General features: G+C 71.7%; 49 protein-coding genes (1 of these 49 only partly in view). 28 read left to right on the top strand and 21 right to left on the bottom strand.

Annotation, left to right across the window (positions count from 1 at the left end; translation table 11 throughout):
* From ACFY0F_RS30060 to ACFY0F_RS30045, 4 genes are all read left to right on the top strand, one after another.
* On the top strand, window positions 1-1,850 hold the 3' portion of the coding sequence (locus tag ACFY0F_RS30060; RefSeq protein ID WP_388801025.1) for a SpoIIE family protein phosphatase. It extends 1,000 nt beyond the left edge of the window; the window shows 1,850 of its 2,850 coding nt (coding positions 1,001-2,850); the start codon falls outside the window, past its left edge; its stop codon occupies window positions 1,848-1,850.
* Between the two features lie 147 nt (window positions 1,851-1,997).
* A complete protein-coding gene (locus ACFY0F_RS30055; RefSeq protein WP_388801022.1) occupies window positions 1,998-3,545 on the top strand; it encodes a sugar ABC transporter ATP-binding protein in 1,548 nt (515 codons plus the stop codon).
* Complete coding sequence (locus tag ACFY0F_RS30050) at window positions 3,542-4,591, top strand: ABC transporter permease (RefSeq protein WP_388801019.1); 1,050 nt, start codon at window positions 3,542-3,544, stop codon at window positions 4,589-4,591. The genes ACFY0F_RS30055 and ACFY0F_RS30050 overlap by 4 nt, the downstream gene beginning before the upstream one ends.
* A gap of 25 nt (window positions 4,592-4,616) precedes the next feature.
* The gene (locus ACFY0F_RS30045) at window positions 4,617-5,774 is read left to right on the top strand and encodes a substrate-binding domain-containing protein (RefSeq protein WP_388801016.1); all 1,158 of its coding nucleotides are present in this window, start codon (window positions 4,617-4,619) and stop codon (window positions 5,772-5,774) included.
* Window positions 5,775-5,777: 3 nt separating this feature from the next.
* Here the strand turns inward: ACFY0F_RS30045 and ACFY0F_RS30040 are convergent, their stop codons facing one another.
* Window positions 5,778-6,128, bottom strand: coding sequence for a helix-turn-helix transcriptional regulator (locus tag ACFY0F_RS30040; protein ID WP_388801013.1), 351 nt, complete (start codon window positions 6,126-6,128; stop codon window positions 5,778-5,780).
* A 133-nt stretch (window positions 6,129-6,261) separates the two neighbouring features.
* On the opposite strand from ACFY0F_RS30040, the gene ACFY0F_RS30035 reads away from it, so the two are divergent.
* Window positions 6,262-6,597 carry an STAS domain-containing protein gene (locus tag ACFY0F_RS30035; protein ID WP_388801010.1) on the top strand — a complete coding sequence of 112 codons (336 nt, stop codon included), beginning with the start codon at window positions 6,262-6,264 and terminating at the stop codon, window positions 6,595-6,597.
* A gap of 61 nt (window positions 6,598-6,658) precedes the next feature.
* Here the strand turns inward: ACFY0F_RS30035 and ACFY0F_RS30030 are convergent, their stop codons facing one another.
* On the bottom strand, window positions 6,659-7,798 hold the full coding sequence (locus tag ACFY0F_RS30030) for a glutathione-independent formaldehyde dehydrogenase (RefSeq protein WP_388801007.1): 1,140 nt from the start codon (window positions 7,796-7,798) through the stop codon (window positions 6,659-6,661).
* Between the two features lie 214 nt (window positions 7,799-8,012).
* On the opposite strand from ACFY0F_RS30030, the gene ACFY0F_RS30025 reads away from it, so the two are divergent.
* Window positions 8,013-8,207, top strand: coding sequence for a hypothetical protein (locus tag ACFY0F_RS30025; protein ID WP_388801004.1), 195 nt, complete (start codon window positions 8,013-8,015; stop codon window positions 8,205-8,207).
* On the opposite strand, the gene ACFY0F_RS30020 is transcribed toward ACFY0F_RS30025, so the two are convergent.
* The 4 genes from ACFY0F_RS30020 to argG form a co-directional block, all read right to left on the bottom strand.
* A complete protein-coding gene (locus tag ACFY0F_RS30020) occupies window positions 8,204-8,851 on the bottom strand; it encodes a dienelactone hydrolase family protein (protein ID WP_388801001.1) in 648 nt (215 codons plus the stop codon). The genes ACFY0F_RS30025 and ACFY0F_RS30020 overlap by 4 nt on opposite strands.
* A gap of 406 nt (window positions 8,852-9,257) precedes the next feature.
* On the bottom strand, window positions 9,258-10,892 hold the full coding sequence (locus ACFY0F_RS30015; protein WP_388800999.1) for a protein kinase: 1,635 nt from the start codon (window positions 10,890-10,892) through the stop codon (window positions 9,258-9,260).
* A gap of 343 nt (window positions 10,893-11,235) precedes the next feature.
* Window positions 11,236-11,676, bottom strand: coding sequence for a hypothetical protein (locus ACFY0F_RS30010; protein ID WP_388800996.1), 441 nt, complete (start codon window positions 11,674-11,676; stop codon window positions 11,236-11,238).
* Window positions 11,677-11,876: 200 nt separating this feature from the next.
* Window positions 11,877-13,322: an argininosuccinate synthase gene (gene argG / locus ACFY0F_RS30005; protein WP_388800993.1), complete on the bottom strand. Its 1,446-nt coding sequence runs from the start codon at window positions 13,320-13,322 to the stop codon at window positions 11,877-11,879.
* 332 nt (window positions 13,323-13,654) lie between these two features.
* Here argG and ACFY0F_RS30000 point away from each other — a divergent pair, with 332 nt between their 5' ends.
* Entirely contained in the window at window positions 13,655-14,419 is a 765-nt protein-coding gene (locus tag ACFY0F_RS30000; protein ID WP_388800989.1) for an SOS response-associated peptidase, read from the top strand.
* Between the two features lie 121 nt (window positions 14,420-14,540).
* Window positions 14,541-15,731 (top strand): alginate lyase family protein, encoded by a 1,191-nt coding sequence (locus tag ACFY0F_RS29995; RefSeq protein WP_388800987.1) that lies wholly within the window; start codon window positions 14,541-14,543, stop codon window positions 15,729-15,731.
* Window positions 15,732-15,757: 26 nt separating this feature from the next.
* Here the strand turns inward: ACFY0F_RS29995 and ACFY0F_RS29990 are convergent, their stop codons facing one another.
* Window positions 15,758-17,395 (bottom strand): ROK family protein, encoded by a 1,638-nt coding sequence (locus ACFY0F_RS29990; protein WP_388800984.1) that lies wholly within the window; start codon window positions 17,393-17,395, stop codon window positions 15,758-15,760.
* Between ACFY0F_RS29990 and ACFY0F_RS29985 the strand changes: the two genes are divergently transcribed.
* Window positions 17,387-17,641 (top strand): Gfo/Idh/MocA family oxidoreductase, encoded by a 255-nt coding sequence (locus tag ACFY0F_RS29985; protein WP_388800981.1) that lies wholly within the window; start codon window positions 17,387-17,389, stop codon window positions 17,639-17,641. The two genes, ACFY0F_RS29990 and ACFY0F_RS29985, sit on opposite strands and share 9 nt — an antisense overlap.
* A 17-nt stretch (window positions 17,642-17,658) precedes the next feature.
* Here ACFY0F_RS29985 and ACFY0F_RS29980 read toward each other — a convergent pair whose 3' ends face one another.
* Both ACFY0F_RS29980 and ACFY0F_RS29975 read right to left on the bottom strand, forming a co-directional pair.
* A complete protein-coding gene (locus tag ACFY0F_RS29980; protein WP_388801361.1) occupies window positions 17,659-20,475 on the bottom strand; it encodes an FtsX-like permease family protein in 2,817 nt (938 codons plus the stop codon).
* 5 nt (window positions 20,476-20,480) lie between these two features.
* A complete protein-coding gene (locus ACFY0F_RS29975; protein WP_388800978.1) occupies window positions 20,481-21,158 on the bottom strand; it encodes an ABC transporter ATP-binding protein in 678 nt (225 codons plus the stop codon).
* A 110-nt stretch (window positions 21,159-21,268) separates the two neighbouring features.
* Between ACFY0F_RS29975 and ACFY0F_RS29970 the strand changes: the two genes are divergently transcribed.
* The 3 genes from ACFY0F_RS29970 to ACFY0F_RS29960 all read left to right on the top strand — a co-directional run bounded on the left by ACFY0F_RS29970 (window position 21,269) and on the right by ACFY0F_RS29960 (window position 22,481).
* Window positions 21,269-21,868, top strand: coding sequence for a PadR family transcriptional regulator (locus ACFY0F_RS29970; protein ID WP_388800976.1), 600 nt, complete (start codon window positions 21,269-21,271; stop codon window positions 21,866-21,868).
* 100 nt (window positions 21,869-21,968) lie between these two features.
* Window positions 21,969-22,133: a 50S ribosomal protein L33 gene (gene rpmG, locus ACFY0F_RS29965; RefSeq protein ID WP_388800973.1), complete on the top strand. Its 165-nt coding sequence runs from the start codon at window positions 21,969-21,971 to the stop codon at window positions 22,131-22,133.
* Window positions 22,134-22,208: 75 nt separating this feature from the next.
* The gene (locus ACFY0F_RS29960) at window positions 22,209-22,481 is read left to right on the top strand and encodes a hypothetical protein (protein ID WP_388800971.1); all 273 of its coding nucleotides are present in this window, start codon (window positions 22,209-22,211) and stop codon (window positions 22,479-22,481) included.
* Window positions 22,482-22,576: 95 nt separating this feature from the next.
* Here the strand turns inward: ACFY0F_RS29960 and ACFY0F_RS29955 are convergent, their stop codons facing one another.
* Entirely contained in the window at window positions 22,577-23,626 is a 1,050-nt protein-coding gene (locus tag ACFY0F_RS29955; protein ID WP_388800968.1) for a LacI family DNA-binding transcriptional regulator, read from the bottom strand.
* Between the two features lie 101 nt (window positions 23,627-23,727).
* On the opposite strand from ACFY0F_RS29955, the gene ACFY0F_RS29950 reads away from it, so the two are divergent.
* Genes ACFY0F_RS29950 through ACFY0F_RS29930 form a run of 5 tightly spaced genes read left to right on the top strand, consistent with a single transcriptional unit; the run spans window position 23,728 to window position 31,238 of the window.
* Complete coding sequence (locus ACFY0F_RS29950) at window positions 23,728-25,023, top strand: ABC transporter substrate-binding protein (protein ID WP_388800965.1); 1,296 nt, start codon at window positions 23,728-23,730, stop codon at window positions 25,021-25,023.
* Complete coding sequence (locus tag ACFY0F_RS29945) at window positions 25,020-25,949, top strand: carbohydrate ABC transporter permease (RefSeq protein WP_388800962.1); 930 nt, start codon at window positions 25,020-25,022, stop codon at window positions 25,947-25,949. Before ACFY0F_RS29950 ends, ACFY0F_RS29945 begins: the two co-directional genes overlap by 4 nt.
* Before the next feature lie 8 nt (window positions 25,950-25,957).
* Window positions 25,958-26,824 carry a carbohydrate ABC transporter permease gene (locus tag ACFY0F_RS29940; RefSeq protein ID WP_388800959.1) on the top strand — a complete coding sequence of 289 codons (867 nt, stop codon included), beginning with the start codon at window positions 25,958-25,960 and terminating at the stop codon, window positions 26,822-26,824.
* Entirely contained in the window at window positions 26,824-28,590 is a 1,767-nt protein-coding gene (locus ACFY0F_RS29935; protein WP_388800957.1) for a DUF2264 domain-containing protein, read from the top strand. The genes ACFY0F_RS29940 and ACFY0F_RS29935 overlap by 1 nt, the downstream gene beginning before the upstream one ends.
* A complete protein-coding gene (locus ACFY0F_RS29930; RefSeq protein ID WP_388800953.1) occupies window positions 28,587-31,238 on the top strand; it encodes a discoidin domain-containing protein in 2,652 nt (883 codons plus the stop codon). Before ACFY0F_RS29935 ends, ACFY0F_RS29930 begins: the two co-directional genes overlap by 4 nt.
* A 61-nt stretch (window positions 31,239-31,299) precedes the next feature.
* Here ACFY0F_RS29930 and ACFY0F_RS29925 read toward each other — a convergent pair whose 3' ends face one another.
* Complete coding sequence (locus tag ACFY0F_RS29925; RefSeq protein ID WP_388800950.1) at window positions 31,300-31,791, bottom strand: peptidylprolyl isomerase; 492 nt, start codon at window positions 31,789-31,791, stop codon at window positions 31,300-31,302.
* A gap of 67 nt (window positions 31,792-31,858) precedes the next feature.
* On the opposite strand from ACFY0F_RS29925, the gene ACFY0F_RS29920 reads away from it, so the two are divergent.
* The 4 genes from ACFY0F_RS29920 (at window position 31,859) to ACFY0F_RS29905 (ending at window position 34,245) form a co-directional block, all read left to right on the top strand.
* Window positions 31,859-32,362 (top strand): hypothetical protein, encoded by a 504-nt coding sequence (locus ACFY0F_RS29920; RefSeq protein ID WP_388800947.1) that lies wholly within the window; start codon window positions 31,859-31,861, stop codon window positions 32,360-32,362.
* Window positions 32,363-32,389: 27 nt separating this feature from the next.
* Window positions 32,390-32,668 (top strand): hypothetical protein, encoded by a 279-nt coding sequence (locus tag ACFY0F_RS29915; RefSeq protein ID WP_388800944.1) that lies wholly within the window; start codon window positions 32,390-32,392, stop codon window positions 32,666-32,668.
* A 31-nt stretch (window positions 32,669-32,699) separates the two neighbouring features.
* Window positions 32,700-32,873 (top strand): hypothetical protein, encoded by a 174-nt coding sequence (locus ACFY0F_RS29910; protein WP_388800942.1) that lies wholly within the window; start codon window positions 32,700-32,702, stop codon window positions 32,871-32,873.
* A 589-nt stretch (window positions 32,874-33,462) separates the two neighbouring features.
* Window positions 33,463-34,245, top strand: coding sequence for a lanthionine synthetase LanC family protein (locus ACFY0F_RS29905; RefSeq protein WP_388800939.1), 783 nt, complete (start codon window positions 33,463-33,465; stop codon window positions 34,243-34,245).
* Between the two features lie 27 nt (window positions 34,246-34,272).
* Here the strand turns inward: ACFY0F_RS29905 and ACFY0F_RS29900 are convergent, their stop codons facing one another.
* Window positions 34,273-36,663, bottom strand: coding sequence for an ATP-binding cassette domain-containing protein (locus ACFY0F_RS29900; protein WP_388800936.1), 2,391 nt, complete (start codon window positions 36,661-36,663; stop codon window positions 34,273-34,275).
* Between the two features lie 697 nt (window positions 36,664-37,360).
* Window positions 37,361-38,875 (bottom strand): von Willebrand factor type A domain-containing protein, encoded by a 1,515-nt coding sequence (locus tag ACFY0F_RS29895; protein ID WP_388800933.1) that lies wholly within the window; start codon window positions 38,873-38,875, stop codon window positions 37,361-37,363.
* A 667-nt stretch (window positions 38,876-39,542) separates the two neighbouring features.
* Between ACFY0F_RS29895 and ACFY0F_RS29890 the strand changes: the two genes are divergently transcribed.
* Window positions 39,543-40,310 (top strand): SAM-dependent methyltransferase, encoded by a 768-nt coding sequence (locus ACFY0F_RS29890; protein ID WP_388800930.1) that lies wholly within the window; start codon window positions 39,543-39,545, stop codon window positions 40,308-40,310.
* A 54-nt stretch (window positions 40,311-40,364) separates the two neighbouring features.
* On the opposite strand, the gene ACFY0F_RS29885 is transcribed toward ACFY0F_RS29890, so the two are convergent.
* From ACFY0F_RS29885 to ACFY0F_RS29870, 4 genes are all read right to left on the bottom strand, one after another.
* Complete coding sequence (locus tag ACFY0F_RS29885; protein ID WP_388800927.1) at window positions 40,365-40,880, bottom strand: GNAT family N-acetyltransferase; 516 nt, start codon at window positions 40,878-40,880, stop codon at window positions 40,365-40,367.
* 31 nt (window positions 40,881-40,911) lie between these two features.
* Window positions 40,912-42,039, bottom strand: coding sequence for a CapA family protein (locus ACFY0F_RS29880; RefSeq protein ID WP_388800924.1), 1,128 nt, complete (start codon window positions 42,037-42,039; stop codon window positions 40,912-40,914).
* A gap of 45 nt (window positions 42,040-42,084) precedes the next feature.
* A complete protein-coding gene (locus ACFY0F_RS29875; RefSeq protein WP_388800922.1) occupies window positions 42,085-43,242 on the bottom strand; it encodes a site-2 protease family protein in 1,158 nt (385 codons plus the stop codon).
* A gap of 140 nt (window positions 43,243-43,382) precedes the next feature.
* Window positions 43,383-44,744 carry an RICIN domain-containing protein gene (locus ACFY0F_RS29870; protein ID WP_388800920.1) on the bottom strand — a complete coding sequence of 454 codons (1,362 nt, stop codon included), beginning with the start codon at window positions 44,742-44,744 and terminating at the stop codon, window positions 43,383-43,385.
* Window positions 44,745-44,843: 99 nt separating this feature from the next.
* Here ACFY0F_RS29870 and ACFY0F_RS29865 point away from each other — a divergent pair, with 99 nt between their 5' ends.
* From ACFY0F_RS29865 to ACFY0F_RS29855, 3 genes are all read left to right on the top strand, one after another.
* Window positions 44,844-46,274 (top strand): hypothetical protein, encoded by a 1,431-nt coding sequence (locus ACFY0F_RS29865; protein ID WP_388800917.1) that lies wholly within the window; start codon window positions 44,844-44,846, stop codon window positions 46,272-46,274.
* Between the two features lie 65 nt (window positions 46,275-46,339).
* Window positions 46,340-48,253 (top strand): N-acetylmuramoyl-L-alanine amidase, encoded by a 1,914-nt coding sequence (locus tag ACFY0F_RS29860; RefSeq protein WP_388800914.1) that lies wholly within the window; start codon window positions 46,340-46,342, stop codon window positions 48,251-48,253.
* A 108-nt stretch (window positions 48,254-48,361) separates the two neighbouring features.
* A complete protein-coding gene (locus tag ACFY0F_RS29855) occupies window positions 48,362-48,592 on the top strand; it encodes a hypothetical protein (RefSeq protein WP_388800911.1) in 231 nt (76 codons plus the stop codon).
* Between the two features lie 50 nt (window positions 48,593-48,642).
* On the opposite strand, the gene ACFY0F_RS29850 is transcribed toward ACFY0F_RS29855, so the two are convergent.
* Together ACFY0F_RS29850 and rox are read right to left on the bottom strand one after the other, a co-directional pair.
* Window positions 48,643-49,452 (bottom strand): SGNH/GDSL hydrolase family protein, encoded by an 810-nt coding sequence (locus ACFY0F_RS29850; RefSeq protein ID WP_388800909.1) that lies wholly within the window; start codon window positions 49,450-49,452, stop codon window positions 48,643-48,645.
* A gap of 252 nt (window positions 49,453-49,704) precedes the next feature.
* Window positions 49,705-51,132 carry a rifampin monooxygenase gene (gene rox, locus ACFY0F_RS29845; RefSeq protein ID WP_388800906.1) on the bottom strand — a complete coding sequence of 476 codons (1,428 nt, stop codon included), beginning with the start codon at window positions 51,130-51,132 and terminating at the stop codon, window positions 49,705-49,707.
* Window positions 51,133-51,353: 221 nt separating this feature from the next.
* Between rox and ACFY0F_RS29840 the strand changes: the two genes are divergently transcribed.
* Window positions 51,354-51,779, top strand: a complete 426-nt coding sequence (locus ACFY0F_RS29840) for an iron chaperone (RefSeq protein ID WP_388800904.1) — start codon at window positions 51,354-51,356, stop codon at window positions 51,777-51,779.
* A 158-nt stretch (window positions 51,780-51,937) separates the two neighbouring features.
* Window positions 51,938-52,945, top strand: coding sequence for an NADP-dependent oxidoreductase (locus ACFY0F_RS29835; RefSeq protein WP_388800901.1), 1,008 nt, complete (start codon window positions 51,938-51,940; stop codon window positions 52,943-52,945).
* A gap of 86 nt (window positions 52,946-53,031) precedes the next feature.
* On the opposite strand, the gene ACFY0F_RS29830 is transcribed toward ACFY0F_RS29835, so the two are convergent.
* Entirely contained in the window at window positions 53,032-55,125 is a 2,094-nt protein-coding gene (locus ACFY0F_RS29830) for a SpoIIE family protein phosphatase (protein ID WP_388800898.1), read from the bottom strand.
* Between the two features lie 231 nt (window positions 55,126-55,356).
* Here ACFY0F_RS29830 and ACFY0F_RS29825 point away from each other — a divergent pair, with 231 nt between their 5' ends.
* A complete protein-coding gene (locus ACFY0F_RS29825; protein ID WP_388801359.1) occupies window positions 55,357-55,854 on the top strand; it encodes an inorganic diphosphatase in 498 nt (165 codons plus the stop codon).
* 112 nt (window positions 55,855-55,966) lie between these two features.
* Here the strand turns inward: ACFY0F_RS29825 and ACFY0F_RS29820 are convergent, their stop codons facing one another.
* Window positions 55,967-56,857, bottom strand: coding sequence for a hypothetical protein (locus ACFY0F_RS29820; RefSeq protein ID WP_388800895.1), 891 nt, complete (start codon window positions 56,855-56,857; stop codon window positions 55,967-55,969).
* Between the last annotated feature and the right edge of the window lie 323 nt (window positions 56,858-57,180).

Genomic DNA, 57,180 nt, shown 5'->3' with positions numbered 1-57,180 from the left:
CCGCCTCGCTCGCGCGTCTTCCGGCCGCTCACCCCACCGGACACCGCCCCGGCGCAGCGCCCGACGGGGTCCCCCTGGACGGCAGGGTCACGGCCAACGGTGCCGACGGCGCGCGGGACGCCCGCCCCGCCGGGCCGCCGACGGCCAGGGGGCTGGTGATGGTGGGGGAGCCGCGCGTCGGCGCGTACGCCCTGGCCGCGCGCCGCCGGCTGGAGCTGCTGTCCGAGGCCAGTGCCCGGGTGGGCACCACCCTGGACGTCCGCCGCACCGCCGAGGAGCTTGCCGAGACGGCGGTCCCGCGACTGGCCGACTACGTCACCGTCGACCTGTCCGAAGCGGTACTGCGCGGCGAGGAGCCCCTCGACCCCCTCGGCGACCTGCGCCGGACGGTGGTCCACGGCATCCGCGACGACCTTCCCTTCATCCCGGTCGGCAAGCGGCCCGACTTCGGTCCGACCGCGCCCCAGCTGCGCTGCCTGACCAGCTCGAAGGCGGTGCTGGAACCGGACCTGAAGGTCGCCGCGGGCTGGCTCGCCCTCGACCCCGAGCACACCGACGCGCTGCTGGCCCACGTCCACTCCCTCATCGCGGTGCCCCTGCTGGCCCGCGGAGTCGTCCTGGGCGTCGTCGGCTTCTACCGCGCCCAGGACCCGACCCCCTACGGGGACGACGACCGCTCGCTCGCCCAGGAACTGGCGGCCCGCGCGGCCCTCTCCATCGACAACGCCCGGCGCTACACCCACGAACGCGCCATGGTCCTCGCACTGCAGCGCAGGCTGCTCCCGCACGGTCTGGCCGACCAGCACGCCGTCGAGGTCGCCCATCGCTACCTGCCCGCCGAATCCGACGTCGGCGGAGACTGGTACGACGTCATCCCCCTCTCCGGCTCCCGCGTCGGCCTCTTCGTCGGCGACGTCGTCGGCCACGGCATGCTCTCCGCCGCGACCATGGGCCGGCTGCGCACCGCCGCGCGCAGCTACGCCGAACTCGACTTCCCCCCGGACGAGGTCCTCAGCCACCTCGACAACCTCGTCGGGCGCCTCGACCGGGAGGACCCCGACGGCGAGGGGGTCGGCATCATCGGCGCCACCTGCCTGTACGCCGTCTACGACCCCACCGCGCAGCGATGCGTCATGGCCCGCGCCGGCCACCCTCCGCCCGCGCTCGTCCACCCCGACGGCACCGTGTCCTACCCCGACCTGCCGTCCGGGCCGCCGCTCGGCCTCGGCGGGCTGCCCTTCGACGCCGTCGAGGTCGACATGTCCGAGGGCAGTCAGCTGGTCCTCTACACGGACGGACTCATCGAGGACCGGCACCGCGACGTCGACGCCGTCCTGGAACAGCTGCGCGGGGCCCTCGCCCACCCGCGCCGCACCCCGGAGGACACCTGTGAGGCGATCCTCGACACGGTGGCGCCCGCCCACCCGTACGACGACATCGCCCTGCTCGTCGCCCGGGTCCACGCTCTGGACTCCGACCGGATCGCCACCTGGGACCTGCCCGCCGACCCCGCCCTGGTCAGCGAGGTCCGCGCGTCCGCCATCCGGCGGCTGGCCGACTGGGGGCTCGACGAGGCCGCGTTCGCGGCGGAGCTGATCCTCAGCGAGCTGATCACCAACGCCATCCGTCACGGTGCCGGACCGATCCGGGTGCGGCTGCTGTACGACCGCACGCTGATCTGCGAGGTCTCCGACGCCAGCAACACGGCTCCCCACCTTCGCCGGGCGGCCAGCACCGACGAGGGCGGCCGCGGCCTGTTCCTCGTCGCTCAGCTGTCCCGGAGCTGGGGCACGCGTTACCTCCCGGAGGGCAAGCTCATCTGGGCGGAGTGCGCCCTCGACGCCGCGTGAGGCCGGGAGCACGTCGCCCTGCCGCGGACCGCTGCCGTGTTTGGGGTCACGGCAAGCTGGGGCATGTCCGGAATACAGTGATCTATTCGGCTAGTATCCCTCTCGACCGTCGGGAAGAACTCGCCAGGCCGACCCCCGGAGATGTCCGTGCACGACGCTCCAGACACGTCTGCGAAGGCACCGGCGCCCAGCGGGGCGCAGCCCCTGGTCCGGATCCGCGGGCTCGGCAAGCGGTTCGGCGCAACCGTCGCGCTGGCCGGGGTCGACCTCGACGTGCACGCCGGCAGCGTCCTCGCCCTTCTCGGCCCCAACGGCGCCGGGAAATCCACGCTCATCAAGATCCTCGCCGGCGTCCACCACGCCGACGCGGGACGCGTCACCGTCGACGGACACCCGCTCGGCAGCGATGCCGCCGCACGCAGCATGTCCTTCATCCACCAGGACCTCGGACTCGTGGAATGGATGACGGTCGCCGAGAACATCGCCCTGAGCACCGGGTATCCGCGCCGCGCCGGACTGGTCTCCTGGCGGCGGACCCGCGAGCGCGCCGCCGACGTCCTGGAGGTCATCGGCGCACAGCTCGACCCGGACGCACCGGTCACCCGGCTCGGCCCGGCCGAACGTTCATTGGTCGCCATCGCCAGAGCCCTGGCGGCACGCGCGAAACTCATCGTCCTCGACGAGCCGACCGCCCGTCTCCCCGCCCCGGACTGTGCCCGGCTGTTCCGCGTCCTCCACTCCCTGCGCGACCGGGGGCACGCCGTCCTCTACGTGACCCACCGCCTGGACGAGGTCCACCAGGTCGCCGACACCTTCGCCGTCCTGCGTGACGGCCGCCTCGTCGGCCACGGCCCGCTGGCGGGCCACAGCCCCCTCCGCCTGGTGCGCGACATCGTCGGCGAGGAACCGACCGACTACCGCCCCGCCACGGCTCCGGCCGACGGGCCCGCGGTGCTCACCCTCGACGGCGTACGGACCGCCGGCGCCGGGCCTGTGGACCTGGAGCTCCGGGCGGGGGAGGTCCTGGGCCTGGTCGGTCTCACGGGCGCCGGGCACACGGACCTGGGCCGCGCCCTGGCCGGCTGCCACCCCCTCCTCGCCGGACGGGCCCTGCTCGGCGGCCGGCCCTATCACCCCCGTACGGTCGCCGACGCCGTCCGGCTCGGTGTCGGCCTGGTGCCGGGCGACCGGCTGCGGGAGGGGTGCGCCGCCGAGCTGACCGTACGGGAGAACCTCCTGGCCACCCCGCTCGCGGAAGGCCGGTCGGCGCCGCGCTGGACGAGCCCCCGCCGCGAGCGCGCCGAGGCCGCCACCCTCATCGAGCGGTTCTCGGTGCGTCCCCCTGACAGCGAGGCCCCCATCGCCACGCTCTCCGGCGGAAACCAGCAGAAAGTCATGATCGGACGGTGGCTGTGCCCGGGCCTGCGCCTGCTCATCCTCGAGGAGCCGACCGCGAGCGTGGACCTCGGCGCCAGAGCCGTGATCTACCGTCTGCTCGACGAGGCGCTGGCGGCAGGCCTCGCGGTCCTGCTCGTCTCCACCGACTTCGAGGAGGTCGCGGACGTGTGCCGCAGGGCCCTGGTCTTCGTCCGCGGGACCGTGACGGCCGAACTGAGCGGGGCGGCCCTCACGGTCGCCGAGCTCACCCGGGCGGCTTCGGCCATGCCCCCTTCCCCGACCGCGGCGAACCCATGACGGCTCCGCCCTCCGCCTCCCCGCCCCGGCGGCGACCGCACCGACCGGGCGGGCACCTCATCGGCACCTACGGCCTCCTGGCCCTCACCGTCCTGCTCGTCCTGGTCTTCTCGCTGGCCCTGCCACGCACCTTCCCCACGCTGGACACCGTCGACTCGATCCTGTCCAACCAGTCGATCCCCGCCATCCTCGCGCTCGCCGCCACCGTCACCATCGTGACCGGCGCGTTCGACCTATCCATCGGCTACGGCCTCGGACTGGCGCACGTCATGGTGATGCAGCTCGTCGTGCACGACGGCTGGCCCTGGCCGCTCGCCTGCCTCACGGTGGTCGCCGGCGGGGCGGTCGTGGGCGTCATCAACGGCGTCGTCGTCGAGTTCGGCCGTATCGACTCCTTCATCGCCACCCTCGGCACCGGCAGCATGATGTACGCCGTCAGCGGCTGGGTCACCGGCGGCGGCAGGATCGTCCCCGGCCCGCGGGGCCTCCCGGCCGACTTCACCGACCTCTACGACTCGGAGTTCCTCGGCCTTCCCGTGCCGGCCTTCTACGTGCTCGCCCTCGCGCTCGTCCTCTGGCTGGTACTCGAGCGCCTGCCGCTCGGCCGGTATCTGTACGTCGTCGGTTCGAACCCGCGCGCCGCCGATCTCGTCGGCATCCCGACCCGGAAGTACACCGTCTACACGTTCACCGCCTCGGGGCTGATCGTCGGCTTCGCCGGTGTGCTGCTCGCGGCCGAGCAGCAGATCGGCAATCCCAGCGTCGGCCTCGACTACCTGCTGCCCGCCTTCGTCGGCGCCCTCCTCGGCTCCACGGCGATCAAACCCGGCCGGCCCAACGCCATCGGCACCGTGGTCGCCGTCGCCGTCCTCGCCGTCGGCCTCACCGGCATCGGACAGCTGGGTGCCGACTTCTGGACGGTCCCGCTGTTCTACGGCAGCACCCTGCTCATCGCGGTCGGCCTGGCCGGCTACGCCGCCCGCCGCCGGCTGCGTACCGGCGCCGCCGCGCCCGACGGTCCCCGGTCGGCGGGCCCCACCCCCTGACGCCGGTTCCCCGCGAGGAGCTCCCGTGCACGGCAACCGCAAAGCCACCCCCGCCGTCCTCAGACTCGCCTCGTGCGCCCTCCTGGCGGCGGCGACCGCCCTCGCCGGCTGCGAACGCGGCTCGCCGGGCGGCACGGAGGAGTCCACGGCGGGTCCGGACGGCTGCCCGGTCGTGCACTCCAGGGCCCAGGAGGCCGTCACCCGGGCGGAGCGGACCGACGTCCCCTGGAACGGGCCGACCAGCGGACCGGCGGCGGTGTCCGGCAAGACCATCGTCTACGTCGCCCAGACCATGACCAATCCCGGAGTCGCGGGCGCCGCGAGCGGGGTGCAGCAGGCCGGGCGGGTCATCGGCTGGAACGTCCGGGTGATCGACGGCGGCGGCACCCCCACCGGTATCCGGGCCGCGATGAGCGAGGCCGTGACCCTCAAGCCCTCGGGCATCGTCATCGGCGGCTTCGACCCCGGTTCGACGGCGCAGCAGGTGGCGCGGGCCAACGCGGAGCACATCCCGCTCATCGGCTGGCACGCGGTCGCCGCTCCCGGCCCCAGCCGACGGCCCGAGCTGTTCACCAACGTCACCACCCGCGTCGAGGAGGTGGCCGGCATCAGCGCGCAGTGGATCATCGCGCAGTCCCGGGGCCGCGCCGGTGTCGTGCTCATCACCGACGCCTCGATCCCCTTCGCGCGGAACAAGTCCGACCTGATCCGCAGACAGCTCGCCACCTGTCCGGGGGTGAAACTGCTGGCGTACGAGAACATCCCGATCCCGGACGCGAGCACCCGCACCCAGCGCGAGATCTCCTCCCTGCTGCAACGGTTCCGGAGCAGTTGGACCCACTCCGTCGCCATCAACGACCTGTACTTCGCCGACGCGGCCCCCGCCTTCCGCGCGGCCGGCCTGAACGGCGCCGGTCCGCCCTTCAACATCGGGGCCGGCGACGGCGACCCCTCCGCGTTCCAGCGCATCGAGGACAGGCAGTACCAGGCCGCCACCGTGCCCGAACCGCTGTCCCTGCAGGGCTGGCAGATCGTCGACGAGTTCAACCGCGCCTTCTCCGGCCGTCCCGCCAGCGGATACGTGGCCCCCGTACACGTCGCCACGGCCGGCAACAGCGACGGTGCCACGACGTGGGACCCGTCGGGCTACCGGGAGGCGTACCGCAGGATCTGGGGCCGGTGAACGTCAGGCCGGGGCGTGCGGCCTGCTGTGCCCCTCGGAGAGCGGGGTGCGGTCGGCCTCGTCCTGGAGGAGCAGGGAGAGCAGGGCGGCCACGGTCAGTCCCGCCTCGGCCGGGTGGCGCAGTACCTTGCCGGGCTCGATCCGGTACGTGTTGGTACGCCCCTCCCGGGTGTGCGAGAGGTATCCGTCCCGTTCCAGGTCGGCGATGATCTTCTGGACAGCCCGCTCGGTCAGCCGGCAGCGCGCGGCGATGTCGCGGATGCGGGCGCTGTGGTCGTCGGCGATGGCTGCCAGCACTCTGGCGTGGTTGGTCAGAAACGTCCATCCGCTGTGCGGCTCAGGCACTCCATCCATACCGCTCAGCTTACCGATGGACCGTTCGCGCATTCAAAAGCACGTACTGCTTTTCATGTATTACTTGACGGGTGAGGGGCGGACGGGAGAGTGTGGGACGCGACGCAGGCTGGCGACGAAGGAGGGAGAAGCCATGCCGGAACTCGCGCTGACGCCTCCGGGCTCGGCGACGGTCGCCGTCGTGCCGGCCGGTGACCGGGTGGGCGTGATGGTGCGTGGCGATCTCGACTTCGACGCGGGACGTCGACTCCAGCACCAGCTGCACGACATACTCAACCGCTCGGCCGGCGGCATGGACCTGGACCTGAGCGCGGTGGACTTCTGCGACTGCTCCGGTCTCAACCTTCTGCTCCGGCTGCGCGAGCAGGCCGCCGAGCACGGCAAGACCCTCACCGTCCGGGCCGGCAGTCCCATGGTCGAGCGGCTGCTCGACCTGACCGGAGCCCGGGAAGCGTTCATGTACTCCTGAAGCGGCCCGTCCGGCGGGGCGGTGGCCGTCCCGCCGGACGGAGTGACGCGGGCCGACGTCCTTACGCGTGCGGGTGGAGGACGACCTTGGTGTAGCCCTCGATCCGCTTGTCGAACTTCTCGTACGCCGACGGTGCCTGGTCGAGCGGCAGCTCGTGCGAAACGACGAAGCTCGGCTCCGCGCGGCCCTCGATGATCAGATCACGCAGCTGGCGGTTGTAGCGCTTGACGTTGCACTGGCCGGTGCCCATCCGCAGGCCCTTCTCGAAGGCCTTTCCGATGGCGACGACCAGCATGCCTTGCTTGGACTGCTCGTCCGGGCCACCGGGGTCGCGCGGCACGTACAGGCCCGGTATGCCCAGAGCGCCGGTCGGCCGGACCGTCTGGATCAGCGAGTTCAGCACGGTCGCCGGTGCCTCGTGATCCTGGCCGGGCTCCTGGGCCTGGTAGCCGACGGCGTCGATGCCCTTGTCGGTGCCCTCACCTCCGGTCTGCTCCTGGATCTGCTCCACCGGATTGCCCTCGGTGAAGTTGATCGGTACGGCGCCGATCTCCTCTGCCTTCTGCAGCCGCTCGGCCACCCGGTCGACCACGAACACCTTGCTCGCACCCCGGAGCATCGCGGAGTACGCGGCCATGAGCCCGACCGGGCCGCCGCCGTAGACGGCGACGCTCTCGCCGGGGCGCACATCGGCCAGTTCGTTCCCGTGGTACCCCGTGGGGAAGATGTCGGCGAGGAGGACGAAGTCGGTCTCCTTCTCATTGCCCGCGGGAAGCTTCAGGCAGTTGAAGTCGGCGTACGGCACCCGTACGTACTCCGCCTGGCCTCCGACATAGGGCCCCATCGCGACGTAGCCGTAGGCGCCGCCGGCGAACCCCGGGTTCACCGTCAGGCAGAAGCCCGTATAGCCCGCCGTACAGTTCTTGCAGAAGCCGCATGCCACGTTGAACGGCATGACGACCCGGTCTCCGCTCTTGAGCGTGGTGACTCCGTCACCGGTCTCCTCGATCACCCCGAGGTTCTCGTGGCCGAAGACGATTCCCGACTCCGCGGCGGTACGGCCTTCGTACATGTGAAGGTCAGAACCGCAGATGGCGGTCGACGTGACACGGATGATCGCGTCGTTCGGGTGCTGTATGCGCGGGTCATCCACTTGCTCGACCGCTACTTCGAACGGTCCCTTGTATACGACAGCCCTCATCCTCAAGCACCTCCACTGAGTGTGGCTGTTCGATCGCTGTGAGGGGCGACCGTGCCGGGGGCCGTCGCACTTTCTGCTGCAGGCCCCAAAACCGATCGGCCTTCTGTGCTGTGGCTCATATTCCAGGCTCGTGCATGATGAGACGATTTGCACCTAGAGGACATAGAAGACACAGAGAATGGTTTCTGTACTGTCCGGAAAGGAATTGATCATCTTGTCGCGCCGTTTCGGCACACTGCTCGTCGCGGTCTCCGGCCTGTCCGGCACCACCTACCCGGAGGGGACCCGAGTGGCCATTCGGGGCACCGGAGGATCCGTCGACGGTTTCGTCGCCGGCGACTGGCTGCCGCTCGCCTGGTGGGAGTTCGCCGATGTCGAGCCGGAGGAACCCGGAACCGCTGCCGGTTAGCGGAGCCGGCCGGTGAACCAGTCACCGGCCGCGGCGGCGACCTCCTCCAGCGCTCCGGGTTCCGGGAACAGGTGCGTGGCACCGCGCACGACGTGGATCTCGCGCGGTGCCCCCAGCCTGCGGGCCGCTTCCCGGTTCAGCCCCACCACCTGGCCGTCGGCGCCCCCGACGATGAGCAGAACCGGTGCCGCCACCCGCCCGAGGACCTCCTCGCCCGCCAGGTCCGGACGGCCGCCACGGGAGACGACCGCGTACACCCGACCGGGCCGCTCGGCCGCCGCCGTCAGCGCCGCGGCCGCCCCGGTACTCGCCCCGAACAGGCCCACCGGGAGATGGCCGGTGTCCGGCTGCCGCCCGAGCCAGTCGATCGCGGCCACCAGGCGCCGGGCGAGCAGGGAGATGTCGAAGCGGTACTCGCGGGTGCCGATGTCCACGCGTTCCTCCCGCTCGGTGAGCAGGTCCAGCAGCAGCGTGCCGAGCCCGGCGGACCGCAGTTCCGCGGCGACGGCGCGGTTGCGCGGGCTGTGGCGCGAGCTGCCGCTGCCGTGCGCGAACAGCACGACCGCGCGCGGGCGGTCCGGGACCACCAGATCGCCGTGCAGTTCCGCTCCCTCGGCGGGCACCCTCACCAGGTCGGAGATCATCGCGCACTCTCCCCGCGGTCATCGGCGTGTCGCACCCGCCGGGTACCCCCCCGCCGGTCGCGTAGCCCATCCGGGTGGCCGGGGCGCCGAGCGATGGCATGTATCGGGAGGAGTCGCGGCGCTGCGGTTAGTGTGGGCCGCTGTTCCGGTGACATCAGCCGGGGAGAGGCCAGGAGAGAATGTCCCAAGGGAACCCCGACCGAGTCGGCACGGAGGCCTCGGCCGAGGAACGGGGAGCTTATGGCGCGGGCGACACCCCGGCATGGGAGCTGTTCCGCATGATCTGGGCGTCCGCCGTCCCGCCGGCCCGGGGGAGGAACGAGGACGCCGGCGGCGCCGGGCAGCAGGCCGCGGGGATGACCCGGTCCGGGGGCCGCTGACCGGGGTATCCGCGGCGAGCACGCGACTACGTCGTACCGCGCAGTGCGCCCCAGGTCTCCCGGTCCACGACGCCGTCGGCGCCCAGTCTTTTGTCGCTCTGGAACGCCCGTACCGCGGACTCGGTGCCGGAGCCGAATTCGCCGTCGACGCCGGCGCCTCCCACGTCGTATCCGCGTTTCGTCAGCATGCACTGCACCTGCAACACGCGTTTGCCGCTGTTCCCCGCGCGGGTTCGTCCGTTGCCGTCGTAGTACGTGCAGTCGGAGATCCATGGGGCAGTGGCCGGCTCGGAGGGCGTGCCGCTCGGGGGCGGAGCGCTGTCGGCGGAAGCGGTCGGGCCGGCCGTGGCACGAGAGTGTTCGTCCCGTCGGACGCCGTCCGTGGATCCGGGCACAGCGGGACGCGAGGTGTGTACGTCGACGGGATCGCCCGCGTCCTTCGCGGTCGTGGCCGGGCCGGACGTCTCGTCCGCACCCCTGGTCACCGCGGCGGTGGTGTCCGGGGGAGGGGTGCCCACCACGGTCGTCGCACCGGTGCCGGCGGGCGGCGCGCTCGCTTCCGCGTCGTGGCGCTGGAGGAGAAAGACCCCCGCCGCCACCGCGCAGAGGACGGCGCCCGCGGCGACGGTCAGCAGCCGCGTCCTCCGTGCCCACTTCCGGGTTCCCGGTGACTGCTCCGGCGGCGTGCCGGAGGAGGGAACCTTCCGCTCCTGCGGCTCCGGGGAACCGGGTGGAGCGGCCCGCGGGAGATGCCGCAACACCTCGAACGCGCGCTGCCGGGCGAGCAGTCTGCCGTTGAGCGGCTCGGGCCAGCCATCCGTAGCGTGCGCCCCGGCCGTCTCCACGAGCTGCCGCGGGGTGGGCCGCTGCCCGGGCTCCTTGGCCAGGCACGCGGACAGCAGGGAGCCGAGCGCCTGGTCCGTCTGCGCGATCGCACCGATCAGCTCAGGGTTCGGCTCCTCGAACGCCACCCTATGCATCACGTCCACACCGGTGCCGTCACCGAACGGAGCGTGGCCCGTCGCCGCGTAGACCAGTGAGCCGGCCAGTGAGAACACATCCGACGCCGTGTCGCACCGGCCCTCTCTCAGGTGCTCCGGCGACATGTAGGCCGGAGTCCCCACCCGGTTGCCGGTGCCGGTGATGGCGCTGGCGTCCACGGCCTTCGAGATGCCGAAGTCGATCACATGCGCGCCCCGTACCGACAGCAGCACGTTGGACGGCTTGAGATCCCGGTGGACGATCCCCGTGGCGGACAGATCGTCGAGCGCCTGGCCCAACTGCGCCACCAGGCGCCAGACCGCGGCCGCCTCCAGGGCGCCGACCTCGCGTACGGCGGCCGCCAGATCGAGACCCGGCAGGAACTCGGTGGCCATCCACAGCAGTTCGTCCTGGAAACCCGTGCCGCATAACCTCGATGTGTGCGGCGTACGGACCCTGGCGTGCACCGACGCCTCACGCTCGAACCGGCGCCGGAACCTGGCGTCCTCCGCGTACTCCGGCCTGATCACCTTCACGGCGACCAGGCCGGGAGCGTCGTCCGCGGGGCGGGCCAGGTAGACCCGCCCCATTCCGCCGCTGCCCAGCAGCCCCAGCGGGACGTAGGGACCGATGCTGCCCGGGTCGCCGGGCCGCAGAGGTGAGGCACCGGTCTGCCGCAACGCCGCGGCCTCCTTCGGTGAAGAGACCGGTGACAACGGCGGCTGTTCGGACAACGCTTCCCCCGAAGTGCTTTTCGACGTACGTCAGTTCGTAACCACGAGGGGACGAGGCTAACGCAGCCCGGGCGCACGTTCAGGGAATCGACGACTTCCGCCCGGTGGGAACAGCGGCTGTCAGCAGTCGTTCCGTGCGGCGCGGCCGCTGAAGCGGTCGCCGAGCCACGAGACGACGTCGCCATGGCCTGGTTGTCGGTGAGGAGGTGGTCGCCGAGATAGGTCCGCCAGGTGGTGATGCCGGCGGAGCAGTAGGCGGCGCGGGTGGCGTCCTCCGTGGAGGTGGGGATCACCTCGTCGAGCAGGCCGCGGTACTGCAGCACCGGGAACGGGACGCGGTAGCGGGCCTGGGAGGAGGCGGAACCGACGTCCGCGCCGAGTCGCTGGGCGTCGAGGACCTGGCCCCAGGTGCGGCCGTCGGTGCCGCGCTGCTGGTAGAGCTGGTCCAGACTGAGCCGCTCGGTACGCGGGTCTGGGGCGAAAGACCGCTGCCCGGCACGGCGGTGGCGGCGCGGGCCATGTCGAGCAGGGCGTGGCCGGCGTTGGTTGCGGACATGTACCGGTGGGTCTGCCCGTCCAGGTGGCCCGCCTTGAGCAGGGCCGCGATGTTGTCGCCCTCGTACTCGTCCTGGAAGGCCCCGGCGAGCTGCTTGGAGAACGCGCACTGGGAGCCCAGGCCGAGCGCCCCGGGTTGAAGGCGACGACGGGGCGCGTGCCGGGGCCCGTCCATGCGGCCGCCGGTACGGCCACGGTGCCCGAGACGGCGGTGGGGCGGCCCTGGTTGTCGGTGGAGCTGTAGCGCACCTTCCACGCCGACATGGAGATGTTGCCCGGACCTGGGAGAGGGTGACCGCACGGCAGGCCAGGACCGTTCCCGGTGTCGACGGCCCGGCGCCGCCCACGACGCCGGGCCGTCCCGTCGGGGACCGGTCAGTCCGTGCCTGACTCCATGGCCGCGCGGTCCAGCATCTCGTCCTCCTCGGAGACCTCGCCGCGGGAGGCGATGGCCTCGGCGCCGCCCTCCGGCATGCTGCCGATCAGACCGGTCGCGGCGGCCTGGCCGGCACCGATGGCGGGGCCCGTGGTGCCGATCAGGCCCAGCCCCGCGTACTGCTCCAGCTTGGCGCGGGAGTCGGCGATGTCGAGGTTGCGCATGGTGAGCTGGCCGATCCGGTCCGTCGGGCCGAACGCGGAGTCCTCGGTGCGCTCCATCGACAGCTTGTCCGGGTGGTAGCTGAACGCCGGGCCCGTGGTGTCGAGGATGGAGTAGTCCTCGCCGCGCCGCAGCCGCAACGTCACCTCGCCGGTGATCGCCGCGCCGACCCAGCGCTGCAGCGACTCGCGCACCATCAGGGCCTGCGGGTCCAGCCAGCGGCCCTCGTACATCAGCCGGCCCAGACGCCGCCCCTCGTTGTGGTACTGGGCGACGGTGTCCTCGTTGTGGATCGCGTTGACCAGGCGTTCGTACGCGGCGTGCAGCAGGGCCATGCCGGGCGCCTCGTAGATGCCGCGGCTCTTGGCCTCGATGATCCGGTTCTCGATCTGGTCGGACATGCCGAGACCGTGCCGGCCGCCGATGGCGTTGGCCTCCATCACCAGCTCGACGGCGGAGCCGAACTCCTTGCCGTTGACGGTGACCGGACGGCCCTGGTCGAAGCCGATCGTCACGTCCTCCGTGGCGATCTCGACCTCGGGGTCCCAGAACCGCACGCCCATGATCGGCTCGACGGTCTCGATGCCGGTGTCCAGGTGCTCCAGCGTCTTCGCCTCGTGGGTGGCGCCCCAGATGTTGGCGTCGGTGGAGTACGCCTTCTCGGTGCTGTCCCGGTAGGGCAGTCCGTGGGCGAGGAGCCACTCGGACATCTCCTTGCGGCCGCCGAGCTCCGTCACGAAGTTCGCGTCCAGCCAGGGCTTGTAGATCCGCAGGTGCGGGTTGGCGAGCAGACCGTAGCGGTAGAACCGCTCGATGTCGTTGCCCTTGAAGGTCGATCCGTCGCCCCAGATCTGCACGTCGTCCTCGAGCATCGCCCGCACCAGGAGGGTGCCGGTGACGGCGCGGCCGAGGGGGGTGGTGTTGAAGTACGCCCGCCCGCCCGAGCGGATGTGGAACGCGCCGCAGGCGAGTGCGGCCAGGCCCTCCTCGACCAGCGCCGCACGGCAGTCGACCAGGCGCGCGATCTCGGCGCCGTAGGTCTTCGCGCGGCCGGGCACCGAGGCGATGTCGGGCTCGTCGTACTGGCCGATGTCGGCGGTGTACGTGCACGGGATGGCGCCCTTGTCGCGCATCCACGCGACCGCGACCGAGGTGTCGAGGCCGCCCGAGAAGGCGATGCCGACGCGCTCGCCGGCGGGCAGGGAGGTGAGGACCTTGGACATAGGAAGATTATGCATGGATACGCATGATCATGCAAAGCCTGCTTGTGCCACTGGTCGGCCAGGCGCTCGAACGAGGGAGCCGGTGTCCGTCCGGTGAAGGTGGGCATGCCAGGCCCGGGTTGGGCAGAGCCGATGAAGAGCCGGTCGTCGCGGGTGAGCCCGGTGAAGTCGCCGTTGGACCGGGGGTGTGGCTCGAACCCGGTGGGCCTGCCGGTGGGAGGGTTGGCAGGGCTCTGCACTCGAACGGCGTGGCGTCACGCCGTGGTGATCGGCTCTGATGATCCGGGCCCGGACCGCCTTGCGTGCGGCGCACGGGGTGGGAGAGTGGCGGCATGTGCGGTCGATATGTCTCCACGCGCAGCCCGCAGGACCTGGTCCGGCTCTTCCATGTGACCGGCTGGCGTGCCGAGGAGAGGCTCGCGCCGAGCTGGAACGTCGCCCCGACGGACGATGTGTGGGCCGTGCTCGAGCGCAGCCCGCGCGACCGGGGCGAGGGCGCGACGGCGGAACGGGAGTTGCGGCCGCTGCGCTGGGGCCTGGTGCCGTCATGGGCCAAGGACCGCGCCATCGGCGCGCGGATGATCAACGCGCGGGTGGAGACCGTGCATGCGAAGCCGGCCTTCCGCCGTGCTTTCCTCCGGCACCGCTGCCTGCTGCCCGCCGACGGCTTCTACGAGTGGGAGGCGGTCAAGGATCCGGCAACGGGCAGGAGCCGCAAGCAGCCGTACTTCATCCATCCCGAGGGCGAGGGCCTCCTGGCGCTCGCCGGGCTGTACGCATACTGGCGCGACCCGGCGGTGAAGCAGGACGACGACCCTGCCGCCTGGCTGATGACCTGCACCATCATCACCACCGAGGCCACCGACGCGGCCGGCCGCGTTCACCCGCGTATGCCGCTCGCACTCACCGAGGCCCACTACGACGCCTGGCTGGATCCCGGACACCAGGACCCCGACCGGCTGAGGACCCTCCTGACCCGGCCCGCGGACGGTCATCTCCATGCCCGGCCGGTCTCCATGGCCGTCAACGACGTCCGCAACAACGGGCCGCAACTCCTCGACGAACTCGTCGCGCCCGACGAGGCCGACCGGCATTGACATGTTCACATAGCGCCCTTATGGTCCAGGCCAATCCGTCCGCATTCGGAACCACGTTCTTGTATCTGAATAGATGTACAGGCGGATTCCGAGCGGATTCCCGAGCGGAAGAGGTCATCGGATGGCACGGACCAGAACCACGCTGCTCGGCGTTCTCACCCTCCTGACCGGCCTGCTGAGCCTCCAGTTGTCCGGCCCGTCCGCACGGGCGACGGCCGCACCGGCCGCCTTCACCCACCCGGGTGTGCTCGTCAGCCGGGCCCAGCTCGACTACGTCCGGTCCAAGGTGCAGGCGGGCCAGCAGCCCTGGAAAGCCGCGTACGACCAGATGATGGCGAGCTCCTACGCCTCACTGTCGCGGACCGCCAAGCCGCGGGCCGTCGTGGAGTGCGGCTCGTCGTCCAACCCCAACCACGGCTGCACCGAGGAGCGCCAGGACGCCATAGCGGCCTACACCGACGCGCTCGCCTGGTACTTCACCCGGGACAGCAGGTACGCCAAGAAGTCGATCGAGATCATGGACGCCTGGTCCGCGACCATCACCGACCACACCAACAGCAACGCCCCGCTGCAGACCGGTTGGGCCGGATCCACCTGGCCGCGCGCCGCCGAGCTCGTCAAGTACACCTACGACGGCGGCTGGCCGAACGCCGGCCGCTTCGCGACCATGCTGCGCGACGTGTACCTCCCCGAGGTGATCAACGGCGCGGCGACCAAGAACGGCAACTGGGAACTGGTCATGACCGAGGCGGCGATCGGCATCTCGGTCTTCATCGAGGACCGCGCCGACTACGACAAGGCGGTCGGTACCTACCTCGCCCGCGTCCCCGCGTACGTCTACCTGACCGGCGACGGCGACCTGCCCGCACCGCCCGCGAACAGCGGTATCGACACCAAGGCCGAGATCATCAAGTACTGGCAGGGCCAGAGCACCTTCACCGACGGCCTGGCACAGGAGACCTGCCGCGACTTCGGGCACACCGGCTGGGGCATCGCCTCCATCGCGGACATCGCGGAGACCAGCCGTATCCAGGGCCAGGACCTCTATCCGAAGATCCAGGACCGGCTGCGCTACGCGCTGGGCTTCCACACCTCCTACGAGAACGGCACCGCCGTGCCGTCGTGGCTGTGCGGCGGCTCCGTCGACACGGGCCTCGGCCGGGTCACCGAGGTCGGCTACAACGCACTCCACAACCGGCTCGGCATCAGCATGTCCCAGACCCAGAAGTACACCGAGGCGCACCGGCCGTCCGGCACGGACAACTACTTCAACGCCTGGACGACCCTGACGCACGCGGACAACCCCGCCTGAGCACCTTGGGCGCGCGTCGCAAGGACTCAGGCCCGTCGCTCGCCACGCACCTGCTCGATGGCCTCGACGACGTGCTTGCGGTGGGCATGAGTGCGTTCGTACTCGTCGATCAGGGCAAGTTCCGCCTCGGACAGTTCGGGCAGCCGCCGCTGGATCTGCTCCGTGCTGAGCTGACTGAATCCGTGGATCGGCAGTTCGTCCTCCCGGATCTCGGCTGCGGCGACGGGCTCGGCATCCGCGCCGGTCCCGGGCGTCGGCGTCCTCCGCGCCGCGTCCTCGGCCGCGCCGGTGGCCTGCCACCCGCCGCGCCGGCCGACCTCGCGGGCCCGGTCGAGAGCGGTGCGCACCGTCCGGGCCGTGGCCCCGGCCAGGCCGCCGTCCCGGTTCCCCACCGGGTGGGCGCCGTCGGCTTCCGCCATGGCACGGGCCTGCTCGGCGAGGCTGTCCTCCAGCGCCCGCAGCAGGTCCTCGTCGTGGCGGCGCAGTGAGCCGAGCAGTTCGGCGGTGGCCTGGTCGTCCACCTCTTCGGCGAGGACCTCCCCGGCCCGGCAGGCGGCCAGCGCCCGCGCCGCTGCCGCGTACTCCTCCTCCGTGTTCCTCAGGATCTGCCGGGCGTCCGCCGGGCCGCCGCCGGGCAGCATCCCCTTGACGACCTTCGCCCCGACCGTCATCGGCAGCATCGCGGTACGCACGGCACCCAGCGACACCCATCGGGTCACGCCGACTGCCGTGCCGAGCAGCCCCCGGTGTCCTTCGAGGCCGCGTACCCGGTGCTGGATGCGCTGCAGGCCGTCCTGGACCTCCGCGGCCCGGCGTTCGAGCGTCCGCCGGTACGGGCCCGGCGGTGTGACCGCGGCATCCGCCCGGAACCGGTCGAGGACCGCGGTGTGTGCTCGGCGCGCGTCTTCCAGCGTGGGTACGAGTTCTTCCGCCATCACTGCCATGCGGGCTCCCTGAGTGAAGGATGGGGCGGCGGTCCGCCGCGTCCGGGAAGCGGTCGCCCCCAGCGGCTCCACGGCGGGGCGGCCCGGCCCCATTCTGCGCGACCCGCACCCGGATCGCCCGGCGGGCGCGGGGGACCTTGGGCCGGGTCGGTTATCCGCCGTCGACGAGGAGGGCGTCCGCGCGTCCCCGGGCGGCCTCGAGCAGCAGGTCGGCGGCCGGGGCGGTGCGGGGAGCGGGAACTGGTCGGTGCCGAGGACGACCAGGGCCGGGTCGGGGGCCAGCAGAACGGGGGCGATGCCCTCGGCGAGCCGCCGGCCGTACGACTCGACGGCGCGGACCGCGTGCGCCTTGCCCGCGGCCGCGACGACGGAGGCGGGCAGCGGCTCCAGGCCGGGGGAGGCGGGCGAACCCGAGGACCCCGGGAACCGGATGAAGCCGATCTCACCGGCCGCGCCGTGGTGGCCGCGCAACAACCGGCCGCCCGTGATGACGCCGGCGCCGAGGCGTTCGCCGAGCAGGACGAACACCATCTCGCCGGCCGAAGTCCCGGCCCCACTGGACGGTTCCCCGGCCTGTTCGCCCGGCCACTCGCCGGACGGCGCGCCGCGGTCCGTCCCTCCGCCGGTGTCGTCACCGGCCGCCCGCCCGACCCCACGCCACGGCTCGCCCAGCGCCGCGAGGTTCGCGTCGTTCTCGACGACGACCGGGCAGTGCAGCACCCCCGGCTGCTGGGCGGTTTCGACGCCGTCGCCGGCCGCGCCCGCTGGGAGCCCGGCGGCGACGACCTGGACGCGATGATGCTGGACGCCTTCCTCGACGCCGCCCGGACGGGACAGCGGCCTGCCCCGGACGGCGAGGCGGGCCTGCGTTCGCTGCGGGTGGTGCTGGCCGCCTACGAGTCGCTGCGCACGGGCCGGCCGGTGACGCTGCCCGGGCAGCGGGCCGACGCGGTCGAAGCGTCGTAGCGGCCGGCTGCCCGACGTCAGTCGGCGGCGAGCAGTTGGCTCGGGGCGATCCGGTTCAGAGAACGGATGGGGACGGCCAGAGCGGCGCAGACCAGGCCGATGGAGGCCAGTACGGCCACCAGCGCCGCTCCGGCCACGGCCGGCAGGTGCCCCTCCAGTACGCCCTGGGCGATGGTCAGGACGGTCGCCAGACCGATGAGGGCGCCGGTCACACTGCCCAGAAGAGCGAGACCGAGCCCCTCGTACAGGGTCAGCCGGGCCAGTTCACGTTTCGTCCAGCCACTGGCGCGCAGCACGGCGAGGTCGGTGGCCCGCTCGCGCTGGGACATGACCAGGACGTCGACGGCACCGGCCGCGCCCAGCAGCAGCGTCAGCGCGACGCTCAGATAGTCGGCGGTACGCGCCCGGGCGACGACGGCGTTGCCGAGCAGGGAGCCGGCCACCTCACCGCGGAAGGCGAGGGTCAGGCTCAGCAGCACGGTGAAGGCCGCCACCGCGAGAGCCAGCCCGGCCGCGCCGAGCAGGGTCCGGCCGCGCATCCGCAGCAGATTGCGCGCGGCGAGGCCCGGTACCGACCGCACGGCCGCCGAGCGCCGGACGGCGGTCACCGGGGGTGTGACGGCGTCCAGTGGGCTGATCCGGGTCGCCCGCCAGGCCGGGAGCAGACCCGCCGCCAGCGCGAGCAGCAGGGCGACCGGCAGCACCAGCACCGCCTTCACAGCCGACTGGTGCAGTCCGAGCAGGGCGCCCAGCCCATAGGCGAGAAGCGAGCCCAGCGCACCCGCGCAGGCCCCGACCACCACCAACTCGCCGAGGATCAGCCGCAGGACCTCGGCCGCGCTCCAGCCCGTGCAGCGCAGCGTGCCGATCTCGGTGCGGCGGGAGCGCACCGAGGCCAGCGTCGCCTGGGTGAGTGAGAGCGCGCACACCACCAGCACCAGCCCGAACAGCACCGCGCTCTTGGTGTCCACGGCCCGCAGGATGCGCACGGCCACGCCCTTGGCGGTCCAGTTCTCCCGGATGTTCAGGCCCGAGGACAGTGCCACGGTCTGCGGCTGCGGGGAACTGCCGACGGTGACGTCGACGCGCAGCTTCGGGAAGGCGCCTTGGAGCCGGGCGGCGACGGCGTCGACCCGGGCCCGGGAGGCGGCGTCGACGCCCGTCACTCCGGCCACCCGGATACGGACGGCGCTGACCGGCGCCTTCTCCTGGGCGGTGGGCGTGTGGCGGCTCTTGGTGAAGGCCGCTATGGAGTCGAGGGTGGTGAGGAGGGTGGGCGGCGGGCTGAGGTAGCCGCCGAGGTTGCGGTCGGGCCGCAGGGGCCGGCCGCCGAGGGCGGCACGGCTCGCCGCGTCGGCGCCGATGGCCTGCGGGGACCGGTAGGTCTCGAGCGGCACGTCGGAGAGCGCGGAGAAGCCGTGGAGGCGGGTGGGGTCGTAGCGGCCGACGAGGTTCAGGGTCGGGATCGGCTCGCGGCCGGCGTCGACGCCGGTGCAGTACCGCGTGGCCCCGCAGTTGGTGGAGGGGTGGCTGGTGACCGGGCGGTACTGCGGACCGGCGTTCTCCTCGGGGATGTCGGCGAGGTAGGCGGACGTGCCGTCGACGTTGTTCTGCCAGACCTTGGGCGGCTGCGCCGGGCGGATCCGTGCCACCAGGCCGTGCGGGGTGGAGCGGTAGGTCACCGGGCCGACCGTCCAGTAGCCGCCCGTGTCGAAGTTGACGGCCCTCTTCGCCGACCGGAACGCCTTGTCGAGGTCGGCACTCACCTTGCCGACCTGTTTGCCGCGCAGACCGGTGACGAAGGCGTGGGCGGCCGGGCTGCCGAGCTTGGCGGGCAGGCGGGCGGGGTCACCGGCGTCCAGCCGCTCCACGGTGCCCCGGACGCTGCCGGAGGTCAGGGCGTGGCTGCTGAGCATGACCGGGACCTGGTAGTCGTGCTGCCGCTTGGCCACCGGGGCCGGGTCGAAGGGGTCGGGTCCCCAGACGGGACGTTCGCCGGCCTTGAGCATCCGGCCGGAGGTGACCGTGTCGCCGAGCCCCACCAGCCGGTTCTCGGCCACCGGGTCGATCGCCGACACCAACACCGGGAAAGAGGCGGGGATCTGGGCGGTGGCCTTGCCCTGCCCCGACTGGCAGCTCAGCCGTGAGCGCGCCTTCCTGTCGAACGCCGACCTGGGCACGGGATTGTAGGCGGGCTCGGCCTTCGGAGTCAGCGGAGATCCGTCGACGCTCTTCTTCACGCCGGACTTGTCCTCGTTGAAGTACCAGCACACCCAGTACTGCCCGTCGGGGGTCGTCTCCTGCTCCAGGCCGGACCAGCCGGTCTCCTCCATCAGGTCGTCGCGGATGGCGATCGGGTTGCGGGTGAGATAGACGTACTGGTCGGCGGAGGGGTAGCTGCGCAGGCCCGCCGTCACGGTCGATCTGATGCGCAGGAGCTGGCCGGACGCCCCGGAGTCCAGGAAGCCGGAGACGTCGATGTCCAGGTGGGTGGCCACCATGAGGTAGCCGATGTTGGCGACCGGCGCCGCGACGTCGATGCCGGGTACGTCCTTCATGCGCCGGTACTCGTCGAGGGTGATGCCGCCGAAGACACCGGACAGGAAGTTGGGCTGGACCAGGCCGCGGTGCCGCTCGACCGCGGTCTGGCCGGCGGGCGGGCGGACCAGGATGTCGTAGGCGGAGCGGGCGTTGCGCCGGACGAGCCCGGTGGTCTGTGCCTTGCTGGTGGCCACGGCCGAGGTGAGCAGCGTGAAGCTGGTCGCGGCGACCAGGACGGCCACGGCCAGGGCGAGGGCGCGGCCACGTCGGCGGCGCAACTGGGAGAGGATCATCGCGATCACGGGCGCAGGCCTCCGAGCCGGCCGAGCACGTCGGTGTCCGGCGCGATCCGGTCGTCGGCGACGATCCGGCCGTCCCGCAGCCGCACGATCCGGTCGCAGTTGGCGGCCACCTCCGCGTCGTGCGTCGCGACCAGCATCGTCATCCCGTACCGCTCACGCAGTGAGAGCAGCAGATCGATGATCTCCCGCCCGGTCCCGCTGTCCAGGCTGCCGGTCGGCTCGTCCGCCAGCAGCAGCCCGGGGCGGTTGATCAACGCCCGGGAGATGGCGACCCGTTGCTGCTGACCACCGGACAACTCCGAGGGCAGCGCGTCGGCCCGGTCCAGCAACCCGACCGCGTCCAGCAGCTCCCTCGCCCGGGAGCGCCGGTCGAAGTCCACCCGGCGGGGGAGCACCGGTGCGAGCACGTTGTCCAGCACGGTCAGCGCGGGCAGCAGATGGAAGCGCTGGAAGACGAAGCCGACCCGGCGGCGGTGGGCGTCCAGGCGACGCGCCGTCAGCTCCTCCCCGTCGGCGGCGACAGTGCCCTCGTCCGGCCGGTCCATTCCGCCGAGCAGATGCAGGACGGTGGACTTCCCCGAGCCCGACGGCCCGGTGAGCGCGACGGCAGCGCCGCTCTCGATGTGCAAGTCGACGGCGTCCAGCGCGGTCAGCCCTGTGTACCGGCGACTCACGCCTCGTAACGTCACGTCCACCGTGTGCCCACCCTCCTGCATTGCCACAATGCAGCGGTACATTGTCACAATCCAAGGGGCCTGTAAACGCCGACGCATGAGGGGTGTCCATGCCACTGCATCACGCGGTGCTCGCGTTGCTGGCCAAGGGGCCGGACCACGGGTACGAGCTGAAGGCACGTTTCGAGGAAGCCATCGGTCCGCAGTGGGGCGGCCTCAACATCGGTCACCTCTACCAGATACTGGACCGCCTGGTCCGCGACGGCTACGTCACCAGGTCCCACGTGACCCAGGCCGATCGGCCGGACAAGACCCGCTACACCCTCACCTCTGCCGGGCGGGAGGAGTTGCTGGGCTGGGCGACCGGCGCGTGGGTGCGCACCGGCGGATTCCGCGACGAACTGTTCCTCAAGCTGTTCGGCGCCTCGTCCCTGGGCCCCGAGGCCCTGGACACCCTGGTGACGGCGCAGCGTCAGACGTATGTCTCGGAGCTCGCCGGTCTGACACGGCTGCGGCGCTCCCACGCGGCCGACCCCCTGGTGTCCCTGCTCATCGACGCGGCCATCGCCCACACCAAGGCCGACCTGGAACTCGTCGACACCGCCGCCCAGCGGCTGGCACCGCTCGCCGAGCGCAGCGCCGGCGCGCGGTCGCGAGCCGACCCGCACGGTGACGAGGACCACGGGCCGACGCGGGAGCAGGGGGCCTGACCGGACGGGGCCCGCGGGAATGGTGCGGGGACCGGTGTTGTTGTCCTGAGCGACTGACATGCCCGGGTCATCGCCGGGTGGTCGGTGAAAGGAGACCCTCATGGCACGCAGCACCGTGCGTCCCGTCGTCCGGCTGAAGTCGACCGCGGGGACCGGCGCCACCTACGTCACGCGGAAGAACCGTCTGAACGACCCCGACCGGCTCGTCCTGCGCAAGTTCGACCCGGTCGTCGGCAAGCACGTCCCCTTCCGCGAGGAACGCTGACCCTCACCGAGGCTGACCGTCCGGCCCGGTCCCGCCACGCGCGGGGCCGGGCCGGCCCCGTGGGCCGTGGGCGCGGTGGCCACGCACCCCACGGGGGCGGACGGTGCCGACGAACTCACCGTCTTCGCCGTCAACCGGAACCAGGGCGAGAACGTCGAACTGGCCCTGGACCTGCGGGCGTTCCCCGGTTACGCCCCGGTGGGGCACCCCCGCGCCACCGACACCCAGGCGGAACCCGACCGGGTGCGGCCGTACGCCGTCGACACCGGTTCCGTCACCGACGACCGTCTCACCCCGGCCCTGCCGCCCGTCTCCTGGAACGTCATCCGGCTGCGTCACGCCGGCTGACACCCTTTGAGCCCAGCCGCTTCCGGTCTTCCTGTTCCCCCTCCGCAGGCCCGGCTCGCTTCCCGAGCCGGGCCCACGGGCATGCTCCCCGGGCCTCACCGCGCGGTCGGCTGTGCGGTGCTCTCCCGTACCACCAGTTCCGTCGCCACCTCCACCCGGGTCGGTTCCGGCTGCTCCCCGGACAGCAGCCGCAGGACCATCCGCGCGGCGAGCGCGGTCATGTCGGCCAGGGGGGTGCGGACCGTCGTCAGCCGCGGGGTCACCCAGTCCGCGAAGGGCAGATCGTCGAAGCCGACCACACTGACGTCCTCCGGTATGCGCAGGCCGAGTTCGGCGGCGGCCCGATAGGTGCCCAGTGCCTGGTGGTCGCTGCCGGCGAAGACCGCGGTCGGGCGGTCGGCCGTGGCCAGCAGGTCCAGGGCGTGCCGGTGGGCGAGGCCATGGGTGAAGTCGCCGTAGCGCACCAGTGCCGGGTCGAAGGGCAGACCCGCCTCGGCCAGTGCCGAGCGGTAGCCGTCGACCCGCGCCCGTGAGGTGAGCCGCCGTTCGGGGCCGCTGATGATCGCGATGCGCCGGTGGCCCAGTTCGACGAGGTGGCGGGTGGCGACCAGTCCGCCCGGCCAGTTGGTCGCACCCACCCAGGGTGTACCGGGCGCGGGTTCGTCGATCGGCGCCACCAGCGCGTACGGAATGCCCAGCCGGCCCAGTTCCTCGTGCTGCCGCGGGGTCAGTTCGGGCACCACCAGGATCGCCCCGCGGGTGGGCCGGGTGGCCAGCGAGTCCAGCCACTGGCGGGCTCGCCGGGTCCTGCCGTGCGTGGCCGAGACCACCAGCCCCATGCCCGCCTCGTTGAGCGCCTCCTCCGCGCCCCGGATCAGCTCCACCGCCCAGGGGCTGTCGAGTTCGTTGATGACGAAGTCGATCAACCCGCCGGGCGGCGCCGCGGTGGCCACCGGGCGGTGTTTCGCCAGATAGCCGTGCTGTTCCAGGAGCCGCTGCACCCGCGCCCGAGTTTCCGGCGATACATCGGATCTATTGTGCAACACCTTGGAGACAGTGGACACCGAAACGCCAGCGTGTTCCGCAATGTCGGCCAGCGTGCGCGGTCTTCCCTCGTCTGATCCTGTCCGAACCGTTGACGTCATCGGATGAATCTCCTACGTTTCCGGGGGCGGTCGCCGGTTGCGAAAACTATCGCAATCCGGGTCACCGGAGGAGAGCTCCCCGGCTGTAAAGGTGGTCCCCGATGAAGAGATGGCACGCCGCTTCCCTGGCCGCGGCCCTGGCGCTGGTGGTCTCCGGATGCGGAGGAACCGGCGGTGGCGGCACATCGGGCGGCGGGAAGGGAGAGCTGCTGGTGTGGGTGGACAACACCCGGATGCCGGCGGCGCAGCGGTACAAGAAGGCCCATCCCGATCTGAAGATGCGGATCGTCACCATCCCGCCCGACGCGGGCTACGTACCCACCAAGATCTCCCTCGCCAACCGGACCAGGAGCGGCTGGCCTGACGTCGTCTTCCTGGCCAACCCCGCCGAGGCGGCGACGCTCGCGGGCGCCAGGTTCGGCTACGCGGCACCCCTCGACGACCTCGTGCCCAAGTCCGTCCGCGACGGCTTCGCACCAGGCGCCCTGGACACCTGCACCTTCGGCGGCCGGACGTACTGCCTGCGCAACGACATCGCCCCGACCGTGCTCTGGTACGACACGACCCTGATGAAGAAGTACGGCTACCAGGTCCCCACGACCTGGGCCCAGTACCAGCAGACCGGTCTGAAGGCGGCCGAGGAGCATCCCGGCACCATCGTGGGAGCGATCAACGGCAAGTACGGCGCCGGAATCTACTTCGGCAGCAGCGGTTGCCCCACCCGCGACACGCTCAACCTCACCAAGGTCGACATCGACCTCACCGATCAGCGCTGCGCCCGGGTCGCCGACCTGCTCCAGCCACTCGCCCGCAAGAAGGCCGTCACCACCGTCGCGCCCATCGACCCCGCCTTCGCCAAGCTGGGCAAGGACGACAAGATCCTGATGCTGCCGGGACCCGCCTGGTTCGGCGACTTCATGTTCCAGCCCGCCTTCCACGTGCCGAAGGGCCGCATCGCCGCCGCCCCCATGCCCACCTGGCCCGGTGAGAACAAGTCGTACGCGGGACAGGTCGGCGGCGGTGCGTTCCTGGTCTCCACACACGCCGGGCAGCGCGCCAAGGCCGCCGCGGACCTGGTGCGCTGGATGACCACCGACGTCGCCCTCCAGGCGAAGCAGCCCACCTACCCCGCCTTCACGGCAGCCGCCCGCAAGTGGGGGGAGGCCAAGTCGAAGGACCCGTACTACGCCTCCGATCCGATGCCCGCCCTCAGCGCGGCGGCCGGCGCCCTGCGCCCCGGCTTCGGCGCGGTCCGCTACGAGGCCGACTGGCAGAACAGCTTCAACGACAGCCTCGGCAAGGCGGCCGACTCCGGCGGCTCCCTCAAGGACGCGCTCGGCCAGTGGCAGGACAAGCTCAAGAACGCGGCCGAGTCCACCGGGTACACGGTCGGATGAAGACACTGACCCCGCCCCGACCCGTGACGGTGAGGGCCGTGCCGCCGGTGCCACCCCGCCGCAGGCGGCCCGCGCACACCGCCGCCGTCTGGATCCTCGCCGGCCCCTACGCCCTGTTCCTCGTGGTGTTCGGGCTGGCCCCCGCCGGATACGCCCTGTGGACCTCCTTCGTCCACGACGGCTCCTTCACCGGGCGCGAGTGGACGGCCGTGTTCCACGACTACCGGCTCGGCGACGCGGCCGCCCACGTGACGACGTATCTGCTGCTGTGGCTGCCGATCCTGCTGCTGACGGTCCTGTCGCTCGCCTTCACCCTGCACGCCCGCCCCGGCCGCGCCACCGCCGCGCTGCAGCTCGTCTACTACCTGCCGGGCGCGGTCACCGGATCGGCCGCGGCGCTCCTGTGGCTGTTCATGGTCAGCCCCGACAGCAGCCCGTTCGCACCCCTGCTCGGACTCATGGACGTCACAAGCGCCACGGACGCGCTCTCCGGCGGGAGTCTGCTCGCGGTGCTCACCGTGATGGGTGTCGCGGTCCACGCGGGCGGCTGGATCGTCGTCCTCCACGGTGCGCTCAACGCGCTCCCCAAGGACGTCCTGGAGCAGGCCCAGGTCGACGGCGCCTCGGCCTGGCGGACCATGTGGCACATCAAGCTGCCGATGGTGCGCACCTACGTCGCCTTCGTGCTGATCTCCAGCTTCGCGTCCGGCAGCCAGGTGTTCGTCGAACCGACCGTGCTGTCCACCGGCGCCCCCGGCCAGATCAGTCCGGCCTGGTCCGTCAACCAGCTCGCCTACGTGTACGCCACCCAGGACGGCGACTTCGGAAAGGCCGCCGCCCTCTCACTGGCCATGCTCGCGGTCGGGCTGCTCGCCGCCTGGATCGTGATCACCCGCACCCGCATGTACACCACGGAATCCCGGTAGGTGAGGCGATGACCGCTCTCTCCCGCGGCGCCCGCGCCCTCTTCCTGCTCGGCGCCGCCGTCTTCTTCGCCCTCCCCCTCCTCTGGTTACTGCTCGCACCCACCCGCACGGCCGACGACCTGACCACCGGATCACCGCTCGGCTTCGGCTCCCTCGGCAACGTCGGGTCCGCCTGGTCGCACCTGACCTCGTACAACGACGGTGAGATCACCCTGTGGATCGGCAACTCCGTCATCTACGCCGTCGCGAGTGTGGTCCTCGCCCTGCTGCTGTGTGTACCGGCGGGCTACGTCCTCGCCAAACACGACTTCGCCGGGCGCCGCACCCTGCTGACCCTGTCGGTCGTGACGATGATCCTGCCGCCGGCCGCACTGGTCCTCCCTCTGTACCTGGAGATGTCGGCGGTCGACCTCACCGGCACGGTCTGGTCGGTGATCCTTCCCCTGTCGTTCTACCCCTTCGGCGTGTACCTCGCCTTCCTGCACTTCCAGGCCAACCTGCCCGACAGCCTGCTGGACGCCGGGCGGGTCGACGGCGCGAGCGAGCTGCGCCTGTTCTGGTCGGTCGCGCTGCCGCTGGCCCGGCCCGCGCTCGCACTGATCGCCTTCTTCGGGTTCGTGCGCTGCTGGACCGACTTCTTCCTGCCCTTCGTGATGCTGTCCGACGACCGCACCTTCACCCTCCAACTCGGCCTGATGTCCCTGCTGCAGTCCACCGGAGCGGTCAACAACTCCAGTGGGTTCGCCGATCTCGACATCCACCAGCCGGAAGCGGCCCTGGCCGGACTCGTGGCCTGCGCACCCCTGTTGATCGGGTTCGTCCTCGCGCAGCGCTATCTGCGCACCGGGTTGCTGGCGGGGGCGGAGAAGGGCTGATGGACTTCCGGGGCGAGACCCACGCACGCACGGAACTGACGGACCGCTTGACGGAGTTGACCGCACCCCTCGCGCACCGTTTCAGTCCCGGCCGGGCCCGGATACGGCTCGGCGTGAACACCGCGATCCACGACGACACCGCCGCCGAACTGGAGGCGTTCGCCCGGCCGATGTGGGGCCTGGCCCCGCTCGCCGCGGGCAAACAGGCGGTGCCGCACGGGGAGTTGTGGGTCGCGGGACTCACCCACGGCAGCGACCCCGCACACCCCGAGTACTGGGGCGAGCCCGGTGACCGGGACCAGCGCATCGTCGAGATGGCCGCCATCGGCTTCGCCCTGGCACTCGCCCCCGAACAGTGGTGGGACCCGCTGAGCGGCGCCGCACGCGACCGGCTGGCCCGCTGGCTGCGCAGCGCGCTGCCCCGCGAGACCGCCGACAACAACTGGCACTTCTTCCCGGTGCTCATCGGCCTCGGCCTCGACCGGGTGGGCGCAGGACACGACCGCTCGCTGACCGCCGCCCGTCTGAGACGCCTGGAGACCTTCTGGCTCGGCGACGGCTGGTACGCCGACGGCCCCACCGAGCGGCGCGATTACTACGTGCCGTGGGCGATGCACTTCTACGGGTTGCTGTACGACACGCTCACCGGCGGGACACGCTTCAAGGAACGGGCGGCCCGCTTCGCGCACGACTTCCGGCACTGGTTCGCGGACGACGGCGCCGCCGTCCCCTACGGCCGCAGCCTCACCTACCGCTGGGCGCAGGCGGCCTTCTGGGGCGCGCTGCCCTTCGCCGGTGTGGACGCACTGCCGTGGGGCGCCGTCAAGGGCTACCTGCTGCGGCATCTGCGCTGGTGGCAGGGGAGACCGGTGACCGGACCGGACGGGTTGCTGTCCATCGGGTACGGCTATCCGCAGCCCGCGCTCGCCGAGCAGTACAACGCGCCCGGCTCCCCGTACTGGTCCCTGAAGGCGTTCCTGCCGCTCGCCCTGCCCGAACACCACGACTTCTGGACCGCACCCGAGGAACCGGCACCCGAACTGCCCGCGACCAGCGCCCAGCCCCACGCGGGCGCGGTGCTGATGCGGGCCCACGGCGACGTCACCCTGCTCGCCGGGCGCCAACACCACTCCTGGGTGCGCCACGGCGCCGAGAAATACGCCAAGTTCGCCTACTCGACCCGGTTCGGCTTCAGCCTTCCCGGCGGCACGGTCGGCCTGGCGCAGGGCGCCTACGACTCCGTGCTGGCGCTGAGCGACGACGGCGGAACGCACCACCGGGTGCGGGAGGAGCCGGCCGGCTGGTACGTCTCTCCCGGAAGCGGCACCGGCACCGGCACCGGCACCGTGCACAGCACCTGGCACCCCTGGCCCGACGTGGAGGTCACCACCTGGCTGACCGCCCGGCCACCCTGGCACGTGCGCGTCCACCGGGTCCGCACCGGCCGGACCCTGCACACCGCCGAGGGAGGCTTCGCCGTGGACCGGGACGCCGGCACCGACCGCAGGACCGGCCCCGGCTACGCCCGGGTGTCGGCCCCGGCCGGACTGACCGGCATCCGGGACCTCGACGGCCCGCGCCCGGGCGAGGTGGTCGACTGCCTGCCCGGCACCAACGTCCTCGCCCGGCGCACCGCCCTGCCGGTACTCGTCGGCCGGCTCCCCCCGGGGGAGCACTGGCTGCGGTGCGCGGTGCTCGGCGCCCCGGACGGACCCGAGGCCGAGAAGGCCTGGCGACACCCCCCGACGACTGGAGACGGGACATGAGACTCAGACAGCTGTCCGTACTGGCCGCCGTGACCGCGCTCCTGGCCCTCCCGGTCCAGGCCCGCGCGGCAGGCCCCGCCCGCACCTACCACGTCGCCCCCTCGGGCAGCGACCACGCGTCCGGCTCCCAGGCGCACCCCCTGCGCACCATCGGCGCCTGCCTCGCCCATGTCCGCCCCGGCGACACCTGCCTGGTCCACCGCGGCACCTACCGCGAACAGCTCACCCCGCCCTCCGGCACCGAGGGCGCCCGGATCACCGTCGCCGCGTACGGCGACGGCCCGGTGACCGTCGACGGCACCGAACCGGTCGCCGGCTGGAAGAAGGCGGGCGCCAACCTGGTCGCCGCCGACACCGACCTGCCGCTCGACCCCGACTTCAACGCGGTGTTCCTGGACGGCGGCCGGGCCGCCGAAGGCCGCTGGCCCAACTCCGGCGCCGACCCGCTCAACGCCACCTGGGCGGAGGCCGACCCCACCTCCACCGACCAGCACATCGACGACACCGACCTGCCCGACGCCGACTGGACCGGCGCCACCGTGCACCTGTGGGCCGGCTCCAACCCATGGGCCCAGCAGACCGGCACGGTCACCGCCACCGCCCACGGCAAGCTCGACTTCAAGGGCGGCAACCACCGTTGCCCACCGCTGTGCATGGGCAACCAGAACTACCGCAACTACTACCTCGTCGGCTCCAAGGCGGCACTCGACCAGCCGGGGGAGTGGTACTACGACAAGGCCGCCCACCGCCTCTACCTGGTCCCCCCCAAGGGCGGACTCGCCGGACACACGGTGACCGCCAAGCACCGGCAGTGGGGCGTGGACCTGAGCCACAGCTCCTACGTCACCGTGCGCGGACTCAACCTGTGGGGCACCTCCCTGCGCACGGGCAACGACAGCGAGGGAGTCGTCGTCGACGCACTCCACGCGACCTACATCTCGGAGTTCTCCACCCTCCCGATGCCGCCGGACAGCGACCTCGCGATCCCACCGTTCGAGGGCCACATCGTCGCCTCACGCATCCTGGACTCGGGCGTCCAGCTCCTCGGCACCGGCAACACCCTGGAGAACAGCGAGATATCGCAGTCGGCGGGAGACGGCATCCTGGTCCGCGGCACCGGCAACACCGTCACGAACAACTACATCCACGACGTCGGCTGGATGGGCAGCTACACACCCGGCATCGAGATCAACGGCAACGGCCACACGATCACACACAACACGATCCGCCGCACCGGACGGGCGGCCATCGACACGGCCTGGCAGCTCAACGGCACGGAGTTCCACAACAACCGCATCGCCTACAACGACATCTCGGAAGCCATGCGCACCTCACGCGACGGCTCCCCCTTCTACGTCTGCTGCAGCCTCGACGGCTCCGGCAGCTCCATCGACCACAACACCGCGCACGACGCCGACGGCCAGGTCGGCTACTACGTCGACAACTACTCCGGCCACTTCCTGCTGCACCACGACGTGGCCTGGAACACCGGCAGCCGGGGCGCCTTCTTCAACGGTCACACCGGCCCGAGCATCGCCAACCAGGACCACAACTCCAGCTACGGGATCGGCATCGACGGCACCTCGGTGCAACTGAGCGGTGCGACGGACGCCTCCGGCTCCTACTTCAGCAACATCGTCGGCCCGAAACCGGTCACCGCGACACAGAAGGGCGACCCCCTCCCGATCGTCCGCTCCAACCTGATCAGCGCCGATCCCGGCTACACGGACGCCGTCAACGGCGAGCTGTGGCTGAAGCCCGGTTCACCGGCCGTCGACGCGGGCGAGACGATCGAGGGCATCACCACCGACGTCCGCGGCGCGGCCCCCGACCAGGGAGCGTACGAGTACGGCGCACCGGTCTGGTCCACCGGCTGCGACCTGCCAGGCTGCCAGGAGCGGGTACGCCACGGCGACTGGACCGTCACCGCGAGCGACGGCACGGACGCCTCCGCCGCCGTCGACGGGGACGTCAACACCCGCTGGACCGGTGCCGCCGCACAGGCACCCGGACAGCACCTGACCGTCGACCTCGGCGAGAGCAAGACCTTCGACCGGCTCTCGCTCGACGCGGGACGCGACACCAGCGGCCAGCCGTACGGCTTCTCGGTCTCCGTCAGCCGCGACGGCACCGACTGGAGCCGGCCGCTCGCCCGCGTCTCCGGTCGGTCCTTCACCCAGGACGCGGTGTTCCCACGGCAGACCACCGCGCGCTACGTACGGATCACGCTCACCGCCGCCGGACCCGTCCCCTGGGTCGTCAACGACATCCGGCTGTACGGCGCCGGACCCGACGCCGCCTCGACACTCCAGGCCGAACAGGCCACCGGGACACCAGGCCCGGTGCGGGACATCGCGGCCACCACCCTGCGCGGCGGCGACCGGGTGGGATTCCGCAAGGTCAACGTCCGGGGCAGGCACCTCACCCTGCGCCTCGCCCCCGCCTGCGGGCGCGGCTGCTCACTTCAGCTACGCCTGGACGCAGCCGACGGTCGCCGGGCCGCGGTGGTGCCGCTCAGCGGCACGGGCGACTGGCAGGAGCGGTCCGTCACCCTGAAGCACGAGGCCACCGGATCACATGACCTCTACATCGTGGCCAGGGGCACCGGCCGGGTCGCCGCGCTGGACTGGCTGACCATCCGCCCTTGACCCATGCCGAACGGGCCGGGCGGGAGAAGGCGCCCGGCCCGTTCGAGCGTGGCGGTACCGGTCAGACCGTCCCGCTCGCGGCGATCGTCACCTTCGCCTTGGGCGCTCCGCTCTGGCTGCCGAGGGATTCGATCCGGTCGACGATGTCCTGACCCTCCACGACCTCGCCGAAGACCACGTGCTTGCCGTCGAGCCAGTCCGTGACGACGGTGGTGATGAAGAACTGCGACCCGTTGCTGTGCGGACCCGCGTTCGCCATGCTCAGCAGGTAGGGGCGGTCGTGCTTGAGGGTGAAGTTCTCGTCCTGGAACTTCTCGCCGTAGATGCTCCGGCCGCCGGTGCCGTTGCCCCGGGTGAAGTCACCGCCCTGGAGCATGAACTGCGGGATGACCCGGTGGAACGAGGAACCGGCGTATCCATAGCCGTTCTGGCCGGTGGCCAGCTCACGGAAGTTCCTGGCGGTCTTGGGGACGACGTCGTCGAAGAGCCTGAAGGTGATCCGGCCGGCCGGTTCGTCGTTGATGGTGATGTCGAAGTAGACGTTCTCGCTCATGGCGATCAACCTACCCTCAACCGGTCTCCGGGGTCGCCGAGGCCCCTCCCGTGGCACACTGCACGGCATGACCACCCTCACCCCCGCCCGCGCGCTCCTGCTGCTCAGCAGCGGGATCACCTGCCTGGTGGCCGTGGCGGGCGGCGTACTGGGTGCGCTCCTCGGCGGCTGGACCGCGTCGGCGGTCGCCGGCCTGTCCGCCGGAGCCGTCTGCCTGACCGCCTCCGTCCTCGTCCGGCGGAAAGCCATGGCCGGCTTCGCCGTCGCGGAACAGGAGGCGATGGCCCGCGGCTATGCCGAGGGCCTCTCCCACGGCCTCCTCACCGTCGTCGCCCAGTACGAGGCGGCCGTCTTCCCCCTGAGCGCCGGCGGGGTGAGCGACGAGGAGCGCCTCGCCCGTCGCGGCGCCGCGTACCGGGTCGCCGCCGAGGCCGCCCTGCCCACCCCGGTACGCGCGGCCGCGGCCGCCGCCTTGGCCGCGCTGGACGAGGGGGATCCTCGTCGCTCCCGCGACACCATCGGCAGGCTCGTGGCCACCGTCAACGGCGGAACCGGCGCCCTGGACCGGTAACGGCTCTCTCCCGCCTACCATGGAGTCATGGGCGAGATCGTCGTCGTGTACGAACTCGACAAGCCGAACGCCACACACGCCTCCCCGGACCCCGGCGGTGAGGAGCGGCCCGTGCGCAGGGTGCACGCGGCGCCCACGGCTCCGGGGGCGCCCACCGCCACCGGACCGCGGACCCTGTGCGGCAAGGACACCTTCGCCATGCGGGCGGCTTCCCGGACCTCCTCGGAAGCCCTCGGAGCGCCCTGGTACCCGGCGCGGTACGCACCCGTGGTGTGCCCCGACTGCGCCGCCGTGATCGAGACCTGACCGGCACACCACCTCGCGAGGGAGGCCTGCCATGAGCACCGGAGCTTCCGAATACGACACCTGGCTGTACTCTCACACCCCCTCCCAGGCCGAGGGCGAGCGCGACGAACCGACGGAACGCGCGGCCGCGGAGCAGCACCCGGACGTCCCGAGGACCGAGCCGTCCCAGGCGGAGGGGGAGAGGGACGACATCAGGCCCGCGTGACCGCTGATCGTCTCCGGCCATGTGCCCCTGGGTGGCGCGTAGTTGTAGCGTGACCGGATGATCTCGAGCGACGTGTACCGGGAACTGGGCGAGGCCGCCTGGTCGTGGGTGCTGAACCAGGTACGTGAGGACGAGGGGCCGTGGCTGCCGGAGACGGTGCCGGACGACGGCCCGGTCACGGCGCCGTCGGAACACCGCGACACGCTGTACTCGGGGATCGCGGGTCTCGCCCCGGTGCTGGCGGAGATCGCGCAGTACCGGGAACCGGTCGAGCGCGAGCGCACCCTGGCGACGGGGATCGTGACCAGGCTGTCGGCGCAGGCGGCGGACAGGACGGAACCGTCGCTGTACGACGGTCTGGCGGGCGACGCCATGGCGCTGAGACTGCTCGCCCCGGGCAAGGAGGAGGTCGCGCTGCGGCGGCTGGCCGACCTGGCGACCCCCGAGGGGTGGCGGACGACGGTCGACTTCGTGCCGGGTTCCGACACGCCCCTGAACGACATCATCATGGGCGCCGCTGACGGCGGTCTGGGCGGGCGGAGAGTACGCGCCGGCGATCGCGGCGACCGGCTGCGAGGCCCTGCTGCGAGTGGCCGACCGTACACCGGCCGGCCTGGACTGGGGGATCGCGGCGGACACGGAGTGGAGGGCGCCGAACTACTCGCACGGCACCGCGGGGGTCGCCGCGGCGCTGGCCGTGGCCGGTGCGGCACTGCACCGGCCGGACTTCGTCGAGGCAGCGGTGGAGGGAGCCCGGCACGTGCTGGCCATGGGCTCCCTGGAGGACGGCGGATTCATCGTCCCGCACACCATTCCACCGTCGAAGCGGGAGGTGGAGCCGGTCACCTACACCTGGTGCCACGGGCCTGCGGGCACCTCCCACCTGTTCGCCGCGCTGTCGTACGCGGGTGTCGCCGAGGTGGCGGGCCACGACGTCGGTGAGCTGCGGGACCGCTGCCTGACCTCGATCCTCACCTCCGGAGTCCCGCGGCGCCTGCGCCCCGGGTTCTGGGACAACGACGGCCGCTGCTGCGGAACGGCGGGCGTCGGGGACATACTCCTGGACGCGGTGCAGGACTGCGAGGACCCGGGAAAAGCGGAAACCCTTCTGCGGGCGGCGCGCGTGATGGGCGACGCGCTGGCGGAGCGGGCCGTCAGGGACGAGGACGGCGCCCGCTGGCGCTTCCTGGAGCACCGCGAGGACCCACCGCTGCTGCCCCCGGGCACCGCGTGGATGCAGGGCGCCGCCGGTATCGCCGCGTACCTCCTCCGCCTCGCCCGGTTCCTCGAGACCGGCCCGGACGCCCCGGTGGTGGACCGCCCGGACCAGTGGTGGGCGGTACCGGCGCGCCTGCGCAGTACCGCCGCGTAACGGGCTCTGCGGGGTGAACGGCCTCGGTCAGGCGCCGACGTAGGCCGCGAGGTGCTCGCCCGTGAGGGTGGACCGCGCGGTGACGAGGTCGGCGGGAGTGCCCTCGAAGACGATCCGGCCGCCGTCGTGGCCGGCGCCGGGACCGAGGTCGATGATCCAGTCGGCGTGCGCCATCACCGCCTGGTGGTGCTCGACGACGATGACCGACTTGCCGGAGTCGACGAGCCGGTCGAGCAGGGCCAGCAGCTGTTCCACATCGGCGAGATGAAGGCCGGCGGTCGGCTCGTCGAGGACGTAGACGCCGCCCTTCTCCGCCATGTGCGTGGCAAGCTTGAGCCGTTGCCGCTCGCCGCCGGACAGCGTGGTGAGCGGCTGCCCGATGGTGAGGTACCCGAGCCCGACGTCGACCAGCCGCTGCAGGATCCGGTGGGCCGCCGGGATGTGTGCCTCGCCGGCGCCGAAGAACTCCTCGGCCTCGGTCACCGACATCGCCAGCACCTCGCTGATGTCCCGGCCGCCCAGGTGGTGGTCGAGGACCGATGCCGCGAACCGCCTGCCGTCGCACTCCTCGCACGTCGTGGCGACACCGGCCATCATCGCCAGGTCGGTGTAGACGACCCCGGCACCGTTGCAGGTCGGGCAGGCGCCTTCCGAGTTGGCGCTGAACAGCGCCGGCTTCACGCCGTTGGCCTTGGCGAACGCCTTGCGGATCGGGTCGAGCAGCCCGGTGTACGTAGCCGGGTTGCTGCGCCGCGAGCCGCGGATCGCGGTCTGGTCGACCGACACCACACCCGTACCGGCGGGGATCGACCCGTGCACGAGCGAGCTCTTGCCGGAGCCGGCGACGCCGGTGACGACGGTGAGCACGCCGAGCGGGATGTCGACGTCGACCCCGCGCAGGTTGTGCGTCGTCGCGCCGCGGATCTCCAGCATCCCGGTGGGCGTGCGCACCGTCTCCTTGAGGGCTGCCCGGTCGTCGAAGTGGCGGCCGGTGAGGGTGCCGCCGGTGCGCAGCCCCTCGACGGTGCCCTCGAAGCAGACGGTGCCACCCGCCGTACCGGCGCCGGGGCCGAGGTCGACGACGTGGTCGGCGATCGCGATGACCTCCGGTTTGTGCTCGACGACGAGCACGGTGTTGCCCTTGTCCCGCAGCCGCAGCAGCAGGTCGTTCATCCGCTGTATGTCGTGCGGGTGCAGGCCCGTGGTCGGCTCGTCGAAGACGTACGTGACGTCGGTGAGCGAGGAGCCGAGATGACGGATCATCCTGGTGCGCTGTGCCTCGCCGCCGGACAGCGTGCCCGCCGGCCGGTCGAGCGAGAGGTAGCCGAGGCCGATCTCCACGAACGAGTCGAGGGTGTCACCCAGCGCCACGAGCAGTGGTGCCACCGACGGCTCGTCCAGTCCCCGCACCCATGCCGCGAGATCGCTGATCTGCATCGCGCACGCGTCGGCGATGCTGATCCCCTCGATCTTCGACGACCGGGCGCCTTCGTTCAGCCGGGTACCGTCGCACGCGGAGCAGGTGGTGAAGGCGACCGCCCGGTCCACGAACTCGCGGATGTGCGGCTGCATCGCCTCCCGGTCCTTGGCGAGCATCGACTTCCGGATCCGCGGGATCAGCCCCTCGTACGTCATGTTGATGCCCGCGATCTTCATCCTGGTCGGCTCGCGGCGCAGGAAGTCGTGGAGCTCCTTCTCCGTGTACTCGCGGATCGGCTTGTCGGGGTCGAAGAAGCCCGACTCGACGTAGAGCCGGGAGTTCCAGCCGCCCCCCTTGTAACCGGGGACGGTGATCGCCCCCTCGGTGAGCGACTTGGAGTCGTCGTAGAGCTGGGTGAGGTCGAGGTCGGTGACCGTGCCCCGGCCTTCGCAGCGCGGACACATCCCGCCGGTGATGCTGAAGCTGCGACGCTCCTTCACGGTCTGCCCGGCACGCTCCACGGTGACCGCGCCCGCACCGCTGATCGAGGCGACGTTGAAGGAGAACGCCTTCGGCGAGCCGATGTGCGGCCGCCCCAGCCGGCTGAAGAGGATGCGCAGCAGCGCGTTCGCGTCGGTCGCGGTGCCGACCGTGGAGCGGGGGTCGGCACCCATCCGCTGCTGGTCGACGATGATCGCGGTCGTCAGCCCTTCGAGCACATCGACCTCGGGCCGCGCCAGCGTCGGCATGAAGCCCTGCACGAACGCGCTGTAGGTCTCGTTGATCAGCCGCTGCGACTCCGCGGCGATCGTGTCGAACACGAGCGAGCTCTTGCCCGAGCCGGAGACACCGGTGAACACGGTCAGCCGGCGCTTCGGGATCTCGATACTGACGTCCTTGAGATTGTTCTCGCGCGCGCCGTGCACGCGGATCAGATCGTGGCTGTCGGCGACGTGCGACGCAGGGGACTGCGTGTCCGTGCTCGTGGCCATGCTCATCGTGTCTCCATCTGACGTCTGGCTGTCCTTCGCCGGCGCGCTGGTGGCGACGGTATGGCGGTCACACTAGGTCCGCCCCGATGATCGGCGCTTCTCGAATTCTGCTCCATCGGGCCGGCGGCCGTCACAGCCGGATGACGACCAGAGCCGCGCATGCGCCGACGGTGGCGGCTGTCGCATTCTCGGTCCGGTGGTGTCTTCGTGCCGCACAGGTCACCGAGTGCCGGAGAAGGACCGGCCGGGCACCTCGCCGGGTGGGACGTGGGGGCACTGCGTGGCGCCTCCTTCGACGCGCCGGCCGTCCGGGCCCGTGACGGTGACCGCTCCCGGTGCCGCCCCGGGGTCGGCGACGCGCTCCGCCGCGACGGCCGTGCAGAACGCGTGGCATGCGCTCAGTATCCGTACGGCGTCCGGCCGCCTGTACGTCTGTTACCGGATGACGGTCGACCCGGCATGTCTGCGTTTTCTCGCCCAGATCGCGCTCGGCATGGTCTTCCCAGGCCGCAGTTCGTGTGACGGTACGGGCGGTCTCGGACGCGTCGAGCCGGTTGTCCGACCCGGACCGGCCACCGTCCGCCCGTCCTGCGGTCGACCGGCCCGGCTCCGCCGCCCGAGCACCGGCGCGGAAACCCCGAACAGGGCCGGCGCCTGGCTCGAGACCCACGACGTGGAGGTACGGCTCAGCTCCTCGCGCAGGTCAGTCCAGTACGTGTTCCGCCTGCCCGATGGCATCGGCCAGCCCGTGTACCGCCGGGTCCTCGGTGGCGCGGGCCAGCGCGGTGGCGTGGCGGTACAGGGTGTCGAGGCCGGGCGCGCCCGGAAGCGGGGTGCGGTCGTGGTCGGTGGAACGGAGGGCGTCGGCGAAATAGGCGGCGACCGCGGTCACCTGGAAACGGGAGGAGGCCGCCCAGAGGGACGTGCGCAGGGCGCCGGTCTCCAGGCCGCCTGAGGCCTCGTGCGGGGAGCGGGTGCGCGGGTCGAGCCAGCGTACGGTGGCGGTGGCGAGGTGACCGTCGTGGCCGGGCCGGGTGCGCACGGCGTACACGGCGGTGACGGTGTGGCCGGGCCCGACCTCGCCGCCGTCCACATGGTCGTCGCGGAAGTCGTCGTCGGCGACCCGGCGGTCGTCGTAGCCGACGAGATGGAACTCGGCGACGGTCGCGGGATCGAAGGCGACCTGGGCCTTGGCGTCACGGGCGGTCAGCTCGATGTTCTGCGGGAGTTGCTCGACGAAGACCTTGCGGGCGCCGTCGGTGTCGGACACGTACGCCGTGTGCCCGTCGCCCCTGTCGGCGAGGCGTTCCATGAGGGCGTCGCCGTAGTCGCTGCCGACGCCGACTCCGAAGAGGGTGATGCCGTGTTCGCGCCGGGCGGTGGCGATGCGTTCGAGGATGGTGTCCGGGTCGGTGTTCCCGTCGTTGGCGAGCCCGTCGGAGACCAGGACGACGCGGTTGGTGGCGCCCTTGCGCAGCCCTTGGACGGCCGTGGCGTAACCCCTCTCGACGCCCGCGCCGAGGTCGGTCGAGGACAGCGCCTCCAGAGCGTCGATCGCGTCGTGGACCTGCCCGCGGTGGCCGCCGAGCCGGGTCATCGGCAGGACGGTCTCCGCCTTCTCGCTGAAGGTGACGAGCGCGACGGAGTCGTCGTCGCGCAGCCGGTCCGTCATTGTGTCCAGGGACTTCTTGGCGAGGTCGAGACGGCCCGGCTCCTCCATCGAGCCGGAGACGTCCACGACGAAGGTGAGGGCTGCGGGCGCCCGTTCGCCCTCCGGGTCCGCCGCCCTGGTGGCGAGACCGACCCGCACCAGGGACCAGTTCGCCCTGCCGGTGCGGGCGCCGTCGACGGTCACCGAAAAGCCGTTGCCGTCGGGACGGGGGTAGTCCTGCCGGAAGCTGTTGACGAACTCCTCCGGGCGGATGGTCGACGCCGCGGGCCGGCGTCCCTCGGCGAGCAGGCGGCTCACATAGCCGTAGGAGGCGGTGTCGACGTCGAGGGCGAAGGTGGACACATGGTCGGACGGTGAGTCGGAGTCGGCGGCCGTCCCGTCCGAGCCGCCGGTCTCCGCGGGGGCCGGCGCCCGGTGCCTCCCGTACTCGGGGCCGTCGACCCGGGAACCGCCGGTGCCCGCACCGCAACTGGTCAGCAGCAGGCCGCCCGCCGCCGTGAGCGCGAGCAGGGCGCCGCGCAGCCGCCTGATCCGATTCCGCTCCATCTTGCCCGACCCCCATGCCTGTTGACGCCGTCTTGTGTGACTGTGACGGGGCGAGCGGTGGGGACGTGCGCCGTGAAGTGTTGCGATCGGATCTCGAAGGGGCCACGGAAGCCGTCCGCCCCGGACGCCACTTGGCAGACGTACGATCGGGTTGAGTTGACTGCGCAAGGGCCTGTCGGCTTTCCGTCGGAGCTTTCCCTGCGCACAGTGTGATCATGAAGACTCCGCGTTCGTACCGTGTGCACCTCTCTCTCGCACACTCGGCCGCTGCAGCCGTCGTCGTCCTCGCAGCAGCCCTGGTCTCCGCCCCAGCCGCCGCCGCCCGCACCGCTCCTGGTCCTGACCTCGGCAGACAGGAGGAGAAGTGCGAGGTGACGATCAAGAGTGCGGGCGGTGGAGGCGTTCTGTGGGCTCTCGCGCCAGGGGCCGCGGGCACCACAGTGCAGACGACCCAGTGCGCGTCTCGGCCGGCAGGTGGCTCCGCGCCCCGGGAAGGGGCCGGGGCAGAAGATCCGGTCCCAGCACCCTGAGCAGCGGTTTTCCGCCCCGCATCAACGAGAGACATGGTTTCGGCCCGGACCCGACGGTCCGGGCCGTGCGCTTGCCCGCACACCGCACCGGAAAACCGGTGTCGCCGACGGCCCCACCGTCCCTACTGTTCCGGCTCATGGATGACAGCACCGCCCCACCACGGTTGACCCGGCTCACCTTCCACGGTCCCCTCTCCGAGGACCGCGCGGCAAGGATGATCCGCCGGCTCACCGCGCAGGCCGCCCCGGCAACCGTGCTCGACATCGGTTGTGGCTGGGGTGAGTTCATGCTGCGCCTGCTCGAGGCGGCCCCCGGCGCGACCGGTGTCGGCATCGACCTGAACGAGGAAGACCTCGCCCGCGGACGTGCCAACGCCGAGTCCCGGGGCCTCGGCAGGCGCGTCCGCTTCGTCCAGGAGTCCGCCGTCGGTACCACCCACGGCCCCGCGGATCTCGTACTCTGCCTGAGTGCCGGGCACGCCCTCAGCGCCGCCCAGCCACCCGAGCACATCACCGCGGCCCTGCGCGCCCTGCGTACCCTGGTCACCCCGGGCGGTCGTGTCGTTCTCGGCGAGGGCTTCTGGCAACGGCCGCCCACCACGGGCGAGTTGGCGGCGATGTGGCCCGACGCCTCGGCCTCCGAGTTCCACGACCTCGCCGGCCTCGTCGACCTCGCCGTCACCGCCGGCTTCCGCCCCGTCTGGATCGAGACGGCGAGCGACGACGAATGGGATCAGTTCGAGTCGGCCTACCAGTCGGACGTCGAGGAGTGGCTGGCCACCCACGCCGACCACCCGCTGGCGAAGGAGACCCGCGACCGCGTCGACCAGCACCGGAGTCGTTGGCTCAGGGGGTACCGCGGTGTCATGGGCCTCGCTTACCTGACCCTCGTCCCGGTGCGCTGAGCCGTGGACCGGCGACCCACTCCCGCGGCGGTCCGCTCCGGCCCGTCGCCCCTCCTACACGCCGAGATCCACGCGCCAGTCGTTCGACGTGATCCAGTGATCCTTGGGGTATTCGAACTCGACCGCACCCAGCAGCTCGAATCCTGCCCTCCGGCAGACCGCGTTCGACGCGGGGTGATCCTGGCTCGGAAAGGCATGGAGGTACCGGTGCCCTCCGGCCGCTCGCGCCGCTTCGACGAGCGCGCGGGCCGCCGCCACAGCCAGACCCCGTCCCTGGAACTCGGGCAACACCCCCCATCCGGTCTCCCACACCGTTCCCTCACGCCAGTCCCGCTCCCACATACCGATCGAGCCGACGGTGTCACCGGTGCCGGCCAGCGTGACCCGGTACATCTGCCCCGCCTCGAGCCGGAGGTAGCGCCCGTGCCGGGTGACGACTTGCTCCTCCGTCTCGGGGCCGCCCAGGTGCTCCGTCATCTCAGGGGTGTTGAGTCTCTGCAGCAGCCAGAAGTCGTCCTGCGACCAGGGCTCCAGCCTCACTTGTACGTCTGCGGTGTCCACGGCGGTCATCCTAGGGTGCGGGTCCGACAGCCGCCCCGGCTCAGAGCGCGGGCCCTCCCGGTGACCGGAGGAAGAGCGTGTCGTCCGGCTCACGCGCGACACGCGCTCCGATGCCTCGGCCGACCCGGTTCAGAACCGTCCGCAGCCACTCGGCGTCCTCGTGGGACGCGCGCACCAGCCGCATCCGCCGCGCCTGGAGAGGCACCATGCGAACGGCGGCCGGTGTGGTGGTGCCCGGTTCCAGCGTGACCAGGTACAGCAGCCGCAGATCGTCCCGGTACCGTTCGTGGCCCCTGATTCCCTCGTAGTCGTCGACGAAGTCGCCACAGCCGTACAGGATGGGCTTCCCCCGGTAGAGCTCCACCGGGCGCGGATGGTGCGAGGAATGTCCGTGCACGACGTCCGCTCCGCCGTCGACGAGCGCGTGGGCGAAGCCGACCTCGTCACGGGAGACACCGAACCCCCAGTTCGTCCCCCAGTGAACCGAGACGACCACGATGTCGCCCGGTCGCTTCGTCTGCCGCACCCGACGGGTGATCGCGGCCGCGGCGGCGCCGGACGGTTCGGCCACGAAGTCCACACCGCCGTGCCCGCCGGTCGCGGCCCAGCCGCGTGGGATGCCACTCGACGCCGTCCCGCACGAGAAGACCAGCACCCGGCCCCCGCCATCGAGGGGGACGACCGCCGGCCGCCGAGCCTCGGCCGCGTCCCGGCCGGCCCCCGCCGTCCGCAGCCCCGCGTCGGCCAGGGCACCGAGCGTCTGGTCGAGTCCGCCGAGCCCGAAGTCCAGCACGTGGTTGTTGGCGATGACACAGACGTCGGGACGGACAGCGGTCAGACACGGGAGGTTGGCGGGGTTCATCCGGTAGTGGACCTCCTTGCCGGGAGCGAACCGGCCGGCCTGCGTGATGCTGGTCTCGAGGTTGATGATCCGGGCGTCGGGAGCGGCCTCGTCGAGGATCCGCAGCGCCTCGCCCCACGGCCAGGAGAAGCCGACCGGTGCGGGAATCGACCCGTTCACGGCCTCGGCCATGTCGACGTAGGCACGCGCGTCATGGACGTAGGCCTCCCTGAGCACCGGATCCCCGGGGTGCGGAAGGATCTGATCGACACCCCGGCCCAGCATCACGTCACCGCAGAGGAACAGGGTGACCGGGCCCCCGCGCATGCTCCCAGGCTAAGCCGTGCGGTGGACGGAGCGCGACGGCGACGGTCACCGCCCGCCGTGGCCGCCGGGGCCGCCGGGGGCGGACGGGGTCGGCCAGGACAGAGCGCGGGCGACGTCGGCGACGGTCAGGATGCCGACCAGGCGGCCTTCGTCGAGCACCAGGGCGCGGCGGGCGGGGCTCGCCTCCAGACGCGGGAGCAGATCGAGCACCGGATCCTGAGGGGCCACCGTGACGATGTCGGCGAGGGGGTGCATCACCTCACGCACCGAGGTGCCGGCCCGGTTCCCGGGTGGCGTCGCGTCGACGCGCCGGACGGTGAGCAGCCCGGCCACCGAGCCGTCGGGCTCCAGCACCGGGAACGCGGAGTGGCGGTAGTGGCCGAAGGGTCCCTCGGCCAGGAAGCCCGCGAGCGTGGCCGTGGCCGGCACGGCGACCGGGTCGGGGGTCATGACACGACCGACCGGCACTCCGTCCAGTACCCCCCGCGTCTCGGCCTGCCGGGCCTCGGCGGTGGCCGCCGCGATCAGGAACCAGCCGATCAGCGCCAGCCACAGGCCGGACAGGTCACCGGCGAACAGCACGGTCGCGAAGCCGGTCACGACCATGATCCAGCCCAGTACCCGGCCCGCCGCCGACGCGCCCCGGGTGGCCCGCAGCCGGTCCCCGGTGCGGTGCCACAGGTACGCACGCAGCAGCCGCCCCCCGTCCAGCGGAGCGGCGGGCAGCGCGTTGAAGACGGCCAGCAGTACGTTGATCGCGGCCAGCCAGCCCACCGCCTCCACCACCAGCCCGGACACGTGGAGCGCGTCCAGACCCACGGCAAGGCCGGCCAGTACGCCACCGGCCAGCAGGCTGGTGAGCGGACCCACGCCCGCGATGCGCAGCTCCGCGGCCGGTGTCGGGGCCTCGCCGCGCAGGCGGGCGGCGCCGCCCAGCATCCACAGCGTGATGCCCTCCACCTGGACGCCGTTGCGGCGGGCGACCACGGCGTGCGCCAGCTCGTGGGCGAGCAGCGAGCCGAGGAAGACGATCGCGGTGAGCAGGGCGAGCGCCCAGTACAGCGTGGGGGAGTGGCCCGGGTGGGCGTCGGGGAAGCGGCCGCGCGCCAGGGCGACCGTCACCAGGACGACGATGACCAGGACACTCCAGTTGAGACCGACGCGCACGCCGGCGATCCGGCCGAGGGACAGCGTCTCGTTCATGATCCTCGCCTCACAGCACGGTGCGACACCTTCATCCTCCGGCGGAGACCGCCGGGAGGGGAGGGCCGATCGGCTCGGATCCGATGCGACCCGTCACCGCCGAGACGGGCGGCGACGCCCCGGCCGAGCGCGGTCGTCGATCACTGTCCGGAGGCGAGGACGTAGGTGTTGAGGGTGCCGACCGTGCCGAGTGGCGTGGGGGAGCCCAGGTCGTACCGGTCCACGGCGAGGTAGTTGGGCTTCTTGCGGGCGGCGGGCGTGCAGAAGTTCTGGGCGCGGTTTTGGAGCTTGCCGTTGTCCGTCTCGGCGGTGGAGGCGATCGGGTAGTCCCGGAAGTGGTTCATCACGAAGAGCGGGTGGAAGGCGGCCGAGTCCACGGTCAGCGGGCGGTCGGTGCCCCAGCGGCTGTAGCACGACCAGTCGGAGCTGCCGAGCCCGGCGCCCATGGACCAGTAGTTCTCGACGGTCCACTCACGCTGGTACATCACACCGAAGGTGTCGCGGGCCGCCCAGCCGTTCGCGGTGTCGCTCGCCCGCGTCCGGTCGCTGAAGATCAGCAGCTGCTTGCCGCGCGCCGCGAGGTCCGCCATGGTCGGCCAGCCCTTGGTCGCGACACCCTCCTGGTCGGGCCGGTACAGCACGTCGTTCAGCCCGTTCACCGAGGCCAGGGAGGACTTCAGCACGTCGGAGGAGGCGTAGTCCTCCAGGAAGACGGTGACGAACCGACCGGAGTCGCCCTTGAGGAAGTCGACGATGCGCTGCAGATCGGTGGCGAGGGGGACCGGGCTGCTCACTCCGTCGCAGCTGTTGTGACAGAGCACGGCCCGCCCGGAAACGGTGTAGTCGTCCAGCATGAAACCGCGTACGCCGTCGCTCAGTTGCCGGCTGACACCGTAGTTCTGGTTGGGGAACAGGCTGACCGGGAACGAGGCGAAGTTCCCGTCGGCGCCGTTGGCGAAGGCGTTGTGCGCGGTGAGGAAGGTGACCTGGTCCAGGGTGCGCGTGTCGGCGGACGGCATCCCGGTGGTCGCGTATGTCACCGGGGTGAGGTACCAGCGGGCGAGGTCGCCGGTGGAGCCGAGTCCTACGGCACCGGGGTCGGCGGAGGATCCGGTGAGGTACTGGAAGGTGCCGGGCACGCTCACGGTGTAGGTGCCACCGGCGTCCGTGCTGATCGTCCAGGTGGTGCCCTCCGCCCCGCAGGCGGCGGTCACCGCGGAGGCGCCGCTGCGGCCGAGGCAGGTGCCGGCCTCGTCGGCGTTCTGCAGCCGGTAGCCGCCGTCGACCGCGACCGGGGTCCACTGCTGATGGTCCTCGTTGCCCTTCGGGTGGTGCGCGGCGACGGCGCCGCCGCTGTCGGCGGCGTTCAGACCGGTGGCGTAGTTCTGCAGATAGACCGGGTGGACGGGGACGGCCGCCGCGGCCCGGCCCGGGGACAGTACGGGCAGGGTCAGGGCGAGCGCGGCGGTGCCGCACAGGAGGCGCAGGGGGCGCAGACGCACGGGAGTTTCCTCTCACTCCGGCACTCCGGATGGGTGGCATAGACATGACATACCTGAACTCGCGTGCGTTCCGCCAGAGTTGACGAAAGGATGGCCTCCGTGAACCACGTCCTGTGCGGACTCGCCGCCAATGTCGCCCTGCCGTCCGAACTCGTCGACCGGCTGATCACGATCGCGGACTCCGATGTCGCCCGGGAGATCGCCCGTCGCGCCGACCTCGGCCACACACAGGCGGTTGCGCTCGCCGCGCACGTCCCCGAGAGCGCCGGACAACTCGCCGGTGAGGGCCGGTTGACGGTTGCCGACGTGGATCCCGTGACACAGCCGGACGCCGCCCTGGCTCTGCTGTCCGAGCGCGCCGGTCCGCCGGAGTGGGCGCGTGTGCTGGCGGCGGACCCGACCCCGGAGCGGCGGGAGCGGTTGGCCGCCTGCCCCGGTCTGCCGTCCGACGTGGTGGCGGCCCTGGCCGCGGACCCGGACGCAGGAGTCGTCGCGGAGCTGGCTCTGTGGGCCCCGGCGGACGTGGCCGCCCGCCTCGCGGAACACCCGCGTGCCGAGGTCCGGCGCGCGGTGGCCGCCAACGAGGCGACGCCTGCGGCCGTCCTCGCGGCGCTGGCCACGGAAGACGACCCGCCTTGGCACGGCATACGGCAGGCGGCCCTGGAGAATCCGGCCGCACCCGGCGAAGTCCTGGCCACCTTCCACGATCATCCGTCGATGCACCTGCGTCGGCCCCTCGCGGCCCGCCCCGACCTGCCCCCGTGGGCGTACGAGCGACTGGCCGCGGATCCCGAACCGTGTGTCCGGGCCGAGCTGGCCGAGAACCCGGCCCTCCCCACCACCGTGATGCGCACGCTGGTGGCCGGCCCCGACCCCGACCTCGAGGTGCGGCGCGGCCTCGCCCGCAATCCCCACGTCCCGCTCGGCATCCTCACCCGGCTCGCCGGCACGGCCAAGGTCGGCGCCACCCTGCTGCCGCGGATCGCCGCCGCCTCGACGGCCGAGGTCGAGGAACTCGCACAGTCGCCGGATCCGGCGGTCCGGGGGCTGGTGGCCCAGCGACGCGATCTGCCGCCGGGTGTCCGCGACGTACTGGCCGAAGACCCCGACGCCAAGGTCGTCAAGTCCGTCGCCCCGCACCCGGGCCTGTCCGAAGCCCGACTGCGTGCCATGGTCGACCGGCACGGAGAACGCGTCGTCGCGGCGGTGACGGCCAATCCGGAAGCAAGCCCCGCCCTGCTGGCCGAACTGGCCGGATTCCCGGTGCGGAAGGCACTGTGCACCATAGCCCGGCACCGCAACGCCACGGCCCCCGCGCTGCTCGCCTGCCTGACCGTCGAACGAGCACGACGCATCGCCGCCGGCCATCCCGCCCTTCCCGCGGACGCCATCGTGAAGCTGCTGACCGACCACGACTGGCAGGTGGTGGAAGCGGCTGCCGCCAACCCGTCACTGCCACGTGAAGTGATGTCCCACCTCGTCGAAGCTCACGGAAAGCTGACGGGTCGGCAGGCCGACGGGGTGTGCTAGCTTCGTCAACCACACGGTGTCGACGGGCCGTTGGGCACCCCCGTAATCCACTCACAGGATCCTTGATGTCGAGACGCATCATCACTGCGCGGGGCCGCGGCACCGCGCTCGTCGCCGCAGGCCTGCTGGCCGCGGCCGGCGTGGTTTCACCCACCGTGGCGGTCGCCGCGCCCGGCGGCACATCCCCGGTCGCCTCCGGACCGTCCCAGCGGCAGCACCAGTTCGCCGCCGCGGCCGCCGAGTACCGCGTGCCGCTGGAGGTGCTGCTGGCCGTCGCCTACCAGCAGTCGGCCTGGGAAGCGCACCAAGGCAGGTACAGCGGCGACGGCGGCTACGGGCCCATGCACCTGACCGATCTCACACCGGCGATGCTGGCCGGTGGCGACGCCGGCGCCGTCGGCCGTGCGGATCTGGCGAAGACGGCGGCAGACCCGGCGTTGCACACCCTCAGGAAGGCGGCCCGCCTCACCGGTCTCCCGGTGCGGGCGATGCGTACGGACCCTGAGGCCAACATACGTGGTGGCGCCGCGCTTCTGGCGTCGTACCAGAAGGCGGCGACCGGCGAACTGTCCCCGGACCCGGATGCCTGGTACACGGCGGTGGCCCGGTTCAGCGGCACCACCGAGCGCCGAGCGGCCACCGCGTACGCGGACCGGGTCTACGCGACCCTGCGCAAGGGAGTCTCGCGCACCACGGACGACGGTCAGCGCGTCACACTGCGCGCCGTGCCGGGCCTCCGTCCGGCCGGCTCGCAGCCGGCCGGACGGAAGTCGGTCACCGCCCAGGACGGCACGACGGAGTGTCCCGTCACCGTGTCGTGCACCTTCGTCGCGGCGTCCCCCTCGAACGGCCAGGTCTCCAACCGCCCCGCCAACGGCATCCGTATCGACTCCATCGTCATCCACGACACCGAGTCGTCCTACGAGTCCGCGATCAGCGCCTTCCAGACCCCCGGCGCCGGTGCGGCGCACTATGTGATGCGGTCCTCCGACGGCGCGGTGACACAGATGGTGCCGACCAAGGACCTCGCCTTCCACGCGGGCAACTACTCGACCAACATGCACTCGATCGGCATCGAGCACGAGGGCTACGCCGCCCACGGCGGTACCTGGTACACCGAGGCCCAGTACGAGGCCACGGCGGAACTGGTGAAGTACCTGGCCGCGCGGTTCGGCATCCCGCTCGACCGGCAGCACGTCCTGGGGCACGACAACGTGGCCGGGCCCAACACGGCGCTGGTCTCCGGGATGCACTGGGACCCGGGACCGGAGTGGGACTGGGAGCACTTCATGCGGCTGCTCGGTGCCCCGGTCACCGGGCGCCACGGCGTGGGCCCGGTCGGCTCGGTGGTCACGATCACCCCCGGGTTCGACCGCAACCAGCAGACCGCGCAGGTCTGCCCGTCCGACGACCCCACCGGCGCCACCACGCAGTGCACCGAGCGGTCCGGTCCGGCGAACTTCGTGTACCTGCGCACCGCGCCCCAGGAGGATGCCCCGCTCTTCGGTGACCAGGCAGTGCACCCGAACGGCGCGGGCACCGACCGGATCAACGACTGGGGCAGCACCGCGCAGGCCGGTCAGCAGTACGTCGTCGCCGGGCAGGAGGGCGACTGGACGGCGATCTGGTTCAGCGGGGCCAAGGTGTGGTTCCACAACCCGCACGGCTGCAACACCACCCGCGCCCATGACGTGAAGGTCGTCCAGCCTGCCGCTGAGGCGCCGGTGCCGGTCTACGGCTCCAGCTACCCGGACGCCAACGAGTACCCGGCGGGTCTCGGGGCCTCGACCCAGGCGCCGCTGGCCCAGTACACCGTCCCGGCCGGCCAGGCCTACGTGGCCACCCAGCCCCCGGCCGTCACCGACGACTACTTCCCGTCCAGCGGCCGGGTCGTCCTCGGCGGCAAGAAGATGTACACCATCCAGTACAACCACCGGGTGGCCCTCGTCTACGCGGGCGACGTCACGGAGACCGATTAGCGCCCGACCCCTCAGGCGGCCCCCCGTATGACACAGGTCATGGAGACGGGGAGCCGCCTGCGGACAGGGCACTGCCGAGGACGTGGTGTCCCTGACGTTTCGCGAGGCGTGGCGGCTACGGGAGGAACCGAGACCCGACGCCGCGGCCGCCGACGAGACGGGCTCGGGTGCCGAGCCGTCCTGGACGCCGCCCTCTACCGTGCCGCGGCGAGGATCCCGGGCGTCTCGGTCGTCGAGAACGCCGAGGACTTCACCGGCCGCTCCGGAATCGGGGCGGACAAGGAGGCCCTGCTCGGCACCGCGGTGGCCGACAAGCCGGGTGAGGAGCCCGGGAACTGAAGCCGGGTGACTGACTCCGCGATCCCTGTTGACCGGCGCGGCGGTGGCGCTCAGCTCGCGCCGGTGAGCGGGGGAAGATAGCCGAGCGACTGCCCTGCCGCCGTGGGGTGGTAGGAATCGGTGAGGTCCAGCAGGTCGACGCTGTGCAGCCAGGGGCGGGACGAGCAGATCTCGTGGCCGGTGAAGGCCGCCCGGACGTCGGCGAACGTGAACCCGTGGGCGGCGGCGAGCCGGGCGATCACGTTGTCGAGGCGGTCCACCGCCCCGTTGAGCGCGGACCTCTCGACGTCCTCGAGACCGCCCGAACAGGTGCCGTGGAGCTGGTAGAGATGAGGGTAGCCGAGCACCACCACGTGGGCGGCGGGCGCCTTGTTCCGGACGGCCGAGTAGAGACGGTCCAGGTTGCCGGGCAGCGTCGTGTCCATGAAGGTACCGGCGGTGGCCACGGCGGACAGGCAGGCCGCGTGGCCGGGCAGCACGCACATCGTCATGACGCGGGCGAAGCCCGCGTCGCTGCCGCCGACCGTGAGGGTGACCAGACCGGTGCGCGGACCGAGCGGGCCCAGCTGGTTCGCCATGACATCGCTGGTCCTGGCGTGGTTGCACGCGGTGAAGTCGAACGACGCCGGCGCGTGGATCGCGGCCCACAGGACGGGATACGCCAGGCTGCTGCGCCGGCAGTCCGCGCCGGAGGGAAGGTAGTCGCCGGCTCCGACACCGGCGGCGTAGGAGTCACCGAGGGCCACGTAGCCCAGGGCTGCCGAGTTCGACGCCGCCTCCCCGGCCGCGGGACCCGTGAGGGTGCAGGTGGTCGCGAGGAGCAGGGAGGACACGCCGGACGCTATGCGGGACTGTCTCATGACTCTCCTGTACCGTGGCCCGACCGCCCCCACCCGCCGTGCCCGTCCAGCCTGGTCAACCGTGTTGACAGACCTCATCGGCGATGCCGCTGCCGAAGCGCCCGCACGGCCGCCGGGCACGCCGATCGGCGTGCGGGCCGCGGCGGCGGGCCTCGGCCCCGAGCAGGTTCACCCGGTGAGCCGTCACCCGCCCGGCGTAGCGCGCGGCGGCCCGGCGAGCGGCGCGGGTTCGGTTCGCGCGGGACCGGGCGCTCAGCCGGCGGGGGCGCCGAACCACCGGGACAGCCGGCCGACGAGCTCCTGCTGGTCGTCACCGGCCCATGCCACGTGGCCGTCCGGCCGTAGCAGTACCGCGGGCACGTCCAGCTCCTCGCTGGCGTCGACGACGTGGTCGACCCGGTCGGTCCAGCCCGCCACCGAGAGCCGGCCGGTCCGGTCGAGCAGCAGTCCGCGACCGCCGCGCATCAGCTCGTAGAGACGACCCCGCTCCAGCCGCACGTCCCGCAGCCTGCGACCGAGCAACTCGTGGCCCTCGCCGAAGTCGTAGCGGACGTCGATCGCGGTGATCTTCTCGATCAGGTACCGGTTCACCTCCTCGAAGTCCATCAGCTCCGCCACCAGCCGGCGCACCGCCTGCGGGCCGGGCTCGGTGGACATCAGCTGCATCTGCGCGCGGGTCTGGTCCAGCACGGCGGCGGCCACCCGGTGCCGTTCGACGTGGTAGCTGTCCAGCAGCCCCTCCGGGGCCCAGCCACCGACCTCGGCGGCCAGTTTCCAGCCGAGGTTGAACGCGTCCTGGATGCCGACGTTGAGGCCCTGGCCACCGGTCGGCGGGTGGACGTGCGCCGCGTCGCCGGCCAGCAGCACCCGGCCGACGCGGTAGCGCTCGGCCTGCCGGGTGGCGTCGCCGAAGCGGGACAGCCAACGCGGCGAGTGCACACCGAAGTCGATGCCCGCGACGGCCCGGAGCTGCTTCTTGAACTCCTCGAGGGCGGGGGGGACCGTACGGTCCTCGGCCACTCCTTCGGCGGGCACGACGACGCGGTACACCCCGCCCCCGAGGGGCATGAAGCCGAACCGCTTCTGGGTCTTGCGTACTTCGGCCATCACGGCGGTCAGCATCTCCTGGTCCACGCCCACCTCCATCTCGCCCAGCAGCGTCTCGACCCTGCTGGGTTCGCCGGGGAAGCCGACGCCGAGCAGTTTGCGCACCGTGCTGCGGCCGCCGTCGCAGGCGACGAGGTAGCGCGAGCGCAACTGTGTGCCGTCGGCCAGTTCAGCGGTCACCCCGTGGTCGTCCTGGCTCAGCCCGACCAGTGCCCGGCCGCGCCGGACCTCGGCGCCGAGCTCGGTGGCGTGCTCGGCCAGCAGACGTTCGGTGGCGGTCTGCGGGATGCCGAGGACGTACGCGTGCGCGGTGTCCAGCCGGTCGGGCCAGGGCTTGTCGATGCCGGCGACGAAACCGCCGACCCTGTACTGCTTGCCGAGAGCGAGGAACCGCTCCAGCAGACCGCGCTGGTCCATCACCTCGATGCTGCGCACATGCAGTCCGAGCGCGCGGACCACCTTCGTCGGCTCCGGCTCCTTCTCCAGCACGAGCACCCGCACCCCGTGCAGACGCAACTCGCCGGCCAGCATCAAGCCGGTCGGTCCACCACCGGCAACGATCACATCAATCATCAAACCCCCTGCGTAGGCCGGAGATTGTGCAGCACGACGAGGGGCTTGCCGCAAGGCCCCCAGTGCGCTATACGTTAAGAGTGGCAAGGAGTGGGTCATCTCCTTGCCTTTGTTTTTGCCGTCCGAGCCGGCCGGTCAGTTTCGGAGAAGCCACGCCCGTCAGCGGCCCTCTAGCATCAGGTTCGTCCCACGAAGGGGACACCGAACGGGAGGAGACCGCGATGAGCAGCACGGGGTTCACGGCCGAGGAGCGCGCCGCGATGAAGGACCGCTCCCGGGAGGTGAAGACGGCTCGCCGCGGCTCCGCCAAGGCCGACGGAACGAGCGAAGTGCTCGCGAAGATCGCCGAGATGGAGGCGGGCGACCGCGCTCTGGCCGAGCGGATCCACACCCTCGTCACCGAGGCCGCGCCGGGGCTCACGCCGAAGCTCTGGTACGGGATGCCCGCGTACGCGAAGGACGGCAAGGTCGTCTGCTTCTTCCAGTGCTCCGCGAAGTTCAAGGCCCGCTACTCCACACTCGGCTTCAGTGACCAGGCGAACCTGGACGACGGAGCGATGTGGCCGGCCTCGTACGCGCTGACCGGGGACCTGACGAGCGGCGACGAGGCCCGGATCGCGGAGCTGGTGAAGCGGGCGGTGAGCTGACGCCGGAACGCTTCCCGGTGTGCGCCGTGGACGTTGTGGGCGGCGGTGTTGTGCGCGGCGGTGGGGGACATGCCGAACCTGGTGTGGCGAAAATCATGCATACCTTCGTACCTACCGGTCGGTATGGTCGCTGGGAGCTGCGAACAACAGGAGGCGTGATGTCTGCGACCAACCGCCAGATCCGTCTGTCGGCCCGTCCCGTGGGTGAAGTGGGGCCGGACGACTGGGAGCACCGTTCCGTACCCGTCGAGGAGCCGGGTCCGGGCCGGTTCCTGGGCCGGACGCGCGTCATCTCCCTCGACCCGGCCATGCGCGGCTGGCTGGACGACCGTCCCTCCTACCTGCCTCCGGTGGGCATCGGCGAGGTGATGCGCGCCGGGTCGGTCGTCGAGGTCATCGCGTCCGACCACCCCGACTTCAAGCCCGGTGACCATGTGGTCGGCACGTTCGGTGTGCAGGAGTACGTGGTCTCCGACGGGCGGGGCGCCATGAAGATCGACATCTCGCTCGCCCCGCCCTCGACGTATCTGGGCGCCCTGGGCATGCCGGGTATGACCGCCTACTTCGGGCTGCTGGACGTCGGGGCGCTCAAGGACGGCGAGACCGTCGTGGTGTCCGGAGCGGCGGGCGCGGTCGGCACCATCGCCGGCCAGATCGCGAAGGCGAAGGGCTGCCGGGTCGTGGGCATCGCCGGTGGGCCGGAGAAGTGCGCGTTGCTCACCGACGAACTGGGCTTCGACGCGGCGATCGACTACCGGGGCGACGACGTCAAGAGGGCGTTGCGTGAGCACGCCCCCGACGGCATCGACGTCTACTTCGACAACGTCGGAGGGGACATCCTCGACACCGCCCTGACCCGGCTGGCGATGCACGCGCGCGTCGTGGTGTGCGGCGCGATCAGCCAGTACAACAACACCACCCCGGTCAAGGGCCCCTCGAACTACCTGTCGCTGCTGGTGCGTCGCGCCCGCATGGAGGGTTTCGTCGTCTTCGACTACGCCGAGCGCTACGCGGAGGCCGCGCGGGACATCTCCGCCTGGATCGGCGCCGGCCGTATCAAGGTCAAGGAACACGTGGTGCGGGGGACCGTGGACGACTTCCCCGAGACGTTGCAGATGCTCTTCCGCGGCGAGAACGTGGGCAAGCTCGTGCTGGAGCTGGCGTGACCGTCGACGGCCCTCCAACCGGGCCGCCCCGGGGGTGACGCGGCCGGCCCCCCTCCCCGCCAGCGACTCCGTCGGGTGACCGGACGTCATCCTCCGTAGCGCAGCACCAGGAGTGCGATGTCGTCGGTGCGCTGCCCGGCGGTGCTGACGTGCTTCAGCAGGTCGTCGGCGAGCAGGTCCAGGTCCCGGTCGTCGGCTTGGGCGAGATGGTGGGCGAGGCGGGCGATGGAGTCGTCGAGGTGGACTCCCGGCGTCTCGACTAGGCCGTCGGTGTAGAAGGCGAGCAGTAGTCCCGGGGTGAGCGGGATCTCGGTCACCGGGAAGACCGCGTCGGGGTCGACGCCGAGGGGCGGTCCGGGCGCGACGGTGACCGGCCGGGTGTCGCGGTCGGGGAGGCGCAGAAGCGGCGGCGGGTGGCCGGCGCTGGCCAGGGTCGCGCGCCGGCCGGCGAGGTCGAGGTGGGCGTAGAGGCAGCTGGTGAACAGGTCGGGCGCGAGATCGGTGAGCAGCCGGTTGGTTCTGGAGAGCACCTGGCCGGGGGCCGTGCCCAGGGTCGCGTGGGCGTGGACGCCGGTACGCACCTGCCCCATCAGAGCGGCGGCGGCGACGTTGTGGCCCTGAACGTCACCGATGACGGCCGCGACGGCGGTGTCGCGGAGCCGGATGAGGTCGTAGAAGTCTCCGCCGATGTCCATGCCCCGGGTGGCGGGCAGATAGCGGGCGGCCACCCGCAGGCCGGCGACCTCGGGCAGGGTACGCGGGAGCAGCGCCTGCTGCAGACCATGAGCGAGGTCGTGCTTGGTGTCGTACAGACGGGCGCGGTCGAGGGCCTGGGCGATCAAACCGGCCAGTGACGTCATGACGGCCCGTTCCTCGCTCGTGAACTCGTGCGGGCTGTCGTAGGACAGCACACAGCAGCCGACCGGCCGGCCCGAGACGATCAACGGGAGGAAGGCCCAGGCCTGCTTGCCGCTGACCAGCTCCGCCTCGGCGTAGACGCGCCGCATCTCCTCCGGCCGTGAGAAGAAGGAGGGGACGCCGCCGGTGAGGGCACGCCCGGCCGGGGTGAAGGCGGTGTCGAGGGGCAGGCCGTCGAGACGCTCGATGGTCTGCGGATCGTAGCCCCGGTGGCCGGTGATCCGCAGCCGCCCGGCCTCGGCCGCCGACAGGACCAGCCCCTGGGCGCCGAAGGCGGGCATGATCTGGTCGGCGACCAGGTCGATGACGTCCTGGACCCCCACGACCTCGGTCAGCGCGGCGGCCAGGTGTGTCAGCTGGTAGAGCCGGCCCGCGCGGGCCGGTGCGGCGGTCCGCGCGGACCGGCTCGGCGCCGGTACGGGCGGCGGACGGGTTCCGCTCGGCACGATGCGGACGCTGATGCCGCTGGGGTCCGGATAGAGGTGGAAGTCCAGCCACTGGTCGGGGGGTCGGCACGCGGTGAACGAAACCGGCTCGCGGCTGATCACCGCGGCACGGTAGCGGTCCTCATGGCTGGGCTCGTCGAGCCAGCGCAAGGACTCCCAGGGCAGCGTCCCCAGCAACCGGCCCGCCTCACGGCCCAGCAGCTCGCAGGCACCGGAACTGACATAGGTGAAGCGCCCCTCCAGATCCAGGGCGCAACTGCCGCCGGGCAGGCGCTCGACGAAGTCGGCGGCGGCCATCGCCGGGCTCAAGGAGCGGCGGCCGGTCCCCGGGGAGACGACGCGGGGCCCGTCGCCGCAGGCCGGGGAGCCGCCGTGCGCGACGGCTTCCTCCAGCAGCCGGGCCAGACGCCCGCAACTGGACGCGATGAGGCCCCGCTCCCGTCCGGTCATGTGCGACGGACGGGAGTCGGGCCACATCAGCAGCAGCGCCCCCCACGTCCGTACGCCGGTGACCGGCGCGGCCACCAGGATCAACGGGTAGGGGAGCACCATCGCGGTGCGCGGATAGGAGTGGGCCAACTCCTGCTGACCGTCCACCCACACCATGCGCTGCTCGCGGACCGCGTCGGCCACCGGTCCCCGGGCGGCCGTCGGTACTCTCGCCCACGGTGCGGCGAACTCCGCCGGTGCCCCGCAGAACGCGTCCAGACACAGCACCTGCTCCTTCGGCGACAGCAGGTACAGAGCGCCGATGGACGCGCCGGTCCGGCGGACCGTCTCCGCGAACACGGCATCGAGCTCGCCCGTATCGCCCATACAGGGACGCTACGCCCCCGCGGAGCGGAATTCCTCCCGGCTCCGCGGCTCAGCACGGCTTCCGGGCGGATGCGACGCGAAGACGCCAGGTCCGGGCGGGCCGCCTGTGGGAAGGTGGGCGCACACTGGTAGTGCACGTCCGGTATCAGGCGTGCCGTGCGCCGGCGTACGACCGGTCCGCGGCCGCCGGGCGCCGAGCGCGCGGCGGCCGCGGACGGCAAGGAGGCGGACGTGGAATTCGACGTGACCGTGGAGATCCCCCAGGGATCCCGCAACAAGTACGAGATGGATCACGAGCTGCACCGGATCCGTCTGGACAGGATGCTGTTCACCTCGACCCAGTACCCGGCCGACTACGGCTACATAGACGGCACCCTCGGCCAGGACGGTGATCCCCTGGACGCTCTCGTGGTGACCGGCGACCCCACCTTCCCGGGCTGCACCATCGAGTGCCGTGCGGTGGGCATGTTCTGCATGAGCGACGAGCACGGGCCCGACCACAAGGTGCTGTGCGTGCCGGCCCACGACCCCAGGTACGCGCAGTTCCAGGACGTCGACGACGTCCCTGAGTTCGACCGGCTGGAGATCACACACTTCTTCGAGGTGTACAAGGACCTGGAGCCCGGCAAGAGCGTGGAAGGCTCCCACTGGGAGGGGCGGGACGCCGCCTACGCGGAGATCGAGGCGTCCCGACGGCGTGCCGAACAGCACAGGAGCGAGCCCGCGTGAGCGTACCCGCGGCACAGGCGGGCGTCAGGAACTCGTGAGGACGACGAGACCTGATCCGAGACGGGCCACCACTCGGCCAGTGCAAAGCCGCCAATAAGCCGTCGCTGCCCGACTACTGCCCGGCGCCGTCCTCGCGCGCCAGCCCGTCGTACGCCTCGCCGAGCCTCTGCACGATCTGCTCGACGCCGATGACGTCCAGACCCTTCTGCCCGTCCACAGCGGCTTTCGCGGCCGAGGCGGCGTTGGCGAACAAGGCCCAGGAGCCGGCGTGTGGTCGTCTCGCACCGGGCTTCCGATCTCGTCCAGACGGTCGCGGATCGGTGTCGTGTCCACGGGGCCATCCACGGGCGCCCGAAAGGGCGTTGAAGGCGTCGAGGACGATCTTCCCGGACTTGAGGACGAACGTGACCCTGTGCATGCCGTCCGGCAGCCCGCGCAGCGCGTACGTCGCGAGGCGCTTGTCGGTGGCGGTGGTCTTCGCGTCCCGCGCGATCAACGTGCCGTCGACGTGGACATCGAGCACCGCACTGCCGTCGTTGCCGCCGATGACATCGACTCCCGTGCCCTTGAACGGCACCGTCACCGAGGCCCCGGTCGCCGTGCTCGTCGACGTCGACCGGTACCAGTCCATCGTGTCACCGAACGCCGCCTTCCTGCTCCAGGCGCCGTCGTAGGCGACCGAGCCGTCCATGTTGTCCAGCTGCGCGCTCGCGTAGGGCGTGTACCCGTCGATCTTCTCGACCTTCAGGTTGTCGAACGCGACCCGGTGGAAGTCGGTGCCGAGCTTGACACGTCCCTGGGTCTCGGGGGTCGGGTCACGGTACGTCGCGACGGCCTTCCCGTCGATGTACGTCGTGATCGTCGCGCCCTTCGCCTCGGCGGCGAGCCGGTAGGTGCCGGCCGGCGCGACCGTTCCCGAACTCATGGGCGTGCCGTACTCGTAGAACGTCCACGCGCCGTCCGGGCCGATGCGCACGTTGTAGGCGGCGTCACTGATCGCCATGCCCTTCTGCCGGCGGACGCCCAGGGCGGCGAGTCCGCCGTCCGGGTCCGGGAAGGAGACGTCGACCGTGGCCCGGTAGTTCTCCCATTCGCCTCGCGGAGGGTGACGGGGACGAGGCCGCCAAACCCAGCTGCATGCCCATCGTGGCCCTGGAGGTTGCGCCGCACTCGTCTCTTCCGCAGGGGGCAGGCTCCCCCCTATAGTGGGCGCGCTCCCACCCCAGGGGGACGCCCACACCGACCTGCGGTGATGGCCGTACGACGGCGTCGCCCGAAGCCATACGGACGGTTCCGCCGCTGTGCGCACACGGACGACCGAACCGG

Origin of the sequence: Streptomyces sp. NPDC001544, assembly GCF_042894285.1 — a bacterium.
GTDB lineage: Bacteria > Actinomycetota > Actinomycetes > Streptomycetales > Streptomycetaceae > Streptomyces.
This window is presented reverse-complemented; position numbering and strand designations above follow the sequence as displayed.

Bases quoted from the DNA above. Each gene is read 5' to 3' on its own strand.
- ACFY0F_RS29910 (WP_388800942.1), top strand. From the start codon at position 32,700: ATGAGCACCGGAGCTTCCGAATACGACACCTGGCTGTACTCTCACACC.
- ACFY0F_RS29995 (WP_388800987.1), top strand. From the start codon at position 14,541: ATGGCACGGACCAGAACCACGCTGCTCGGCGTTCTCACCCTCCTGACC.
- ACFY0F_RS30010 (WP_388800996.1), bottom strand. From the start codon at position 11,676: ATGGACGGGCCCCGGCACGCGCCCCGTCGTCGCCTTCAACCCGGGGCG.
- ACFY0F_RS29915 (WP_388800944.1), top strand. From the start codon at position 32,390: ATGGGCGAGATCGTCGTCGTGTACGAACTCGACAAGCCGAACGCCACA.
- ACFY0F_RS29885 (WP_388800927.1), bottom strand. From the start codon at position 40,880: ATGACCGCCGTGGACACCGCAGACGTACAAGTGAGGCTGGAGCCCTGG.
- rpmG (WP_388800973.1), top strand. From the start codon at position 21,969: ATGGCACGCAGCACCGTGCGTCCCGTCGTCCGGCTGAAGTCGACCGCG.
- ACFY0F_RS30020 (WP_388801001.1), bottom strand. From the start codon at position 8,851: ATGATCTCCGACCTGGTGAGGGTGCCCGCCGAGGGAGCGGAACTGCAC.
- ACFY0F_RS30035 (WP_388801010.1), top strand. From the start codon at position 6,262: ATGCCGGAACTCGCGCTGACGCCTCCGGGCTCGGCGACGGTCGCCGTC.
- ACFY0F_RS29970 (WP_388800976.1), top strand. From the start codon at position 21,269: ATGCCACTGCATCACGCGGTGCTCGCGTTGCTGGCCAAGGGGCCGGAC.
- ACFY0F_RS30030 (WP_388801007.1), bottom strand. From the start codon at position 7,798: ATGAGGGCTGTCGTATACAAGGGACCGTTCGAAGTAGCGGTCGAGCAA.
- ACFY0F_RS29945 (WP_388800962.1), top strand. From the start codon at position 25,020: ATGAAGACACTGACCCCGCCCCGACCCGTGACGGTGAGGGCCGTGCCG.
- ACFY0F_RS29900 (WP_388800936.1), bottom strand. From the start codon at position 36,663: ATGAGCATGGCCACGAGCACGGACACGCAGTCCCCTGCGTCGCACGTC.
- ACFY0F_RS29820 (WP_388800895.1), bottom strand. From the start codon at position 56,857: ATGGCGATCAGTGACGCCGCCTACAACGTGCGCATCGGCCCGGACGGC.
- ACFY0F_RS29840 (WP_388800904.1), top strand. From the start codon at position 51,354: ATGAGCAGCACGGGGTTCACGGCCGAGGAGCGCGCCGCGATGAAGGAC.
- ACFY0F_RS29935 (WP_388800957.1), top strand. From the start codon at position 26,824: ATGGACTTCCGGGGCGAGACCCACGCACGCACGGAACTGACGGACCGC.
- ACFY0F_RS29875 (WP_388800922.1), bottom strand. From the start codon at position 43,242: ATGAACGAGACGCTGTCCCTCGGCCGGATCGCCGGCGTGCGCGTCGGT.
- ACFY0F_RS29925 (WP_388800950.1), bottom strand. From the start codon at position 31,791: ATGAGCGAGAACGTCTACTTCGACATCACCATCAACGACGAACCGGCC.
- ACFY0F_RS29860 (WP_388800914.1), top strand. From the start codon at position 46,340: ATGTCGAGACGCATCATCACTGCGCGGGGCCGCGGCACCGCGCTCGTC.
- ACFY0F_RS29930 (WP_388800953.1), top strand. From the start codon at position 28,587: ATGAGACTCAGACAGCTGTCCGTACTGGCCGCCGTGACCGCGCTCCTG.
- ACFY0F_RS30050 (WP_388801019.1), top strand. From the start codon at position 3,542: ATGACGGCTCCGCCCTCCGCCTCCCCGCCCCGGCGGCGACCGCACCGA.
- argG (WP_388800993.1), bottom strand. From the start codon at position 13,322: ATGTCCAAGGTCCTCACCTCCCTGCCCGCCGGCGAGCGCGTCGGCATC.
- ACFY0F_RS29895 (WP_388800933.1), bottom strand. From the start codon at position 38,875: ATGGAGCGGAATCGGATCAGGCGGCTGCGCGGCGCCCTGCTCGCGCTC.
- ACFY0F_RS29950 (WP_388800965.1), top strand. From the start codon at position 23,728: ATGAAGAGATGGCACGCCGCTTCCCTGGCCGCGGCCCTGGCGCTGGTG.
- ACFY0F_RS29940 (WP_388800959.1), top strand. From the start codon at position 25,958: ATGACCGCTCTCTCCCGCGGCGCCCGCGCCCTCTTCCTGCTCGGCGCC.
- ACFY0F_RS29920 (WP_388800947.1), top strand. From the start codon at position 31,859: ATGACCACCCTCACCCCCGCCCGCGCGCTCCTGCTGCTCAGCAGCGGG.
- ACFY0F_RS29830 (WP_388800898.1), bottom strand. From the start codon at position 55,125: ATGGGCGATACGGGCGAGCTCGATGCCGTGTTCGCGGAGACGGTCCGC.
- ACFY0F_RS29955 (WP_388800968.1), bottom strand. From the start codon at position 23,626: ATGACGTCAACGGTTCGGACAGGATCAGACGAGGGAAGACCGCGCACG.
- ACFY0F_RS29890 (WP_388800930.1), top strand. From the start codon at position 39,543: ATGGATGACAGCACCGCCCCACCACGGTTGACCCGGCTCACCTTCCAC.
- rox (WP_388800906.1), bottom strand. From the start codon at position 51,132: ATGATTGATGTGATCGTTGCCGGTGGTGGACCGACCGGCTTGATGCTG.
- ACFY0F_RS29980 (WP_388801361.1), bottom strand. From the start codon at position 20,475: ATGATCCTCTCCCAGTTGCGCCGCCGACGTGGCCGCGCCCTCGCCCTG.
- ACFY0F_RS30040 (WP_388801013.1), bottom strand. From the start codon at position 6,128: ATGGATGGAGTGCCTGAGCCGCACAGCGGATGGACGTTTCTGACCAAC.
- ACFY0F_RS30000 (WP_388800989.1), top strand. From the start codon at position 13,655: ATGTGCGGTCGATATGTCTCCACGCGCAGCCCGCAGGACCTGGTCCGG.
- ACFY0F_RS29880 (WP_388800924.1), bottom strand. From the start codon at position 42,039: ATGCGCGGGGGCCCGGTCACCCTGTTCCTCTGCGGTGACGTGATGCTG.
- ACFY0F_RS29835 (WP_388800901.1), top strand. From the start codon at position 51,938: ATGTCTGCGACCAACCGCCAGATCCGTCTGTCGGCCCGTCCCGTGGGT.
- ACFY0F_RS29850 (WP_388800909.1), bottom strand. From the start codon at position 49,452: ATGAGACAGTCCCGCATAGCGTCCGGCGTGTCCTCCCTGCTCCTCGCG.